The following is a 57,671-nucleotide window of genomic DNA, read 5'->3' on the forward strand; positions in this document are numbered from 1 at the left end:
TAACCTGGAAGTACTCAAGAATGCCTTCAGGCAAAAACAACTCAATTAAACCCTGATCCACTTTAACTTTTTTTTTGTGCAAAGTTAATCCTTCATCTATAAATCCCCAGATTTTCAGATTGATCCAATGTTAATCCCACTCTACATTGGAAGTGTAATATCAGCGGCTAAGCTTACTGCCTACGGAGGCTTTCATTATAAGGAAGAAGAATTAAATCAGATCGTGGAAGTATTGTGGACAGCAATGTCAAAATCATAAACACTAAAAAATAAAACCAAATCCTTTATAAGTATCGACCATCTATCGATACCCATTTTATCAATTTATACTCAATTATAATCCAAATGAAAAAAACTGTTTATTTAACATTTACAGCTGCAATTTTACTTTTCACAGCTTGCTCAGAAGAACAAAAGCAGAGGCAATCACAAGGGCCTATGCCCTACCCTGTGGTGCAGGTTCCTACAAAAGATGTGACAGGTTACAAGATATATCCCGCTGAAATAGAAGGAACTATTAGCAGTGCGGTACGCGCAAAAGTGTCCGGCTATATTACTGATGTTCTCGTAGATGAGGGACAAAAGGTGCAAAAAGGTCAAACACTTTTTAGATTGGAAACCCAATCACTTAGCCAGGATGCAGGAGCCGCCAAAGCCAATGTGAATGCTGCACAGGTGGAGGTTAACCGATTGAAGCCTTTGGTGGAAAAAGGAATCATCAGCGATGTGCAACTGGAAACTGCTGAGGCAAAACTTGCTCAGGCCAAAGCTTCTTACAATAGCATTAGTGCAAATATCGACTACGCAACTATTAAAAGTCCGGTAAATGGATATGTTGGAGCTATTCCTTACAGGCAAGGTGCTTTGGTAAGCCCCTCAGATCCAACTCCACTTACTACAGTTTCGCAGGTTGATGAAGTATATGCTTATTTTTCTTTAAATGAGAAAGACTACCTTAACATGTTGCAGTCTACCCAAGGTAAAAACCTGGATGAGAAAATCAAGAATCTACCGAAAGTAGAACTGGAACTGGTAAATGGTAAAATTTATGAACACGAAGGAACCATTCAAACAGCTACCGGACAGGTAAATACTACTACGGGTACTGTAAGCTTCAGAGCCATTTTTAATAATCCTGAAAGATTATTAGCCAATGGAAATAGTGCAAGAATAAGAATTCCCGAAGTATATGAAAATGCCACGGTAGTGCCAGAACTTTCTACTTATGAGCAACAAGGTAAAGTATATGTTTACAAAGTAGTAGGTGACTCTGTTGCGATTTCTTCTCCAATTACAGTGAAAGACAGAATTAATCAATTGGTGGTGGTAGAATCCGGAATTAAACCGAATGAAAAAATTGTGTTTCAGGGAATAGGTAAACTGCGAAATAATACGCCTATAAAGCCTCAGCCTGTTTCGTTCGACAGTGTTGCCCAATCATTAGAAGTTGTATTTAAATAAGATTTTATAATGTTAAAGAATTTCATAGATAGACCAGTGCTATCGACAGTAGTCTCTATTGTCATTTTGATATTAGGTGTACTCGGATTAACTACTTTGCCCGTAACGCAATATCCTGATATAGCACCGCCAACTGTACAGATTTCTGCTAATTATCCGGGAGCCAATGCTGAAACTGTACTGGAAAGTGTAATTATTCCTATTGAGGAACAAGTAAATGGTGTGGAAAACATGGATTATATTACTTCTACAGCAAGTAACAATGGTTCCGCCAACATCCAGGTTTTCTTTAAACAAGGTGTCAATCCTGATATTGCTGCTGTAAACGTGCAAAACAGGGTGGCCAGAGCCAATCCTTTACTGCCTAGAGAAGTAACGCAATCCGGGGTTATCACCCAGAAACAACAGACAAGTTCCTTAATGTTCTTCACTGTTTTATCAGAAAACGAAGAGTATGATGCTACATTTATTCAGAACTACCTTAACATCAACGTAATTCCTGAACTAAAGCGAATTGAAGGTGTAGGAGATGTGAATGTGTTCGGCTCCAAGAATTATGCAATGCGAATCTGGCTTCAGCCGGAAAAGCTGGCTGCTTATGGTTTAATGCCTTCTGATGTTACTGCAGCTATTAATGAGCAAAGTCTGGAAGCTGCTGCCGGTTCTTTAGGACAAAATAATGCTGAGGCTTTTGAATATGTTATAAAATACGGTGGTAAATACAAAGATGCCGAGCAATATGAAGAGATTGTTATTAAAGCGCTGGGAAATGGCGAATTTCTTCGTCTCAAAGATGTGGCTAATGTTGAGTTAGATGCTGAAGGCTATACAGTAATGTCTTTCACCAATGGAAAACCTGGTGTAAGTATGGCGGTATACCAAACTCCCGGATCTAATGCGCAGGAAATTATTAATAATGTAAAGGCTTCCCTCGACAGGCAAGAAAAGAATTTCCCAAGTGGATTATCCGTGTACATCAACTTTGATACTAACGATTTCCTCAATGCCTCTATTTCAAAGGTGGTAACTACTTTAATTGAGGCTTTCCTTCTGGTATTCGTAGTAGTTTTCTTATTCCTTCAGGATTTCAGGTCGACATTAATACCAGCCATTGCAGTTCCTGTTTCTATTGTAGGTACATTTTTCTTCCTCAATCTTTTCGGGTACTCTATTAACTTACTTACGCTGTTTGCTTTGGTATTAGCTATCGGAATTGTAGTAGATGATGCCATTGTAGTGGTGGAAGCTGTGCATAGTAAATTGGAAGAAGGCGCAAAAAGCGCTAATGAAGCTACTCATAAGGCTATGAGTGAAATTACAGGTGCAATTGTTTCTATTACTTTAGTAATGGCTGCTGTATATATACCGGTAACTTTTATTACAGGCCCTACAGGTGTATTTTATGAGCAATTTGGAGTAACATTAATCGTGGCAATTGGTATTTCAGCCATTAATGCATTAACCTTAAGCCCGGCACTATGTGCACTGTTGCTAAAACCTCACCAGGAAGAAGGGGAAGAGAAAAAAGGGCTACTTAAGCGTTTTTTCACCTCTTTTAATACCGGTTTTGAAGCAACTACAAAGAAATATGTTGTTTCGCTAAGATTTTTATTCAAGTATAAATGGATCTCGGCTGCCATCCTTATTTTATCTATAGTAGGAATAGTTTGGGCTGCAAAAAACACCTCTACAGGCTTTGTGCCGGATGAAGACAGGGGAATTGTTTTCGCAAACATAGAGTTGCCGGCAGGTGCTTCGCTGGACAGAACAGTTTCTATTACCAAGGAATTGTACGCCAAATTAAACAGTATTCCGGGTGTAAATGGTGGTTCTGTGGTAAATGGTTACAGCCTTATTTCAGGTGCAGGGAGCAACTACGCATTAGCTTTTATTAAGCTAGACCCCTGGGAAAAAAGAGGTGAAGACAATTTATCTTCTTCAGCTATAATAGGTCAAATGTTTGGGATTGCAGCCACCATACCGGGCGCCAATATCCTCTTCTTTGCTCCGCCAAGTATACCGGGGTTTGGTGTTTCATCTGGTTTTGAACTTAAATTTCTGGATAAATCAGGTGGAAGCTTCAAGAACCTTGATATGGAAGCGAGAGAATTCATTCAGAAGTTATCAGCAAGGCCTGAAATCATGTATGCTCAGAGCTCTTTCAATACCAATTATCCGCAGTATGAATTAGATGTAAACGTTCCGAAAGCGAAAGAAGCGGGAGTAGCTATCAGCAGTATTTTAGGAACGCTGCAAGGATATATAGGTAGTGTGTACGCTGCTGACTTCTCCAAGTTTGGAAAGCAATACAGAGTGTATGTGCAGGCTTTACCTGAGGACAGAGCTAATAAAGAAGATTTAAACTCTCTTTTTGTGCGTAATGCAAACGGAGAGATGGCTCCTATTACAGAATTTGTAACATTGAACAGAACATACGGCCCGCAGGCGGTTAACAGGTTCAACTTATTCAATTCAGCCTCCATTAATGGTGCTGCTGCCCCTGGCTTCTCTTCCGGTGATGCCATTAATGCAGTACAGGAAGTAAGTGCTGAAGCGCTGCCTAATAATTTTGGAGTAGATTATTCCGGTTTGACACGTGAAGAAATAAATGCAAGTAGTCAAACAATATTCATTATTCTATTAAGTATTCTGTTTGTTTACTTCATTCTTGCTGCACAATATGAAAGTTACCTTATACCTTTTGCTGTATTACTTTCTTTACCTGTTGGTGTAATGGGAGCTTACATTGTTACTAATCTGGCAGGCTTGCAAGCAAATATTTACTTCCAGATTGCACTAATTATGCTATTAGGTCTATTGGCTAAAAATGCCATTCTTATAGTAGAATTTGCTATGCAGAGAAGACAATCAGGTTTATCAATTGCTGAAGCAGCTTTCGAAGGTGCTAAAGTAAGGTTAAGGCCTATTCTGATGACATCTTTTGCTTTTATTGTAGGTTTATTGCCATTGGTATTTGCCAACGGAATTGGAGCTGCAGGTAACAGGTCAATTGGAACCGGAGCTGTAGGTGGGCTTTTAATAGGTACTATTATCGGTGTGTTTATCATTCCTATTTTGTACATCCTGTTCCAGTGGTTACAGGAGAAAGTAAGTTCAAAACCAGCAGTAGAAAAAGCATAAATCGAAAATTAAAAACGATTATTTACACATGAAAAAGTATTTATATATTCTCATCATTCTGCCTGTAATGCAATCTTGCTTTGTGGCTAAGGATTACAAACAGCCGGAAAATGTTGTGGATGAAGCCTATTTCAGAACAGATATGTTGCCGGAAGACAGCATCAGCTTTGCTGAAGTTTCTTGGAGGGAACTATTTTCAGACTCTCTTTTAGTTAAACATATCGAAAGAGGCCTGGAAAACAATATTGACATCCGGGTAGCTTTACAGCAGATAATGGTTTCTGAAGCTTATTTTAAACAGGGGAAGGCAGGTTTTTTCCCTACCTTAATGGCCAACGGACAGGTTACGCACCAGGAATTATCCCAAAATAGTCAGTTTGGCTCCTTCTTTAATGGGGGGATTACCCAATATGAATTATCAGGTACTCTTTCCTGGGAGGCAGATATATGGGGCAAAATAAGAAGTAACAGAAGGGCTTTTGAAGCTTCTTATTTACAAACTGTAGCGGCACATCAGGCCATTAAAACAGAGCTGGTTGCCAACATAGCTACTATGTATTTCCGTCTGATAGCGCTAGATGAACAGCTTAAATTAACAAAGGAAACTATTTCAAACAGAGAGAACTCATTGGAAACCACCCGCGCTTTAAAAGAAGCAGGAACAGTAACCGAAGTAGGCGTTAAACAGACTGAAGCCCAGCTTTATACTGCCCAGGCATTATTGGTTGATCTTGAGCTCGAAATTAAACTGACTGAAAACACACTTTCCATTTTATTGGGAGAAAATCCCCACGCAATTGAAAGAAGTAGTTTTGAGGAAGTATCTGTGAAGGAATCAGTACAAACGGGATATCCGGTGCAGCTTTTAAGAAACAGACCCGATGTAATTGCAGCTGAAATGAATCTGCGAAATGCTTTTGAGCTCACTAATGTAGCAAAAAGTAATTTCTATCCATCTCTTACCTTATCTGCCACAGGAGGATTGCAAAGCCTTGAATTGGATAAACTATTTAGTGTAAATTCATTATTTGCCACTATTGTTGGCGGAATAGCCCAGCCGGTTATCAATGGAAGAAAGATAAGAACACAATATGAAGTGTCTCTTGCGCAAAAGGAGCAGGCTTATTTAAACTTCAGGCAGGCGATTTTAACAGCAAGTAAAGAGGTATCTGATGCACTTTATACTTATAAAGCCACTGAAGAAAGAATAGAAATAAGAGCCAAAGAATTAGAGGCTTATTCCACAGCTATCACCTATTCGGAGGACTTACTCGATAATGGGATGGCCAATTACCTGGAAGTGTTAACAGCCCGTGAAAGTGCTTTAAACTCTGAATTGAACCTGATCAATGCAAAAGTAGGTCAGCTAAATTCTATAGTGGAATTGTACAGGTCATTAGGTGGCGGATGGCAATAAATCATTAAGTCCCCGGATTAAGGGTAATAAAATTATAAGCGGTCATTAATTTTGTTCCAATCCGGGGCACTTAATCCTTTCAACAACCTCTCTTTAAACTATTCAAGTTAAGGAGAGGTTTTTTATTTGATATGCTCACAATCATTATCTTATCTTTATTGCTTAATCAGCGTATTCAAATTAAAGGTACACCTGGCCTTAGCCCGTAGTGTTATTATACCAACAATTAGGAATTACTCTTGGAAAAAATTCTAATTTAAGCGGTATATCATCTTATGTGCGAATAGATTACAAAAGATTCTTAATTAAAAAGCATTTGAAAAAAAGTAAGTATACACAAGGAAAAATACTGAACTCGCTGGTAAGCCTGGCCATCCCTATTATTATGGCCAATATTCTGCAGACTGCTTATCAATTGATTGACACTTTTTGGCTGGGCCGATTAGGGGCAAATGCAGTAGCAGCAGTAAGTTTGAGCTTCCCTGTGCTATTTCTCATACTCTCATTAGGGGCAGGATTAACGCTGGCAGGCACTGTTATAGTAGGGAACCATAAAGGAGCAGGTGACCAGAAAATGGTGAATTACAGCTCTTCACAGACCGTTATCGTTATTTTCGTGATTTCTCTCCTGCTTTCTGCTATTGGCCATTTCGCTGCTTCACCCTTAATGAAACTCATTGGTGCCGGCCCTGAAATATTTAAGGATTCTGTTGATTACTTTCAGGTTTCCTCCTTCGGCTTCATGTTTTTGTTCATGTTTTTTGTGTTTCAATCGCTCATGAGGGGTATTGGCAATGTAATGCTCCCTATGTTTATAGTACTTGGAACAGTGTTACTCAACTTAGTTCTGGATCCTTTATTCATTTTTGGTTATGGAGATATTCCCGGCTATGGTGTTTCGGGAGCAGCCATAGCGAGTGTGATTACCCAGGGACTCTCTGCGTTTATAGGCATCGCTATTTTATTCAGAGGTAAAATGGGTATCAAGGTAAACTGGCATCAAATGAAACCAGACTTTCCGTGGATTAGAAAAATGTTTTTTCTGGGGATTCCAGCCAGTTTGGAGCAATCATCGCGCTCCGCTGCCATGACTATTATGGTAATGCTCGTAACCAGTTTTGGAAGTGCTGCAGTTGCTGCCTACGGAATAGGTGCCAGAATTCTCAGTTTAGTCATTGTACCTGCATTAGGGTTTGCTATTGCCACCACCACTTTGGTGAGCCAGAACATTGGAGCAGGCCAGATTAAAAGGGCTGAGAAAATCGGCAATTTAAGTAACAATATTGCTTTTTTTGGACTGACTAGCATTGGCCTGTTGCTGTTTGCTTTAGCTGAGCCGGTAACAAGGTTTTTTGTTCCCGGCGATGAAAAAGTAATTAGAGATGGTGCTCTATTCATTAAAATAATGGCGCCAAGCTTCGGACTTTTAGGTGTGCAACAAGTGCTAAACGGTGTGTTTAACGGGGCAGGATTCACGAAGGCTTCCCTCCTCATTTCGGTTTTTGGTTTGTGGGTAATCCGCTTTCCTACGGCTTTTATGCTCTCAGATAAAACCACGCTAGGAGTTGAGGGTATCTGGTGGGCTTTTCCTGTTTCCAACCTCATTGCAGCCATTGTTGCCTTTAGTTATTACAAAATGGGCTATTGGAAAATAAGAATGATAAGAAACAGGCATAAGGATTAAAGTGTATTAATTTTTGTATTTGTTATTGTAGCGGACGCTACAGTTAAGACAGGAACCAGCGGACGCTGGCAACAGTAAAGAATTTTATATTATAGTGCAAGTTTTTCACTTGTATTCTCTTTTAATGAAATTATCTCAATTTTTGCAACAATAATATTCACTCAAAAGAAGTGAATCAGCTCTAATAGGAATCGAATTTTATACATGATTTTACTCAGCGTTTAAGAAGAGCTTCTATTGTGCTAGTAGTTTAAAATAAAATTTAGCGGACGCTAAAATATAGTAGGAACCAGCGGACGCTGACACCATTAAATTCTTATATCATGGTGCAAGTGTCTCACTAATAACCTTCTATCTATAAGCGCCTCCCTTCCTAAAACTTGATTCTGTTCCATTGTGAGTTAAGCCGTAGTTGCCATGATGTATCACAAACATAAAGACTCTGACATGCTAATTCTTCTATTCAAACGTTAAAGCCCAATCCAACTTATTCTCAAAATAATGTGTCTAATGAGAGTCCAATAAAATAGAGGTTAATTAAAAAATCTCTTTCTTTAAAAATATGAGAAACCTATAGGTTTTATAATTGAGAAATAACCACTTTTGAAAAATGTCTGAATCCTGAAGCGATGAAAAATAAACTTTTATGGACAATTTTAGCTTTTCTTTCAGCCGGAACCTATAGTTTCGGTTCTCCTACTTCAGATACAACAATTATTAAATCACACCTGACGGCTCTCACTAAAAGTGCACAGTTTAGAAATTATAAAAATATTGAAGCACTCAACAAAACTGCTGATTATATTAAGGAAGTATTTTCAAGATATTCGAACGATGTTTATTTCCAGGAATATACAGTGAAAGGACAGGTGTACAAAAATGTGATCGCCTCCTTTGGCATGCAAAATACCACAAGAATAATCGTGGGAGCACACTACGATGTTTTTAGCGATCAACAAGGAGCAGATGACAATGCAAGTGGGGTAACAGGGCTTCTTGAAATTGCACGCATGCTAAATGGAAAGGTACCAGATAAAAGAATTGACCTCGTAGCCTACACCCTGGAAGAGCCACCCTATTTCAGAACAGAATATATGGGTATCTATATACATGCTAAGTCTCTTGCAGAGCAAAACATAGAGGTTTTAGGAATGGTTTCTCTTGAAATGATAGGTTATTTCAATGACCAAAAGCATTCTCAATCATATCCGGCACCTCTGCTATCATTAGTGTATGGCAACAAGGGGAACTATATTACACTTGTTAAAAAATTGAGGGCCGGAAAGTTCACCAAAAGATTTTGTCGCAAATATAAAGCTGCAAATACGATAAAAACTAAAAAATTCTCAGGGCCAAAAGCATTGCCAGGCATCGATTTCTCAGATCATCTTAATTATTGGGAATTCGGTTTTAGTGCGCTCATGATCACTGACACCTCTTTTTATAGGAATAACAATTATCATGAAATAACGGATACTATGGAAAGCCTTGATCTTAATAGAATGGCTAAAGTGATAGATGGCGTGCTGATTACATTACTAAACTTTTAAAAGAGAATTAATTTTACAGCATGCAAAAACTCATTTATAGCATCCTTTACGATTTTTCCTATCCCACACTATTTTTGCTATCGTTTGGCTATTTTCTGTTCTTGTATTTTGGCATTGCTCCTCTTTTCTTATTCTGCTGCAGATTGCTGGAACGGAAAAAGCTATTGCATAAAATAGAACACAAAGAAATAAAAAGCAGTCAAATCCAATTTGAAATCAAGCACTCACTCCTATCGATTGTGGTCTTCGGGTTTTCTATCATTCCAATCGTGTACTTAATCAGAATAGATTTGATTTCTCTTCTTCCTAATACCATTTTCAATATTATTTCAGGTGTTGTTATTCTTACTTTATGGAATGAAATCCATTTTTATGGGGTGCACAGACTGATGCATTCACGATTTTTCATGAAGCGTGTTCATTATATTCATCATCGCTCTAAAACGCCTACAGTTTACTCCGTGTACAGTTTTCATTGGTTGGAAGCTCTTTTATTAAGCACCGTGCCTTTAACCATTGCCCCATTTATTCCTTTTTCTATTATTGCTATTTTTATCTACCCATTGACCAGTATTTTACTCAACTATGCCGGACATTGCAATTACCGTTTCGGACATGGAAAAGGAAACAGTTGGCGACTTTTTGGTACATGGCACAACCAACACCATGGCAAAGCCCGCAAAAATTATGGCTTTGCGCTCAATTTTATGGATAAACTATTTCAAAAGCATAAATCCTAATTATGACTGAAGTATACATTACAAGCTCAGGGGTATTTCTGCCCAACCAACCCATTTCGAATGAGGAAATGGAGGATTACCTGGGGAGAATTAATGGAAAAGACAGTGTGGCGAAAGCTCGGATTTTAAAGCAAAACGGCATTAAATCCCGGTATTTCGCCATCGATAAAAACCAACAAAGTACACACTCCAATGCTGAAATGGCTGCGAAGGCTATTGAAAAGGCATTGGCAAAAAACACACTTTCCGGCAAAGAAGTGGAATTGCTTTGTACCGGCACTACGCAAGCTGACTTGCCCATCCCGGGATTTGCCAGCATGGTGCATGCCAAATTGCCCTTCCATCGGTGCGAAGTGGCCAGCTTTCAGAGTGTTTGTGCCAGTGGAATGATGGCCCTTAAAAGTGCTTTCGCCCAGATAAAAAGTAATGAAAAGCAAAATGCTATTTGTGTAGGAAGTGAGTTCGCGAGCCGACTCTTCAAAGCTTCCCGGTTTGAAAAACAACAAATAGAATCACTCCCCTTCAATGCGGAATTTTTAAGGTGGATGCTCTCGGATGGAGCAGGCGCACTCATCCTCCAGAATAAGAAAAGAGAAAAGGGAGTTTCGCTTAAAATTGAGTGGATAGACATAAAATCACATGCCAATGAATTCCCCGTTTGCATGTTTACAGGCAAAACCGACAATAAAAATGAGGATGAAACAACCTGGCTTGACTACCCAAGCTATGAAGAAGCTTCGCAGGCCGGGGCCATCAACCTAAAGCAGGATACGCGACTGCTTGACCAGGTAATCAAAACCGGAGTAGCCCATTATTTCGACCTGATTGACCAGAAAAAAATCAGCACAAAACAGATTGACTGGCTTTGCTGCCACTATTCCTCAGAAATATTTAAGGAGCCTATTAAAGAACTGATGCGCAAAGGCGGTGGTGAAATTGCTGATGAAAAATGGTTCAGCAACCTCAGCACCAAGGGAAATACGGGAGCAGCTTCCATCTTTATTATGCTGGAAGAGCTAATGTATTCCGGCAAATTGAAGACCGGAGACAAGATACTTTGCATGGTGCCGGAAAGCGGGCGCTTCGTTACTTCTTTTATGCAACTAACGGTAGAAGGCAGTGCTGAAGGAGAAGCAAAAAGCTATCCACTTCGAAAAATTGAAGCACCAGAACTAATAGTAGAGAAAACAGAAACCTCTGAGTGGCTGATCAGGCAGCTGGCGCAGATTTGGATTGATTTTGAAACAGAACTGCTGAAAGTCCCTATCATTACTAAAATTCATGAAGGCAAAATCAGCCTCGAAGATTATAAACTGTTGTTGAAGGATTTACGCCAGCAGGTAATTGATGGCTCGCAATGGATTTCAAGAGCAGCCTCTAATATAGATATTGAGCTGTTTGAATTGCGTTCAGCCTTCATTAAGCACACCGCCACCGAGCATAAAGATTACCAAATGCTGGAGAGAAACTTTGTTGCTTTAGGGGAAGAACTATCCACTATTCAGTCAGGAGAGAAAAATATTGGCTCAGTGGCGCTGAGCTCCTTTATGTTTCAGCAAGCCAGCAAAGCCAACCCGATTGATTTGCTGGGTGCTATGTTTATTATTGAAGGCATCGGTAAGCGGCTGGCGGCTTATTGGGGTGAAATGATTAAAGACCAGTTAAATTTGAAGGAGTCGCAGGTGTCTTTTTTCACCTACCATGGAGTGGCGGATGAAAACCACTTCCACAATTTGGAAGAAGCACTGAATCATCCCGCTATGAATATGGAAATAGCTAAAAAGATTGCTAAAACAGCCAAAACCACTGCCAGATTATATAAAATGCAGCTGGAAGAGTTGGGGAGTTATTAGGGTTGTAAAAAATATAGTGTGAAAATCAGGATGTGTTAGTGAAAAGAAAATTTTGAAAATTTTAACTCCAGCCAAAGACCGGCAGGCTATCCCGATTCGCCAGCTGGTCTAGTCCTAAAAGTTATTGAAGACAAGTCAGGAGCTAAATAAAGGAATTGAGAAAATCATTAATGAAAATTCGGATAAAATGCAGCTAAATTTAGCAGAATGTTTAACAAATCTTCCGCTTTTTGCGGAAGAAAGCGGGGAGCAGGACAAAAATCCGGGCAGAGTTAGCCTTTGCGCGGCTGGGGATATTTTTGTCTTGATTTTTTCTATCTTTTGTATCAAGACAAAAGATCAAAATGAAATAGATAATTTAAATGGCTTGTGAAGCTTGAGTATCCTAAATCTCAAACCTCACATCTAAATATTAAAAAAAATGAAAGAAATGGACATATCCGTACACGATGAAAGGGACCCCAACCCATGGTTGGCGCTGTATCTGGACGACAGCATCCCGATTAATAAAAAAACGAAGACTGCGCTGATGCGGGATAATTCCTCCAAATCAGTTCGCTACCTCCTCCCCTTTATCCAGTTCTGGTCGAAGGTGACGATGTTTTTCATCCATATTTTTAAGTTCTTCTTCCCGAAGATCTTTAATTCCTCCAAAGTGCTGCACAGGATTTTGGCCTGGGGCTTGCGCAGATTTGTAAGTCCGGATGCCAACCTCCTTATTTTCCGACATTTTCATGTAGGCACTGAAATTTTACAATTTATAGCCGGCAATATTGAGGGGGTCTCTATTAAAGGGAATCCGTTAAAGCCCAAAGATTTTGAAGCTGTAAAAGATGATCTATTCCTGATGCACGACCTGAACCTCTACAATTTTGTGATCAACCTAAATAAGCAGCTAAAGGAGAAAGGTATTACCATAGCCCCACCCAAAAAGCCACTGAACCTGGAGATGATCACCGAAGATCAGTTTGACCATATTGAGTTTCCCGACAAGTGGACCAATATTCTGGACTTGCGCTCTGCCATTGAGTTATTCACCCCTTTTTACCAGTTATTTTTAACCTCCAATGATTTTGTGCGGGCTTCCAACTCATTACAGCTGGATGAAACCATTGCCATTTATACCTCGCAAATATTAGGCACTCCAGGTCACCTCGGCCTGGTGAATAACAAGCACCCTATGGTGCCGGTAACTACCTACAGCGCAGCTTACCGATTGGTGCTGCATGGCCTGGCAGCCGAAACCCTTCATGAGATTCTGGTGAATGTGAAGCTGAAGAGGAATTTGGATAGCGTGATTAGCCCGAAGGAGAAGGATTTGGAAAGCCAGGGGTAATTTTTGACCTAAAACCTCTTTTTAAGAGTGTAAGATGTCTTTGTTTTACTGCAAGATGGTATTGTTGAGCCTTTACACACACTTTTCATTCAAATTGCTAATTTCTCCTATTTTTTGACAAAACATGTACCTACTTATAGGTATTTTCATTATCTTCCGATGAATAATTAGGATTTTAAGTAGGGGAAAGTACATTCATTACAAAAAGAGAGTAGCTTTATAAATGTTGTCATTAATCAATAAATCATGACAATTCTTAGGTTATAATCTGTTTGTTACATTTTAATCAAACGTTTAAATGAAAGATTGGGTCAAAATTCTAAAAGCCTATCACGAAGGTAAATTTGATAGATATTTTTACGGACTAACTCCACGACTTATAGTCGGAGCCTGTCAGGTTCCAATTGGAGTGCCATTTGAAAATGATATAATTGCATATAATGTTACGGAAAAAATATTCAAAGAAATGAGGAAATATAATAAAGACGGTTTAATAGTTTCATCAAACCAATGTGATATTCATAAAGGGCCTGTAATGCGATTTATAGAAGCTGATTGGACTGAAAGTTCAATAGGAACTAGTTTTGATAAAATATGGAATAGATATAGTGATGAGATTATTGCAGGCAACTTTGGAATAAGTTCATATGATAGACAAATTTTAAATACGATATTCTAATAAATATGATTAAAAATCCACAGTGCACCACAAGAAATACTTCACTAGTTTTTTTATCTTCATTTTTGAGTGTTTTTTAGTTCACTACTAGATTTATGCAAACCGATTACTTTCAACAACTACTTTATATATGACTGAAGATATTAATAAGTTAATAGACATTAATCTTAATTTAATCTGTTCTCATAAATCACAATTCTCAATATATGACTTCCAGAATTTAAAAGGTGATCGAATTGGTATGAGAACCGAATGTAAATTATTCTCTGACGAGATGGAAGAAAGAGATTTAATAAAGAGAAGTAATGAGTTTTGCACAGTAAAAGAATTTGGACTAAGAGTGCATTCATCAGGGGGATGGTTAAAGTATAAATTTGAAAAAGAAGAATCTGAAAGAATCAAAGAGGTTGAAAGAAGAGACAGTGAAAAACTAGAGCATGAAATTAAGCTTTTGCAAAAAGACAATCTTAAATACCAATCTAAGATTCGCTTGCAAGAAAGTCGAATAAGAAATTTAAATGAACAGCTTAAAATAATAAACCTTTTAAAATCTTACTGGTGGTTAATTGCTACCTTCATAGGAGTTGGAATGGCTTTAAGAGAACTCTTACTCATAATTTTATAGAATTATGGAAACTTCTACAACCCTTAACATAATCGGACTTTCACTAGATATTATTGGAGTTGTCCTTTTATTCTTTTACGAACCCCCAAAACCTGAAATTGGGGCTTTACTGTTACATTCTGCACCCACTGAAGCTGAAAGAAATAAAGTTAAAGCAGCAAAAAGGAAATTCTCAAGCATTGGACTCATATCTTTGATTATTGGCTTTAGTTTTCAAATTATATCTAATTTTTACTAGTGACTATATTATAAACATCAATAATTCATATCAAGTATTAGAACTATTAGTAGAAATTTGCAATGTGTAAAAATTGTGTGGGCTTTGTAAGCTTACCATCAAAATAAAGACTCAGTCTTTTTAGAGTATTGGCAGCCTAGCCAATTTTATAAGCGTGAGAAATTTTTCAACTGCCAGGATCAACGGTCGGAAGAACAAAGAAGAATTGATTCTTTAAGAATGGAAGAGTTGATTAAAGGGATTTTGTGAGGTTGCCGATTTATTTCTACAAAGAAGTTATAAAATCAATAAAAGTATTTGCCTACTCTGAAACAGTATGAACCCAAAATAATAGAAGTGAGAACAATGCATTACTTTGATTCAAACGAGAGTAATCTCCGCCATAAACTTTCTCCATTCATAGGCGAACCATTACAATCAGGCATAAAAGGTAGTACCTCCTACTTTATTAAGCAGTTTGAAGCTGATACGGCAATCAATTTACTTAATGATTCAAAAGGAATCTTTCAGGCTTATACCAAAGGTTTGCTTTTAATAACTTTTAAAAGTAACCGATCTTTATCCATACCTATACCCTATCAACAAATCAAAAAGCTAGTCCTTGTAAAAGGTCAGGAAACCATTGACCCTTTTTTTCCATCAGTTATGTGGATGCTTTTGAAGCTAGACGTAAGAATTGAAATAGCCAGATATTTTAGAATGCATACCTCTGAATACAGCATTGAGCCAACTGTACTGGAAATACAAACCGATTCATATCTAATTCACTTAGAAACTAATGGCTATACTTTTCAAAGTCAGGAAGCATTCTTTTCGCAACTCACTGAAATAGAAAAGCTCCGAATAATAAAATCAGCACCAATTGCTGGTTAAAGTTAGACTTTCATAGCGCTTAATCTACAGATTGATTCATTGAAATGTTTAGCGAACATTTTTTATATTGCAAAAATGTATATAATTTAATTATTTGATTATCCCTATCAATATAATGAGATATACCTTCTCACTTGATGAATCAGACTTACTAACTCACCAGCTTTTTCTGGTTTCTACCTCGAAGGCAGCTATTTGGAGACGAAGAAGAAGTTGGATAATTATTGTTCTCACCTTTATTGTCTGTTCAGGTTTATTCTATATAGAATCTAATGCATTTCTCAGAAATTATTTTGCCATACTGGCATTTATAAGCCTGATATTTTACCCTCTTTACTCTCGATGGAAATATAAAAGACACTATTTGAGACATATTAGGGAGCACTTCTCTGGCACTACTGGTAAGCAAGCAACAATAGAATTTCAGGAAGAATTTATATTTGAAACGGATGAGACAAACTCTGAAAGCAAAATAAATTATTCAACTATTGAATCTCTGAATGAACTTCCCAATCACTTTATCATACGATTAAAGACTGGACAAGCTCTTGTTTTACCAAAGAACAAAATAGAAAATATTGATCAACTGCGCTCAGACTTATTAGAATTAACAAAGAGATTAGGGGTAGAGTTAAAAAACCACAAAAATTGGAAATGGAGGTAAGAATTTAAATAATTTACTTATATTCTAAATATTAAGGTCACGAAACCTTCATTTTAGTAGAGCCAGTTTCAAAATGAACTACAAATACATAATTCTATCAGCATTAATTCTTTACATTTCCTGTGCAAACCCTAAAGAAGAAAAGGGAAACATAACTAGTAAAACTACAATAATGCTTGAAAATGAGGTAAAAGTAGAGAAGAATGAAAAAATAAACCCTCAAAAAGTTAAAGAACAAATCCCTACATCTGACTGTGTTAATTATTGGAAAAATAGATTCCCCAATGATAGCTTAAAAGCAATTTATATTGACTCCTTAATTTCACAAAACCAGCTACCGGAAAACAACCTACTTTTCTTAAATGCATTAAAAACGAACACTAAGAAGGATTTAGCTTTCAAAAATGTCCTGTCCCCTATTTTCAGACTATCAGAAACAGAGATAGGTTTATTGACTTTCGCTAGTTACCAGTTGGTAGATAACAAGTTTATTGCTGACTCAAAAGAAGAGGACTTAATCTCGAAGTACCACACAAACACATCAAATACGTTTGATCACTATGGAAAAATCCAATATTATCCAACATTACTGGACTCACTATATAGAGGGCAAACTAAGCCTTCAATAAACTTCTACACAATAAATAAAGCAGGAGCTAGCCAGGTTATGCAATTGGGAAAGTACGTAGATGAGTGCTTAGAATATTTCGAATATACCATTGACACCTCACACATATCTGTGACTGACACATTGTTGTTTAGTAGTCCTTTTAAAATAGATTTAGTATTCGAGAGTAACGCAGAGGTAGATCTGCTATTACAAAATGATTACAAGGAAGAATGCCTGGACTGCCCAAGCAGCATAAAATTACAGAAAACTTTTGCAAGAGTAAAAGGAGTAAATAATCTATACTTTGTGTATGCGGATACTTTTCCTATTAATAACGAATTAGATACTCCTTCAAGAGCACTTGTTTTAATCACTCAAAAAGATGAAATTAAATACTTGTGGTATAGTGAAATTGATTTGTTCGGATGTAGTTGCCTTTAAATATACGGGGCTAAAGTTATATCTCTTACTACTTATTTAATTCGTCTGCAAACATTTTACACTGCCATTTCGATGAATGGTTAGGATTTGGTAATGGAAGAAAGTATGTTCAACTCTTCAAACTTTAATGAAAATATACTTTATGAAAAAAATTCTATTCGTTCTGCTTTCATTAGTTGTTTATTCAGCATCAGCTCAAATTGATTTTAATACGGGAAATGCTCAACTAGATAGCGACCTAAACACTATCAATGCCAATGCTTCTGCCAATTTTGGTTCCTTTAAAGCAGACTTAAGTGTAATTTATAATGTATCAGAAAAGAAAATAGATTACATGAGAGGGAGTTTGAATATGGCAGCAGGAGAGATTTACATTTCCTTAGAAATCTCAAAATTATCCAAAACTCCTATTGATGACGTACTTGTTATATACACCAATAATAAAAGCCGGGGTTGGGGCTATATAGCCAAACAAGCAGGAATTAAACCGGGCTCTCCTGAATTCCATCAACTGAAAAATAATGCCCGTTCCAAAAAGAATAAAAAAGCGAAAAACAAAGGAGGAAGTAAAGGGAAGGGAAATAGTAAAGTAAAAGGATGAGTGAGTATTCATCAAAATGTTAGCACAACATAACCAAAAGCCTGAATTACAGGAATTAATTGAGTATTGATATGAATAGCAAAAGATTTTTGGAATTTTACTGTATAGCCCTACTTACTGCTTTACCATTAAGTAACATCATGGCGCAGAATGATACAGTGTACCTGGATGATAATCAAGAGGTTTTTTCCGTGGTTTCTCATGATCCGGAACCTATTGGAGGGCGTGAATCTTTTGATAAATGGATTCAGGAGAATTTTAAAGAAGAGTTGAAATCAACAGAGGATAATGAGAAAAAGGTGTTTTATGTACAATTTATAGTGGAAGTGGATGGCACCCTTTCCGATATCAAAATAGTAAAAGGTTTTGGAGAGCCTTATGATGATGAAGTGAAAAGAGTAGTAAAAGAGAACCCAACAAAATGGCGTCCTGCAAGACAAAACAATAAACCTGTAAAGCGAGCAAATCTCATTGCTGTTAAAATCTGAAAAGGCCAAAGCATCTGATCCCAGCTTCAGCATAAATAGCAAATTGCTGGGGCAAGATTTCACAAATAATCAACAAATTCATAGGTTTGATTTTATCAGACTAAGAGTTTAAAATACTGTTTTACCGAAAAAATTACTTAACAGTATTACCTTTACCTTCAACATCTAGATTTTACCTATTTCGGAATACATACATATCATCCCTCTTCCCTGCTTGTAAAAATTAAAAGAATTTTTATTTCTTTCGAAATAATTCCACTATGTTGATCTAAGAAAAAGTGAAAAGTCAAAATAAGATAGCGCTTCACAATATGTGAACTAAGCGCTTATGACATAGATTTACATGAACGAAGAAATTAAAAAGCTAAATTAGGACTTGCACAAGGTTACTTCGGTAAAGGAAACTTTAGTACAACAGCAGTAGTGCTGGAAGAACTGATCTCCAACGAGCCTGATAATTTTGATGCTCAGCTTTTAATGTGTCGTATTCACATGGCAGAAAACGACCTGAATGAAGCAGTAAAAGTCTATCAGCAATTAAGGGGGCTAAAACCTGATTTTCAAAATGATGAGATAAAAAAAACTCTTGTTAAACTCTGAAAATATCTCAGAGAAACAAGCTTCAGATTCTTTTTCAGATGATGTAGAATCACATATTTTTGGTAAAAAAGACAAAACAACTTTTAAGGATGTAGGCAGAATGGCCTACGAAAAGGACCAAATTAGCCTGAAAATTATTCACCCACTTAAGCATGCTGACCTATACAAATCCTACGAAAAAAAATAGGTGGTGGTATACTTTTCTACGGACCTCCGGGGTGTGGTAAAACTTTTCTGGCAAAAGCTACCGCCGGTGAAATTGATTCCCAGTTTATTTCTGTCGGTATTGATGATATTCTGGATATGTACATCGGCCAAAGTGAGAAGAAGCTGAATATGATTTTGTGCGGGCTTCCAATTCACTGCAGCTGGATGAAACCATTGCCATTTATACCTCGCAAATATTAGGCACTCCAGGTCACCTCGGCCTGGTGAATAACAAGCACCCTATGGTGCCGGTAACTACCTACAGCGCAGCTTACCGACTGGTGCTGCATGGCCTGGCAGCCGAAACCCTTCATGAGATTCTGGTGAATGTGAAGCTAAAGAGGAATTTGGATAGCGTGATTAGCCCGAAGGAGAAGGATTTGGAACAGAAATAAAGAAAAACCATAATAAAATCAATTAAAATATTGATCTACATCTCTTGTGCCATTTATCCGTATCAAAGTAATTAGGTTCACATCAAACTGAATAAAATAGAGAAGATTTTTATGAATAACCCTTTACTTAAAAGCTACAATACTCCCTTTCAAACACCTCCATTTGATCAAATAAAAGCTGCCCATTTTATGCCTGCCATAGAAGAGGCTATCAAAGAAGCAAACTTAGAAATTGAGGCAATCACTTCTGAAAATGAAGCGCCTACTTTTGAAAACACCGTAGAAGCCCTTGAGTTTTCAGGCAAAAAGCTACATGATATTGCATCCATTTTATCTAATCTCAATAGTGCGGAAACAAATGAGCAAATTCAAGCTACTGCCAGAGAAGCTTCACCATTATTTTCTGAATTCAGTAATAATATCTTCCAAAACACACGCCTTTTTGAGCGCATTAATGCTGTATATGCTAAGAAAGAGGAACTGGGACTGGACAAAGAGCAAAAGGTGTTGCTGGAGAATAGTTATAAAGCTTTTAAAAGGAATGGAGCCGACCTCAACGTGAAAGACAAGGCACGCTTTAAAGAGATAAGTAAGAGATTATCTGAACTAAGCCTCAGTTATGGCGAAAATGTATTAGCCGAAACCAATGAATATGAATTGGTTATTTCCGAAGAAAAAGATTTAAGTGGCCTACCGGATTCTGCTATCAAACAAGCTGCTAATACAGCTAAGAGTAAAGGAAAAGAAGGGCAATGGGTATTTAGCTTACAGGCACCTAGCTTCCTTCCCTTTATGGAAAATGCTGATAACAGAAAATTGAGAGAGCAGCTGTATAAAGCTTATATGGCCAAGGCTAATAAAAATGATGCCCGTGACAATAAAACCATCATTCAGGAAATTGTAACCCTTAGAAGTGAGAAAGCAGGCCTACTGGGCTATGCGTCTTACGCAGATTACGTGCTGGAGGAAAGGATGGCAGAGGATAAATTTAAGGTGCAGAAATTCCTCGATGACCTCTTACAACAAGCCCTGCCAAAAGCAAAGGAAGAAGTATCTGAAATTAAAGCTTTTATACAGGAGTTAGGGGATGATATTGACTTGCAACGATGGGATTGGGCCTACTATTCTGAAAAGCTGAAGAAGAAAAAGTATGCCATCGATGATGAGTTATTAAGACCTTATTTTAAACTGGAAAATGTTTTGGATGGTGTCTTTCAGACCGCTGAAAAATTATATGATATCCGTTTTGAGGAGCTAAAGAATATCCCTGTGTACCATGAGGATGTTACCACTTATGAAGTTAAAAATATGGCTGGTGAGCATGTAGCTATTTTCTATACCGATTTTCATCCAAGAGAGGGAAAGCGCGGTGGTGCCTGGATGACCGGCTATCGGGATCAATATAGAAGAGACGGAGAAGACATAAGACCACTGGTTTCAAATGTGTGTAATTTCACCCCATCTTCACCAGGAAACCCAAGTTTACTCACTTTCAATGAGGTAACTACCTTATTCCATGAGTTTGGTCACGCCTTGCATGCTATGCTGGCCAATAGTAAATATGCTAGTCTTTCGGGAGCCAATGTATACTGGGACTTTGTGGAATTGCCCTCACAAATCTTTGAGAATTGGTGTTACGAAAAGGAATGCCTCGATTTATTCGCCAGGCACTATGAGACAGGAGAAAAGATTCCTCAGGAGTACATCGAAAAGATTAAGGCGAGCAGCACCTACCATGAAGCCTACGCCACAGTGCGGCAGATAAGTTTAGCCCTTCTGGATATGGCTTATTTTAGCCTCGATCATGAAGCCGCTCAAAGCATTGCAGACATAACTAAGTTTGAAGAAGGGGCTATGGCTTCTACAGAATTATTCCCTAAAGTAAAAGATGCTATGATGAGTACACAGTTTGGTCATATTTTCGCTGGAGGTTATGCCTCAGGTTATTATAGCTACAAATGGGCAGAAGTATTAGATGCTGATGCATTTTCACTTTTTAAAGAAAAAGGCATATTCAATAAGGAAGTAGCAAAATCTTTTAAAGATAATATACTTTCAAAAGGGGGAAGTGAGCACCCGATGGAGCTGTACAAAAGATTTAGAGGAAGAGCGCCAAAAATTGATGCATTGCTTGAAAGAGCAGGTTTAAAATAATCTTTTTAATTAGTTAAAAGTACGCAAAGCCTTTCACAGACATGGAAGGCTTTTTTAGCCACTTAGTTAGGCTGCTCCTTATTGAAAAACCATACATAGAGGCTAAAACAATGGTTTGTCTATTTTATTGGTAAAAAAAAGACAGCAAACTTTAAAAACCATAGCCTGAAATGAAAAAAGCTATCTTAATGGTAAGACAGCTTTTTCATTTACATAAGAAGTTAAACAGTTATTTGAAACATTGTAATAATTCAGACGCACACTACACTATTTCTCTGTAAATATTTCCAAAGCGATCTATGACTTCCACCTCCACTTTTTTAGCCTGTTCATTCGGTTTAAAATAAAACATATGATCTGTTAGTTGAGGGTCTACCCATGTTCTTCGCTCAGGTAAATCAGGCCCATCATGCAGCTTAATACTTAAAGGGTCACAGCTTGTTATTCGGATGAGCTCTCCTTTTCTTATTCCATCTTCATACCAGTATGCCTGCCATGCTTTATCCCAATTCCAAATGTTCACACTGTGTAAATCAGGATATGATCTATGCTGATTTTTGCCAAACACTCTAAACTGATGATTTTTCGCATGACCCGTTGCCTTATAATACCACTTTAGTTCCGAGCCCTTTGCGCTATACACTCCGTAGCCATTAGGAGTTCCATCATGGCAAATAGGGCCACTCCACCAGGCACCGCAAACTGTACCATGACAATGTTCATACCTGCTATCACTGACCACGTTATCATTAAAATGGGTATGTCCTGACATAATATGAGTATTAAAGGGTGCTAATAAATGATACAAATGCTCCCTATTTGATAATACACTCGCTATATGGTTATCCTTAGGATATCGATGGATAGCTCCTGTAACCGCTGGTATATGCATTGAAACCACTAATGTCGATCCTGGCTCAACAAACTTTAAATCTTGTTCTAGCCATGCAAGTTGCTCCTCTTGAATGTAGCCTATGTAATGATGTTTATCCCCAATAAAGAAAACATCGTCAAGCACAACATAGTGAACCTCTCCCCTGTTGAAGGAATAAAATGTTGGCCCATATTGCTTTTTAAAAGTTGGGCTCATGGTTGCATCGCTTCTATTACCAAGGTCAGCATCATGGTTGCCAATTACTTCAAAGAAAGGAATGTTCATTTGCTGAACAGACTGGTTGTAGCTATCAAATAATTCCAGCTTATCAAATACTAAATCCCCACAGCCAATACCAAATGTATTAGGAGTATTTAATTCACGAATAGTTTCAATAAAATCAGGTGTTGAAACATTTAAAAGCTGTTGTGCTTCATATGAATTTTGTATTTGCGGATCTGCTAATAGAAGGAAGCTATGATTAGTATCAGATTCTTCTAGCGGTTTAAGGTCAAAAACCAGCTTATTATTTTTTCCTCTTTTATTAATCCATTTAAAAAAATTAGCAGAACCATTTGCAAGGCGGTCTATCTCATAGCCAGCAGGAATGCTGATAAAAACAAAGTCCTGCTGGGTGGAGCTAGCAAATTTAAATTCACCATCAGTATTGGTTTTCACCAAGGTGACACCGTCAGATACTACCACATTTTTCACTCCTTTTCCCTTTGAAATAACTCTTCCGGAAATATTTAGAATAAAATGTTGGGTATTTGCTGAAGCATTGCTACCATGAGAAAGTGTGCTCCCCAGAAAGGGGAGCGCACCAAATCCTAAACCTAATTTTTTTATAAAACTTCTTCTGTCATTATTCATTCATAATTTATTTTAATAACCACATTACTTTATTTATCTCATCGAAACCTTCATATTGCCTCTCAAGTGCTTCAATTAAATTTTCACGGTTAAAATTAGTTTCTGAAGTAGGATATAGCCATCTGGCAGGAACAGCTTCTTTGTTATTTTGATTAAGACTAGATGCTGGGTTTATAGGGAAATGTGGATATTTTACTCTTCTATATTGATAGTAGCTTTCGTAAGGATCCTGCATAAAATGTAATAAATAGCGCTGTAACCAGACTTGCTGTAGTTGCTCATCTTTATTGGTTTTAAATGCAGCTTCTCCGGTAAAATAGTTATCAATATACTCCTGAGTAATAACTCTTCCGTGAGCGTAATCTGTATTTATTTCCTTAAAAGGCTCCAGAGCTGAGCGTGTTCCTTCTTCATAATAATCCTTAGCTGCTCCACCAATCCATCCTTTAAGTGAGGCTTCTGCCAGAATCAACTGCTGCTCAGCATAAGTAATGAGCATCCTTGGCTCACCAATAATTTCGTTCTGATACCTGAGATTAATTATAGAATAGGCCCCATCTTTATGCCCAGCATTCATTTTCTCAAATTCCAATGAAACATCTAACCCTACATATGCAGTTGAATCATCTTCCTCCTTATTATTTTTAATTTCAACACTTGCAGGTTCTCCAAAGTAAAACAATCTATAATCATGAAGTTTGTTAAGATTGCTTACCAACAAAGAGCTTAACAAGGTTCTACCTGTGAACATATCATTTGTACTGTAAAGAGGATATGAATTCACACTATTGTACTCAAGACCAAAATAGTCAGCAGTAGATTGTAATAAATTATTCTCTTGCACTATTTGAGCAAAACGATTCTTTACCTGGATAGTAGTTTCACCTTCCTTCTCACTCAAAGCCATTAAAACTTTTAAGGCAAAGGAATTAACGGCTCTTCTCCATTTTTCAGGATCTCCATTATAGGTAGAAGGGTCTCCAGAAAAAACCTTTCCTGTAGCAAAGTATTCATCAGCTTCTTTCAACTCATTTAAAATACCTTCAAAGACTTTTTCCTGTAAATCATAAGCAGGTTTTTGTAGTCCTGCATCTGCTATTCCGGCCTGAGTATATGGTATATCACCAACTTTCATGGTAGCCTGATAAAAAATGTAGGCTCTGGCAAACTTAGCTAATCCCCGGTACGAGTTCTCAAGGTTACTTCCTTCAGAATATTCTACCATCTTATCAATATTAGTTAAAAGAGTAAAGCTATTAAAGTCCGTGTTGCCTAAGCTGTTATACTGGCTACCCATTATGCCTTCATTAGCATAACCTACATATTTAGGAAGCGCATTCTGACTAATAAACTGTTTTGCATCTCCAGAATACTTGGCCATACCTAAAACAACCTTAGTAAATAAAATAGTAGAACTAACTTTAGAAGGTGTATTAGGGTTGGTATTTATTTCATCAAACTTTTCGCAAGCGCTAAACCCAATTAGAAGAATGCTTAGAGCAATTATAGATAAATATTTCATTTCTTAATTTTTTTTAAAATGTTAAATCGACATTAAAACCTAAGTACCTGATTGAAGGGTCACTGAAATTTTCTGATCCTCCATCTATATCAGAATACCTGAATTCTTTAGCCCAGTAAAAAACATTTTGGCCTATTAGAGATAAAGAACAATTTTGAGCACCAAATTTTGAAGTGAAAGATTTTGGTACATTGTAACCTAATGATACTTCGCGAATTTTAAAGAAGGTGGCGTCATAAGCATCATATGCTGAAGGGCTCCCCCCCCAGGCCGTTCCTTTATGTATAGTTTGAACGTAAGAAGCATATCCTACCTTAACATCATTTGGTGAATACTTCCGTGTATCAGAAAGTATATTTCCGTAGGTATCATAAGTAGCTTCACCAGAAACCACTTTTACACCTTTTCCTATATAATTAGCAGTTCCGGGGTTGGTTGCATCTAAATATCTTTCTTCTGTTTGTGAATCAGGATGGTTACCCGACTGCCACATATAAATTTCTGTTGTAGCTTGTGCTAATCCACCAATTCGTCCATCAGCTGAAATCCCCAGTCTGAAATTTTTATATTGAAGCGTAGTATTTATTCCCCATATGGCATCAGGGTCGGAATAACCATAAACAGATTGGTAAGGTGAATATTGAGGCAATCCATTATTATGGATAATGTTACCTTCGCTGTCTTTTAAAAAATCTTGCAACGTAAAATGATCAACTCTCTCCCCGACTTTCACCCAGGGAACATCTTGAGAATATTCAGAATCTAGCTGGGTATAATAACGGGCATATTTTGACCAGTTTAAACCTACATCCCAACGGAAATTATCTGAAATAACAGGGGTAAAATTAGCTGTCAATTCTACACCCCTCCTGGTTATTTCTTCACTTGAGTTCACATAAGTATTATAATAACCTGTTGAAGGGCTTAAACCAGCCTGTCTTAAAAAATCATACATCCTTTTGCTGTAATAAGTAGCGTCAAGTGAAGCACGTTTACCTAAAAAACTAATTAAGGTACCTACTTCATATGTATCAGCCGATTCCGCTTTTACATCCATACCTCTCATTGTAGTTGGGTAAGTTGCAGCACTTAGGTTGTCCCAAGCATTATTTGTAATTTCATACACAGAGTTTGTAGTGTAAATTCCAGGAGGTGTTTTTGAAGTTGCAAATGAACCTCTAATATTCCAGGATGATAACCATTCGCCTGTATTTAGTAGTTCTGAAGGTGCGAAATTAGCCGAAACAGAAGGGTAAGCATATGATCTTGTAGACTCTGGCAAAGTGGAACTCCAATCATTTCTTAATGTTCCTTCTAAAAAGAACAAGTTTTTATAAGAGACAGCCATTCGGCCAAACACACTGTTAACTTGTTGTTTATATAAAACAGAATTTGTTTTGACGTTATTAAGCGATGATTTTAAGGAATAGAAACCTGGAATTGTCAATCCGCCTGATGTCATAGATTCAATACCTTCATCTCTTTTAAAGAATAAAGTTCCACCTACAAAAGCATCAATCATGATATTTCCGAAATTTCTTTTTGCAGTAACTAAGAGATCATTATTGATACTATAACCTCTTCCAAGTCCCATATTATAAGAACCATTCTGTGATTCTCCCCATATTTCTCCTCCTCCCTGCAAAACTTTAGCTGTACCAGCACTTACATAAGAGCCTTTTGAAATAGTAACTATCTGCTGGTCATTGTAGTTATCTAATCCTGTTCTCATTGAAATATCTAACCAGGAATTGATGTCATACTTAAGACCAAGTGTTCCGTTGAACACACTTCTATCTATACCATGTGTCCGCTCATACCTATCAAAATAAGGGTTATTATTTGTAGCCCGGTAGCTGTGGTTTTGAACTTCGTCTTCCAGCATCCAATAATTTTTGTATTGCCTGATGTCATAATCAGGAGCAGACCATACCAGAAGATTATACATTGGATCATAGGCTGTATATCCACTAAAACCAATATTTGGTGATTTTTGACTATTATAAGCCATTGAAGAAGATAAAGAGAATTTATCCATCTTAATTTCACCACCTATACTGTAGGTTACTTTATCATAAACAGAGTTAGCATACTGACCTTTATTTTGCACCCACGCAACGGATGATCTTATGCTTCCTTTTTCTCCTTGCTGGGTTACACTTAAACTATTATTTATAATGTAGCCTTGCTCCAGGAAATTTTCAAAATTATTCGCTCCTCTGGCAATAAATGGCATGGGCTCATACTCCATAGTTTGTGGATTCCATTGATTAACGATTTGCCCCTCCATTGGAGGTCCCCATGCACCTCCTCCTCCTGAAATGTAAGTATTGTCATCAGTATTTACTTCGCGCCCATAAGTGGTTTGCTGTTCCGGAATAGCAAGAAAACCTGCACTAAACATAGTACTACTGTTTAGCGTAATAGAAAGTCCATTTTGATCGGCTCCTTTCTTAGTAGTTACCATTATTGCACCACTAGCTCCTCTATAGCCGTATAATGCCGAAGCTGTTGCCCCTTTCAGAACGCTAATACTTTCTATATTGTCTGCCGGAATATCACGCAAAGTAATATTCCCGTAAGGCACCCCATCTATAACCAAAAGCGGTGTTTCACCTCTTAATTGAATATCTGGTGCTTCAGCAAATTCAGTGCTATTTTTTATTAATAAACCAGATACTTTACCGGTTAAAGACGTAGCCACATCCACTCCTTTTACTTTATCCAGTTTATCTCCACTTACTTTTTGAGCAGCATAACCTAACTCATTTTCTGATCTCTCAATACTAAAAGCCGTTACCACAACCTCCCCAAGTGTAGAGATATCTTCCTCTAACACTATCTCGAAAGTAACCTGAGATCCTATGTTTATGGACTTTGTAGCATACCCAATGTAGCTCACCACTAGTGTTTGTGCTTTATCCGATATATCTAAAGTGAAATTACCATCAATATCGGTAACAGTTCCTTTTCCTGTTTCTTTTACCAATACCGTAGCCCCAATTAAAGATTGCCCCGAATTATCTTTAACAATTCCTTTAATTTTTACATTTTGAATCGAAGTGTTTTCTGGTTGCTGATGTACTGGTTTCACATAGATAACATCCCCTACTTGCTTAAAAGATAAGTCGTGCTGTGATGAAATATGATTTAAAGCTTTGTTTAAACCCAGCTCAGAGTTAATGAAGTTTATATGTTTTGCTATATCTATTTCATTAGTATTGTAAGCAAAATTAATTTGCTTTTGTTTACCAATCTGATCCATTACTGAAGCCAGCGTCCCACTATTTAAATGTACAAATTCGGTATCCTCAACCTTATTGATTTGTGCCGATATCCCTATATTAGAGGAGAATACAATAAAAATAATTGCCAAAAAGGCACTGTAAATTTTTTTTTCCATATTTTTGAAAAGTTTAAATAAAACAAGTAACAAGGAGTGATTGTATTTAGCCCCCCAGCTGTACACACTCCTTTTTTCTTTTTAATAGTTTACTAATACACTATCCTGTGTAATGAACCTATAATTAATGTTTTCAAGGTATTTTAGTCCATCCAATATTTCAGTCAATTCTGTATGGCGGGAATAAGTAGCTGTTAGTATTTTATTTTTTTGATTATCAGTTTTTTCAAGTGCTATTTTTAAGTTATAACTACGCTCAAGCGTAGCTAATACTTCTTCTAAAGGTGTATTTTCAAATACTAATTTGTTTTGTATCCATGAATTGGCATGGTTAAATTCATCTTTTTGTAAAATGAATTTTCCACTGCTACGGTTAATCACTAACTCATCATTTCGCTTCAAATTGCTGACTTCACCACTACTGGTTACCTGTACACTTCCTTCTTTAACATGAACAGTTGAATGCTTATCACTACTATATGATTTCAAATTGAACTGAGTTCCTGTAACTAGCAAATCACTCCCATTGAAAGAAATTCGAAAAGGTGAATTTTTATTTTTGGCAACCTCAAAATACCCTTCTCCATTAAGAATAATATTTCTATTTTCTACAAAATCGGTTTGATATTGCAGATTACTCGAAGAATTTAACCATACTATAGTACCGTCAGGTAACTCCTTACGAACGGGATCATTACCACTGGCAACTTTAAAGGTTTCAAAGATTTGTTTATTCGTGTTTTGGTAAATACTAATCCCTGTTAATAAAAGTAAGGATACTGACGCTGCAATAGCAATATGCTTGAAATATCTTTTAAATAGATTTTGCTTCTCAAGCTCATTACCGCGTTTAATCTCTTCTTTTATCTTTCTTAAGATTTCACCATCACGAATGTCATATTCTGGCTCTTCCTTATCAGCCTTTATCCATTTCGCTTCAAATAAGTTTGTAAAAGTTGCATTAAACTTATTGCTTTCTAATGCTTTTAACAATTTGAGTTTATCACTCTCAGTGGCTGCCTGATGCAAATATGCCTCCCAAGCTTCATTAACTTCTTTTTGATTCATATATAATTGATCACAACAAAAAGGTCTATAATAATTTCTTTCACTTATTATATCCTCAAATGATCGTGAACACCTAAGTCAACTCCATTAAGCAATTGTTAAGAAAATGTTACTCAGAAACGTAGAAAGGAATCACTTAAGCTTACTATAGCAGCAATAGCGAAAATAGGCGATATATCTTTCTTGATTTGATTAAGTGCCTTATTCATATGGTTCTCCACAGTTGATGGTGAAACACCTAGTAAAGAAGATATTTCCTGAATGCTCTTTCCTGCCTCTCTTCTCATTTTATACACCTTTCTAGGCATCTCAGGCAAATTATGTAAAGATTGAGCCACAAGTTCCTGCAGCTCCTTAATTAATAAAGGACTGTCAGAATTAGAGGAATCAACTATGGAAGAAGCCGTTTCAAGAGAATCCATTAATTCAACACGCAGTTGTTTATTTAAAGCTTTTAAAGCATAGTTTTTGGCTATTGTGAAAACATAGGAATGAAAAGAAAGCTCTTCATTAAGTACCTCTCTTTTGTACCATACTTTCAAAAAGGTATCTTGTATAGCATCGTCAGCATAATTTTCTAATCTGATGCTATTTAAAAATGATCGAACCTTCGGAGCATAACGCTCATATAATAAACTTAATGCTAATTCATTACCTAACTTTAGCAACCTCATTAATTCTTGGTCTGACCGCTCCATATTTAATTCATAATTAAAGCTGCCAAAGTTAAAGGGAGTATATCTTGTTCCAGTGAAGAAAAGTTTATCCTTTTGTTAATTGTAATGTAGATTTCCGCATAAAGCTAATAGCTTCAAGCGCGCTGAAGGCGCATTGTTAAAAAATGAATATTAAATATATTAATAATCTATTTAGTGTACTTTTCCTTCATTACAACTTTCTATCTCACTCTATCATTAAAAAGATGATAGAACTAAGTGCTCTTGAAAGGAAGTTAAAAGCCACCATCTTTAATAAACGTATCAAAAAAAGTATCGATTGCATATTGGTTAAACCAAAAGTATAGTGAGGAAATGGATAGAATTCAACAACAGTATGGTTGGAACTCTCCTAAACAAATATTATCAGTTGATTATTAATCAATATGGAAAAAGAACTGGATAAAAGTTTAGCAGACCTTCATCAGGACAGGTATTTAATGCACAAAGTTGAACCCCAAATATTTGGTACTCAGGTCAGATCTGAATTTGTCAGGTTCCTGGGTGATGATAATATAATTCCTTACGATAAAGAAGATATCCAACAGCACTTAGGAAAGTACGACCTTGTGATAGATAAGATACCCATGGCAACCTTACTCATAAAGATTTTGTAAGATTGGGACAACGTGGGGTGCTGGCAGGGTTCACAACTATGGGTAATATGATATCCGTATTACTAAAGAATATATTTAGTAAATTTCCTATTGCCCAGTTTACAGCTAAAGCCATAGGTTATATTGAAGCTATGTACACCAAAGGAAAAGTAGTGATGGTTTGGTTTGGGAATTAATAGTCTGGATTAGTATGCTAAGCTTAATAACTCTCACTATTACCTAATTCTTTGTATAAGAGGGGAATCAAATTTAGCCAGTGTATCTTCTCTTAACCGGAGAAATAGTTGTAACTATTAATTAAAAATTGATTACTGGTGACTCCTCAACCTCCCCACTATCAACTCAGCGGAAGTTTTAGAAGTATCCATATTACCCATTATCTCTTTTAGCTCACGGTAATCTTTCAAAACTTGCTCTCTTTGGGCTTGCCCCGGTAGCAATTGGGCTAATTCTTTTCTGAGATTATCTATTGTAAAATCCTGCTGGATCAGCTCCTTTACCGCTTCTTTATTGAGAATTAAGTTCACCAACGAAATGTAATCTACTTTGATAAGTCGCTTGGCTATTGCGTAAGACACTCCGCTGGTCTTATACACCACTACCTGAGGCACTTCAAAGAGTGCCGTTTCCAGTGTAGCGGTCCCGGATGTCACCAATGCTGCAGTGGCACAGCTCAGCACATCATAAGCCTGATCAAAAACAAGGCTCACATTCTCCAATCGGCTTACTGATTGATAAAGAGATGTCTCCAGATTAGAAACCCCAGCTATTATAAAATGATATTCAGGAAAAAAAGGAACAATCTCCTGAAGCTTTGCCAGCATATGAAGCACCTCCTGCTTCCTGCTGCCAGGTAAAATTCCGATTACCGGCTTTTCCAGTTTTTTTCCTGCAAAATCTTCATCGGGCTCGAAAGCCCGAATCGCGTCCAATAAAGGGTTGCCCACGTAATCCACTTCATAATCAAACTTTTGGTAAAAGTCTTTCTCAAAAGGCAGAATTACATACATATAATCTACAGAACGTTTAATTTTGTATGCTCTTTTCTGATTCCAGGCCCATATTTTAGGCGAGATATAATAATGCGTAGGAATGTCATTTTGCTTGGCAAACTTAGCTATCCTCATATTAAAGCCAGCATAATCGATCAGTATAACAGCATCTGGCTGAAACTCCAGGATATCGCGCTTGCAGAATTTAATGCGATTCTGAATGGTATTTAAATTGGTAAAAACCTCCCAAAACCCCATGAAAGCCATTTCCTTGTAATGCACTACCAAATCTCCACCTGCATTTTGCATCGCTTCTCCCCCCCAACAGCGGATTACAGCATCAGGATCAGCTACTTTCAAAGCTTTAATTAAATTACCACCATGTAAATCTCCTGAACGTTCACCAGCTATTATGTAGTACTTCATGCGAATATTGTTTCTTAAAAGGCACAATCTGTACAGGATCAGCGGTACGGAATGTGTTAATTTACTCTTGCTTTCGAAAGTTTATCTCCAGCTCACTTATTAAATGTGTAAAATTACGTGATTGATTGATAAAACAATATATTATTTGAGTCTATTCCTTATTTCAGTCTAAATATCCACTTGTACTTACCTGAAACCTGCAGATGTATTTTTAATCTCTGCACTATTTAAACAGAAAGGAAATCCCATCAACGTCAGATTTACAAGCAAATAAATTGTAAATCACTGAATTCTGTGAGGTTTTTTAAAAAATAAAGACTTTCTTTTGTAAAATATTTTCTACCATCGTGCTGTATAATGCTTCGTATTTGTCTAACTGCTTGTATCAATTTCTATCTTCTTTTGCTACCTTTCTTCTTAGTTGCACAGAATACACCCGAAAAAGAACTAAATGAACTGCTAAGCCTTTATGCAATCAATGTTTCAAGCAATCCGGCACTTGCAAAGAATTATGCAGAAAAGCTGAAGAGCCTAAGCACCACATACAATTTGCCTGCATTTACAGCAAAAGCACATTATGCATTAGGTAACATCGCCTTTAAAGCGGGTAAATTTGATTCCTCTATTTACGAAATCAGGAAAGCAATCAATTTTCTGGATTCTCTCAATATTGAAAAAGGCAGAGCTGCCTGCTATAATTTGATAGCAGTATGTTATAAGAACAATGGGGATTTAACCTCCTCCATGCAAAATTTTGAAGAAAGTCTCTTTTGGGCCAATAAATTAGGAGATTCCAAAAATGAAGCTAATGCTTACCAAAATATTAGCCTCATTTACTTTCAGCAAAAAAACTACATAGACGCTGCCAAAAACCTCGATCGTGCGCTGGTATTATACACAGACCTGAATGATTATGATGGGGTCATCTCCACGAGATTTAATTTTGCGAACATCTTAAAAGAACAAGGTAAGTTTGAGGAGGCCAGGAAGTTCTACAATGAAGTGATGGACTATTATCAGCAACAAGGTGATAAAATTATGGAAGCTTATGTTGGAATTAACCTTGGACAGATCTTAATGGAAGAAGAACGGTTTAAAGAAGCACTTCCAAGACTTATTGACACGAAAAACAAATTAGAGTCTCTCAATCTCAGGGCTGACATGGGTATGATTTTAAATGATTTAGGATTCTGTAACCAAAACCTGGGCTTCAATGAAGATGCTATCAAATACTTTACAAAAGCTCTGGCTTTTACTGATGAAAATCCTGATTTATATTATGTGGGGGAAATCTATCAAAACCTTTCTATACTTTATGCTGAAAATGGACAGTATAAAAAAGCACTGGAATTTTATAAAAAACAGGTAGCACAAAAGGAAAAACAAAATTCACTGGAAAAGGAAAAGCATTTAGCTACACTTCAGGAGAAATACGAAACAAGGCTAAAAGAGGCTCAAATCACCTTACTGGAGCAGGAAAAATCATTAAAAGATGCAGAATTACAACAAGCTGCTACCAATTTAAAGAAACAACAATTAATAAGGAATATTTCTCTGGCTGGCTTTTTAATATTGCTGATTGTACTCATTGTAATCCGCTATTTCTATAAACAGAAAATTAGCTTCCAGAAGCAACTGGCGGATCAGCAGGAAGAAATTGCTCAACAGAAAACCAATGAACTGATAAAAGATTTCAGGCTTAGCGCCATTGAACGATACCAGCAAGGACAACAACAGGAACGGGCTCGCATTGCGCGTGAAATCCATGACGGAATTGGAAGTGATCTGGCTGGCTTAAAAATTGCATTTGAGCAATACCTCGGTAATGCTGCCCCTTCCAAAGAGTCGTCCAGAATATTGTTAGGTATACGAAATGCCTGCCAGGACCTCAGGTCTATCTCTCACAAATTACATCCACCTGCTTTCTCACAGGTAGGTTTCTGTGACTTTATTCGGGATTTTGCGGAGCAAACTACAAAGGGAGCAGAACTTGAAATACATACCATTTTCTTTCCAAAGGATAAGATAGATGCACTCCCTGAAGATTTGCTGGCAGATGTTTACAGGATTTCACAGGAACTGATCAGTAATATCATAAAACATGCGCTAGCCTCCACAGTAGAATTACAGCTTACGCTTCATGAAACCTATTTAAACATAGTGGTAAGCGACAACGGAATAGGCATTACTGACAAAAACACTAACAAAGGAATAGGCTTAAGAAATATACGTGAGCGCCTCATCAGCAGGAATGGCACAATGGAAATTGACAGCTCTGAGAAAGGGACTGTTGTAAATATTGATATGGGCATTAACAAAATAACCAGCACAAATGAAATCGAAATTTAATCTTATTATAGCGGATGACCATGTGATGTTTTTAGACGGACTGCACGGCATACTTTCTGAGTTAGAGAATGTGGGGGAAATCCATTTAGCTACTGATGGACAGCAAGTGCTAAGACTTCTGAACCAATTTAATAATGTGGATTTGGTGATAAGCGATATCAATATGCCTAAAATGGATGGCATTGAGCTTCTTAGCACTGTTAAAAAAAAGTATCCTGAAATTAAATTCTTTATCCTCAGCATGTTGGATGATGTCCGGACCATCAATAAGGTAGTGCAAAAACAAGCAGATGGCTACATTTTAAAGTTTGCTGACAAAGAGGAACTCAAAAAAGCCGTACTGGAAGTTTTAAGCGGGGAACAGCATTACTCCCAAAAGGTTAAAGAAAGTTATATGCAAAGTGTTTTTGAAAGAAAACAAAATAGCCATGTAGAGTTGTCAAAGCGTGAAAAAGAGGTTTTAAAATTGCTTATGGAAGAGCTATCTTCTAAAGAAATATCCGAAAAACTTTTTATTTCAGTTAATACTGTTGAAACTCACAGAAAGAATATTTTACTTAAAACAGGTAGCAAAACCACTGTAGGGGCAGTAAAGTTTGCTATAGATAATGGTTATTACTCAGAGTAATTTCCATAAGAAAAAGCACCTCCCTGAAAACCATGACTTTAAACTTTCACTGCTAAAGGGTAAAAACCTGCTTAGCAATGGCTGTAATTTTGAAGTAGTTAAAATTAAATAATCAAATGGGACTACAAGAAAAAAAAGCAGCACAATCCATTAAAGATCAATACTTTAATGATTACCAGACAGAATTAAATCAGATAGTAGGTAAAGAACTTCCTATAGAAATTAACTGGAATTCTTTTGACTTAAATTCTATAAAATTTATTCCCAGTGTATGCTTACAGCGAACAGTGGATGCATTTAAAGAAGTCTGTGCTGATAATTTTGGAAAGGAAGCCGTGCAGGAAGGCATCAATAAAATTGCTGTAAACAATATTGATGAAAGCACAGCCGCAGACAATAAAAGCATTACGCTTGAAGCTGGAGTTTTAACTATTAATGCTGCCTACGGGGGGCATCACAGTGGTTTTTTTACTGATACTACCATTAAAGAACATATTGAAAACAAGCTTTAATAATATCTCTAAAGTAATTATAGAAAGCACTGTCTGAAAGTAGTGCTTTCTTCTTATCAAACTAAAAAGCTTTTATTTACACAAAGTTTAAAACTCTCATTTCAATTTGATGAGATAAGTTTAATGCTAAAAAAGCAGAAGATTGCTGATTGGTGTAGGCAAATTTATTAGTTTGTTATTGCAACCCCATCAATAGTGAGTTCTTTAAAAGACAATACTAAGTCGGAGCCATACCCATAACTTTGCCCTTTCATAAAACTCTCACTTTGGCTACTGACAATTGCTTTAGAAAATTCAAGCTTTCTCCTTTCCTCCCCTGTAAACACATCAATCACAACCACTTCTCCGCTAAGGTACTTAGGGCTTTGCGCCATCCAATTAAGCAAAAACTTATCTAATTTATCCGACAAGTTACAATTAAGTCCTACTATTACATCTGATTTTTCTGTAAATACAGAGTCTGTATTATAATTGGCGCTAAAATAGTAAGAAACATTTTCCAGCGCGTAGGAATGCTTTTTACCCTCAGAAAAGAGTCGGAGTTCAATATCATAATTTGTTTCAGTTCGTTGGCTAAAAGCCAAAACACTATTAAATAGCACGAAAAAAATGGAGATTATCGTCTGTTTTGTCATCGGTCAATTATTTTTTTTTTATAGGGACTATTTTCTAAAATATTATTTATAGTTTCTCTTCAATTTTATCACGTAAGTCGGCAAAATCCCATCCTAATGCCGGGCTATTCTCAACTTTGCAGGTAATTTTCAATGTATCTTCATGCAAGCCAATCGAGTTAGCTTCGCCTATTTGTAACTCCACAGTTCCTACCTTTTCCTTTAGAGCTTCCTTTCCTAAATCATTCTCCGAAATAGTAAAAAGTACATTTATCATCGTTTGAATAAGTAATTTGCAAGTATAAAGCTCCATGGGAGACCCTATATCGTTTACATCAAAAAGCAAGGCTATTTCCTTATCTAACTTTTCAGAAAGCTTCATCCTCATATCAGAGATAAGCCTTTTCAATTCCAGTTTAGAGGGAACTTCAGAATCCGCAGGCTGAAAAGCTATCTTTCCATCTGAGAGCAAATACATAAAAGGTTTAGTATTGTGTAATTCAAGGCTCATTACAGAAGCACTATTACAATACTTCAGCTCTGGCATTCCTTCATGCAACTGGCCTAACAATATTTCTCCATTACTAATGTTATAATCTAGCAGAAAACCGCTAATCAATACACCTCCGCTTAACATTAATGTAAGTTGAGGCAAAATAGGTTTTTCCTTGTCCTCTTCATTTTTTGAATGTTCATATAATTTCTTAAGAACGTTTTGAGGACTGTCTGCTTTTAACTGAAGTAGTTTATTGAAATCCATAGATTATTAAATTAAGTTTGTTTGCTACAAAGATGATTTGGTTTTCAGTTAGTTACCTCACTGTTTCCAGTGATATTGAGGATTCACTTTCTCTAGGTAGAAAGAGGTGGTAAAGAATGAATAAGTTTGAAAAATAGAATTGCCTTGCATTCACAAAACATGACAACCGATGATCAGAAGCTTCCTTATTTTTTGTTTGATATTTTGCCATTCTCAGCTACAGGCTCAAGAAAAAGATAAGACCTGGGTGGCTTTTTGGGATGAAGCCTATGATTTACGAGGGTTTAAAGATGCTGATGGAAACGTTGTTATTCCTCCTAAATTTATGGGATTTACGGTTGCTTCTCAATTTGATGAAGTGATTGCCGTGATGGAAGAAGCTAACGGGCAGTTTATCAGCTACCATCTTTCAAAATCAGGTAATATTTTTGGCAAAGATAGTTTATACATTTCTGATAATTCAGCGGACTGTGAAAGTGAAGGTTTTATCCGATTTGAGGCTAATGAAAAAGTTGGAATGTTCAATAGACATGGAGAAATTGTGATCCCGGCTGAGTATAATGCCCTTTCAAGGGTAATGAATGGACTCGTTATTGCATTAAAAGGAGCTAAGAAAAGCTTCTGGGATAAGATGAATCACTCCGGATGCAACCACTTTAGCTGGAAAGGGGGCGAAACAATTCTAATTGACACAGCAAATAATATTTTAATAAAAGACTTCGAAAAAGAGAAACAGCTGGATTTTTATTCACTTGAAAAGACCTACAAAAAAACTTCTGACCCAACAAGGCTTAATTACAAAGCGGAAGACGGTTTTTACTACTCTTTTATTGATAAAGAAATGGCTTTTAAAAGCTGGTTACATGATAGCTTACTATCTGAACTAACCATTCAAAAATTGCTGATAGCAAGCAATGATACTCTTTTTTATTGGGATGATATTGAAGGATGGGTTGAGCAGTCCAAACATGATTACCTCAAAAGCCAGTTTGATGACATCAAAAACAGTCTGCTTACAGTTAAAAATCCGTCCACTGATTATTTTATTTCTTTAGGTGACCTGGTAATTTTCAACGAACACTCTTCAGTTTACAATAAGTATTTCAATAACTGTGGTCAGGCAAAAACATGGCGATTCCCGCTTTTTACCATTGTTATTAATAGCAGTGAGAAAGATAAACTGACACAGGATCATATTTCATTCTTAAAAACAGATGGAGGATACCAATTGATTAACGTTACACTGAGAAACCCATAAAGAAAGAATTTGTAAAACAGAAAAAGCCGGCTTAAACCGGCTTCTCTGTCGTGACTTGATATTAATTCTTAATTACAAATCACCCAATTATTAATTCCTAATTAAATTAACTCACCCATGCTTTCACCTCATCAGGCGTAACACTTGGTAAGTCAAGCTTCATTTTTTTCTTTAATCCACTAATTTCATGATGCAATTTGGTATGCTTTGTAGCTTTCAATTGCTCAATACTTTGGATTCCGGCCTCCATTACTACCGGTACCCACTCCTGAGGTACACCGGCTGCTACAAAATCAGCAGCAGTGGTTACTTTTGCTAACTTCTCAGCCTTCATCTGAGGGAAGAAAAGCACATCCTGAATGGAATTGCTGTTGGTCATAATCATTGCCAAACGGTCAATCCCTATACCCAAACCAGCTGTAGGTGGCATTCCATACTCCAACGCACGAAGGAAATCCTCATCCAATACCATGGCTTCGTCATCTCCCCTTTTCCCTAGCTCCAATTGCTCTTCAAATCTCTGGCGCTGATCAATAGGGTCGTTCAGCTCGGAGAATGCATTACAAATCTCCTTACCATTACAAATGGCTTCAAACCTTTCCACCAAACCTTCTTTAGTAGGATGCTTCTTAGCCAGCGGTGACATCTCAATCGGGTAATCAGTAATAAATGTGGGCTGAATCAATTGACCTTCACATTTCTCACCAAAAATTTCATCTATTAATTTGCCTTTACCCATTGAATCGTCAATAGGTACATGCAATTTTTTGGCTGTAGCCCTTAATTCGTCCTCATTCATTTCAGAAATGTCTATACCCGTAAAATGCTCTATGGCTTCATACATAGTAAAACGTTTCCATGGACGTTGGAAATTAATCACATTTTTACCTACCTGCACTTCAGTGGTTCCATGAATATCCATAGCTACTTTCTCTACCATCTCCTCCACCAAATCCATCATCCATTGGTAATCTTTGTAGGCTACATACAGCTCAACCTGTGTAAATTCAGGATTATGGAAACGCGACATCCCTTCATTTCTGAAATCTTTTGCGAATTCAAATACGCCATCAAAACCACCAACAATTAATCTTTTCAGATATAGCTCGTTAGCAATTCTTAAATATAGCGTCATATCTAAAGTATTGTGGTGCGTTTTAAAAGGACGCGCTGCGGCACCACCGTATAAAGGCTGAAGAATAGGAGTTTCTACTTCAAGATAGCCCTTATTACCCAGAAAATTCCTCATTGAATTCACCAGTTTTGTGCGCTTCTTAAAAGTTTCCCTCACATTTGGGTTCACAATCAAATCTACATAACGCTGTCTGTATCGTTGCTCAGCATCTGTAAAAGCATCGTATCTTTTCACATTTCCCGCATCATCTTTTACCTCTTTTGTGATTGGCAAAGGCCGTAGTGATTTAGATAAAATCCTCAGTTCTGTAACATGTATTGATATTTCCCCTACCTGAGTGGTAAATACATATCCTTTAACACCAATGATATCACCGATATCCATGTGCTTTTTGAAAACCGTATTATAGAAGGATTTATCTTCTTCCGGACATATTTCATCTCGGCTAATGTACAATTGAATTCTTCCTGTGCTATCTTGTATTTCAGCAAAGGAGGCTTTCCCCATTATCCGTTTACTCATTAAGCGACCAGCGATGCTAATATTCTTGTAATCCAGCTTATTAGTTTCATAGTTTTTCTTAATATCCTGCGCACTTACATTTACTTCAAATGTGGGGGCCGGATAAGGATTTATTCCCATCGCATGTAACTCTTCCCTACTCTTCCTTCTTTCAATTTCCTGTTCGCTCAATTGCATATTGATAATATTTATTATTTATAATGAATTCCCGGATAGAATTCATTTTGTGTTTGAAAGCTGCAAATTTAAAATATTATTAAGAATTATTTACCTTAATAAGGTGATAAAGTGGTTGCGGGATCAAGGAAGCAACCACTACCAATAACTATTTCTTCTGTCTTTTCTCTGCCTTTCTTCTCTTCATTTCTTCCTTGATCATCAGGAATTCGCGGCTGCTTTGTCCAGCCATAGCGGTATTTTCTTCTGCCCTTCTGAACAAATAGGGCATCACTGCTTTCACCGGACCGTAAGGGACATATTTGGCTACATTATAACCTTCACTTGCCAGGTTAAAAGAGATATTATCGCTCATTCCATATAATTGGGCTGAATAAACTCTCTCATCATTTCTTGCAATACCTGCTTTTTCCATCTGTACCGTTAAAAAATAATTACTGTACTGATTGTGTGATCCTGAACAAAGCGCGATGTTATCAATATTTTCAACGCAATACTCCAGGGCTGTATTATAATCCAGGTCAGTGGCCGCTTTAGATACCTGAATAGGGTTTTTGTAACCTTTTCTCTCTGCTCTCTCTGCTTCCTTTTCCATATAAGCACCTCGCACAAGTTTTATTCCTAAATGAAAACCTTCTTTAGTTGCCGTTTCATGGGCTTTCTTAAGGTTTTCCAGCATGTCCCATCTGTACATCTGGAAAGTATTATAAATAATAGCTTTCTCTTTATTGTACTTGCGCATCATATTGTATACAATATCATCAACTGTTTTTTGAATCCAGCTTTCTTCAGCATCTACAAACAATCGCACATCATTTTTATAGGCATATGCACAAATTTTTTCTATTCTTTCCTTGCTTGCCTCAAAGCTGGCAACTTCCTTTTCATTTAGCTTTTCATGGTTTTGAACTTTCTCAAAAACATTGGTCATTGCTATTCCGGTGATCTTAAACACACAAAAAGGTATATTATCATCTCCGGCAGACCTGTCAATTGTTCTCAGAATTTCCTGGGTGGTTTCTTCAAATCCTCTGTCGGTATCAGCCCCTTCCACAGAATAATCTAAAATTGAGCCAATATTAAATTTGGCAAGTTCATCAATGGTTCCCTGGCTATCTTCAATATCTATTCCGCCACAAAACTGATCGTATATAGTATTTCTTATAACTCCTGAAATGGGTAAGCGGAGTGCAAAACCAAGTTTCACTGAAGCTTTTCCTATGTTTACCAACCACCTACGGTTCATCATAGAAAATAAAAAATAAGCTTTCTTTAATTGCTTATCTGTTTTGGAGGAGAAAGCAATTGAAACATCCTCAAAGATTGGGTTAGTTGTAACTTCCATACTATCAATTAAAAAGTGCAAATATAGGTAATGACTAATGAGATTTATACCATAAACGTATCAGATTTTTACAAATACTTTTAGGATATAATTTACCTTCCTATACTCACTATTTTAAAACATAATTGTTTATCAATTCATCAAATAATTTGCTCCTGAAGTATATTTTATGGCTTTAAACCATTTAGAGTTACAAACGCAACTAGCATAAAACTTAATAGTTAAACGGGAAGTAAATGGTTTTATGAAAACTACCTAACTTGCAGAGAATTTATGATCCTATGGAATTAAAAAGTTGGTACGCAGAAGAAAAGCCATGGATAATTGCCGGTCCGTGTAGTGCAGAAACCGAAGACCAAATGATGGAAACAGTGGAAGGACTTGTTAAACAAGGCTTCAGCACCATTCGTGCAGGTGTTTGGAAACCAAGAACAAGGCCTAACAGTTTTGAAGGCGTGGGAGAAAAGGCTTTCCCTTGGATAAAACAGGCCAAAGAAGTGTTTAAAGTAAAATTTGCAATAGAAGTTGCCTCTGCCAGACATGTAGAATTAGCACTTCAAAATGATATTGACATCCTATGGGTTGGTGCCCGCACAACCGTTAATCCTTTCAATGTACAGGAAATAGCTGATGCACTTAAAGGAGTAAAAGACAAACCTGTTTTGGTGAAAAATCCTGTAAACCCTGATTTAAACTTATGGATAGGGGCTCTGGAAAGAATTCATCAGGCCGGTATACAAAAAATAGGTGCCATTCATCGTGGTTTTTCTACTTATCAGGAAAGCATCTATCGAAATATACCTCTTTGGCAAATTCCGCTTGATTTAAAATCGAGGTATCCTGAGCTACTCTTAATTTGCGACCCAAGCCATATAGCCGGTAAGAGGGATTTACTTTTTGAAATTGCTCAGAAAGCTATGAATCTACGCTATGATGGTTTAATCATTGAATCTCACAGAAGTCCTGATGAAGCTTGGAGCGATGCTGCCCAGCAGTTAACACCTGCCAATTTGAAGCTTATGCTGGATAAACTACAAATTCGGGACCTCACAATTGCCAGTGCTAAACTGCAGAATAAGCTTGATCAGATAAGAGATGAAATAGATGAGACAGATAAAGAGCTATTGGAAGTTTTAGCCAGAAGATTTGAGTTAGTGAAGAAAGTAGGTAATTATAAAAAAGAGAAAAACGTGGCTATATTTCAGTTGGAAAGATGGAACGCTATTCTTAAAAACAGACCTGAATGGGGAGAAAAGCTTCAGCTCAATCCTGACTTTGTAAAAACGCTCTACCAATCTGTCCATGATGAGTCTATCAGAATTCAGACAGATATTTATAACGAATAGCCTTAACTCAACAAAATAAACAGTGGATTTTACTATTTTACTCGAAACTTTAGTGTAGTTCAATAAAAAAAATAACTTTTTATTTTGTTTTAAAAAACAAGTCTTTACATTTACGTCATGTTAAATCTACAAGGACGATTTTATTTTTACTTTTACTTTAGCCCGCTGGAGCGAGTCGGACCTTGTATTACTATGTAATTAAAATATACTTAAACATACACAAGCCCGATTCGCAAGAGTCGGGCTTTTTTTTTACACAAAAATGAAAGAGAGAAAAATGAAAACGCTCAAAATGAAAGATTGGGGCCTCGGCCTGGGAAAACATGTGGTAATAGCAGGCCCGTGTAGTGTAGAAACAGAAAAGCAGTTGGAAGAACTTTGCAACAGCTTTGAACGTGAACCTCAAATTGGCATGTTCCGCGGAGGAGTATGGAAACCTAGAACCAGACCGGGTAATTTTGAAGGGTTGGGCGAAGAGGCTCTTCCATGGCTTCAGGAAGTAAAAAATCGGTTAAAAATTCCGGTATGCATAGAGGTGGCCAACACTGCGCATGTTGAAGCTGCATTGAAACATGGCATTGATGTACTTTGGATTGGTGCCAGAACAACTGTAAACCCTTTTTCAGTACAGGAAATAGCAGATTCACTACGAGGAGTTGATATACCTGTAATGGTAAAAAACCCTATAAACCCTGATCTGGCTCTTTGGGTAGGTGCTCTGGAGAGAATGTATGATGCTGGGTTAAATAAGTTAGCGGCCATTCACAGAGGTTTTGCTGATCCGTATGACAAGACCTACAGAAACAAACCTAACTGGAACCTGGCCATGCAACTTAAACTGGAGCTTCCTGAAATTGAAATCATTAACGATCCAAGCCATATTGGAGGTAAATCAGAAATGATTAAAGACATTTCACAGCGAGCATTGAATTTTGGTATGGACGGGCTAATGATTGAAACACACCCTAACCCTCAGGAAGCATGGAGTGATGCCAGGCAGCAGGTAACACCAGAACAACTGTTAACCATTCTGAAAGAAATCTCTTTCAAAGATAAAATTGATCTGGAAGGTGAAATCCCGGGCAATTTAAAAGAAATGAGAGATGCCATAGATCACATTGATGAAAAATTAATAGATTTATTATCTGATAGATTTCATGTAATTGATCAGGTAGGAGCTTACAAAAAGGCGCATCAGCTGGCGGTATACCAGGACTCACGATGGAAAAATGTTATGCAAAATCGAATTGAATTAGGAAAGAAAAAAGACATGAGCGAAAAATTCATGAAAAGTTTCCTGGTAGCTATACATGATGAATCTATTAAACGACAGGAAAAACAAATGGCATTGAAAAAGGAGCACCAAACCATCATATGAGTAAAGTATATTTCAGCAAAATTGATAAGTTAAGAGACATTTTAAGCTCAATTTCTTTTTCCAGGTTATTTGTCCTGGTTGATGATCAAACAGAAAAACACTGCTACCCTTTAGTTAAGCCATTTTTGGCAGACCATATTCTTATAAGTGTAAAGAGCGGAGAGATTAACAAAACATTGGCTAGCTGTACAGAGATATGGGGGCAATTAACAACTCATGAGGCTGATAGAAATGCTTTATTAATCAATTTGGGAGGCGGTGTAATTACTGATATGGGTGGTTTTTGTGCCGGAGCATATAAAAGAGGAATTAATTTCATCAATATTCCCACCACCTTACTGGCTCAGGTAGACGCCAGCTCGGGGGGTAAAACAGGTGTTGATTTTGAAGGTTTTAAAAACCATATTGGTTTATTTTGCGAGCCACAGTGTGTTCTTATTGATACAATTTTTCACCGAACCCTGCCAGCTAATCAAATGAGGTCTGGCTTTGCTGAAATGCTAAAGCATGGCTTGATAGCTGATGCAGGTCATTGGGAAGCTTTAAAAAGTATAAGCTACCAATCAGTAGATCTTGATGCAATAAAATCATCAGTTGCTATTAAGCAGAAGGTTACTGAAGCGGATCCCACTGAAAAAGGTGTTAGAAAAATTCTGAATTTCGGGCATACTATAGGACATGCCTTTGAATCTTTTTGCCTGAGTAATGACATCCCCCTCTTGCATGGAGAGGCTATTGCTGTCGGAATGATTGCCGAAGCCTTCATTTCGAACAGTAAAAGGCTCTTAGGAGATCAGGAGAGGGAAGAAATAGAACAGTATCTAAAAGAGATTTATGACTTGCCGGATATTAAAAAAGCCTCCTATCATGAGATACTGAGGCTTTGCAAACAAGATAAAAAGAATAAAAATGGGAAAGTACTAATGAGTCTTCTGGAAAAAAAAGGAAAAGCAACTTACGATGTACCAATAGATGACCAGTTGATACAGGAAGCTATTTCATATACTCTAGAACTTCACTTTTGACTTAAATCTTTTGGCAGAATTGATAGCGTTTTCTTCTAATTCAGTAATCCAATCAGAATTGAAACCTTCATTGGTTTTATTACTGATGTTTTTTAATTGATTAGCGAAATTTTGTCGGAATTTTTTCCCGGTTTCACTTTTTAAAAACATCCCAACAGTAACAGCTGTTGCTGCTCCGGCTAGAAAAGTAATGAAGGATTTGCTTGTGGTACCCATGTTATTAATGTTAAGAGATTGTATTTGATTAACCAAATTTACATATTTTTAGTTTAAATTATTAAAGATTATTTTGAATTATTTTATTAAACCATCTAAAAAGGCTACCAATCAGAATTTCCATACGATTAATCTGTCCAGCTCCAAAAGCGAATCAAACAGACTTCTGATTATGAGCAAGTTATCTCATCAACGCTTTCAGTTAATGAACCTATCAGAAGCAAGGGATACGCAAACTTTAACAGCACTTTTATCCCCGGAAAATAGTTCTACAACTTTCGATGTGCTAGATGCAGGGACAGCCATGCGATTCCTGACAGCCTACCTGGCTGTATCTACTGAAAAAGCCGTAACTTTAACCGGAACCGAAAGAATGCAGCAAAGGCCCATTGGAACCCTGGTAGATTCTTTGAAAGAGATAGGTGCTGATATTAAATATCTGAAATCTGCAGGATTTCCCCCAATGGAAATTAATGCGCTAAAAGAACAGAAGAAGAATAAAATAATTATTCCAGGTAATATAAGTAGCCAGTATATTTCAGCTCTCCTCATGGTAGCTCCAACTTTGCCCCAGGGATTGGTTATTGAAATAGTGCCTCCGATATATAGTATTCCCTATATTAATATGACCATCAGCTTAATGGAAAAAGCAGGCATTAAGGTGATACAAGAAGCCAACACTTATACTATTTCAAAGCAGGAATATAAAACTATTTCACATACAGTTGAATCAGATTGGTCTGCAGCAAGTTACTGGTATTCTTATATTGCACTTTCACCTCTTGGTTCTGAAATACTTTTGAAAGGGTTAATGAAGAAAAGCTACCAGGGAGATCAGGCCATCGTTGAAATTATGGAAAATCTGGGAGTAAAAACTACTTTTAATAACGAAGGAGCACATCTAAAAAAAGTTAGCAGCCCAGGTTCTTCACTTTTATCTATTGACTTTAAAAAATTTCCTGATTTAGCTCAAACTGTGTTGGTCTGCTGTGCTCCGCTAAAAGTAAACCTTCAATTAAGCGGGTTGGAAAGCTTGAGAATAAAAGAAACAGACAGGATTGCTGCATTACAAGCAGAGTTAGGAAAATTCGGATGCCAACTAATTGAAGAAGAAGCAGGTAAATGGTTTTTTAACAGCGAAAATTTTATAGCAGAGGAAAATATCTCAATACATACTTACGAAGATCACAGAATGGCTATGAGCTTTGCCCCCCTTGCACTTATTGCCCCGTTAACTATTGAGGATGTTGATGTAGTAAAGAAATCGTATCCGGGCTTTTGGAAAGACTTAGATAGCGTTGGAATGGAGTTGATTGAGAAATGACCTGAAGTAAGGAACAGCTTTTATTAACCTGCTACCATACCAGCTAAACATTTCCCCATTTACAAGCATTACTTTCGAATGGGGAAATTTTTCCTCTATTTCATCCATATGCTTTGGGCTAAAAGGGTAAGGCTCTGAGGACAAAAGAATTATTTCAGGCTCAAGTGCCTGAATCTCATTCAAATCTTTCTCAGGATAGCGTGGCTGGTCTATAACATTTTTTAGTCCACACTTTGCCAATAAGTTGTGAATGAAAGTATCATTCCCTACCCACATATAAGGAGATTTCCAGATACAGTAAGCTACTTTGATAATCTCCTTAGGTTTTTCCAGGTGTTCAAAAGCAAGTTTAGCCTTAAGAAGAATATCATCAGCTTCTTTCTGCCTTCCAGTAAGCTTACCCAGATCAGTCATCATCCGAAAGGCACTTTCTAAATCATTAACATCAGAAACATAAACAGGATAAAACTTCATCAACTCACTCACCTGATTTTCAGTATTCTCCTCTTTATTTGCAATGATCAAATCAGGCTTAAGTGCTTTTATTTCTTCAAGGTGTAAATTTTTAGTCCCTCCTATTACAGTCTTTTGCTTTCTCCACTTATCAGGGTGAATACAAAATTTTGTTATACCTAATACTTCATTTCCAAGGCCTAAATCATATAAAAGCTCAGTTTGGGAAGGCACAAGACTGACAATTCTTGTTGCTGGATTGTTTAAGCTTACTTTGTTTCCTATTTGATCTTCAACTTCCATCACTAAAAATAAAAAAGCCTCGTCTTTTTGTTGACGAGGCTATTGAAAAAAAAGTTTTTATTTAGGATTAAATCATAATTCCCATACTTACTAATTGGCTGGAAATTTTTAATTTATTACTATCGAAAGAAGCCTGATTAATTTCAAATTTTAATTTCCCCCCTACTTCTTTAAAGTTAATACAAGAACCTTTCTTACCCAAGCCAGATCTGTCAGTAATGATTAATGTAGGTTTCCCATTAAACTTAGTTTGAAGCGATTCAAAATCATTACTCTTTTTCTCGGCTACATATACAACATGCGCACTGTTAATTTCACTGATGCTGCCTGCATTAATTATTTTTGCATTCTGTCCTTTAATGGGCCTATTAGAGTAAAATGTGTTTAACTGCTGAAAAACATCATCATCGCCATATACAGCTATTATAAAATCTCCTGATTTAGTTGCCTCAGGCCAATCAATATACTTAATAAAATTAAATATAAGCATAGAGTGAATTTCATGCATTGGCCTTTGAGCTTTAAGCTCAGGTGTCAAGCCAACCATACTGACGATCACAAAAAGTAAAACGAGTTTGTAAGTCTTTCTCATATTATTTTATTTTTAAAATTCCTCTACTAGTGTATAAAAATAACATATTTAAATATATTAACGCTCCTAAAATAGAATTTTACGTTTAATTCATTGTTTCAACACATGAATGCATAAAAAGCTTCTTTGAACATACTTCAACCAATTAGCTATATGCCTTTTAATACCAAAAAACCCCGGCTAACAGTTCATCACTGCATGCCAGGGCAAAAAAACTAAACTAAACCTCTTTTTAAAATCTTATAGTAATATGCCCATACTGGCTAACTGACTAGAAATTTTAAGATTATTATTTTCTATAGAAGCTTGATTTATTTCAAACTTCAGTTTACCCCCTACTTCCTGGAAATTGATGCAACTACCTTTCTTCCCTAATCCTGTTTTATCAGTAATAATTAAAGTAGGTTTTCCAGAAAATTTCTTGTGAACAGCATCAAAATCTTTACTCATATCATCTGCAAGGTATATCACATGAGCATTGCTTAAAGCTGCAGAATTATTAACACTTACAATTTTAACGTTTTGTCCTTTCACAGGCCTTTTTGCGTAAAAATTATTCAAGGTGGTTGAAACATCTTCATCTCCAACAACAGCAATAACGAAATCACCAGCTTTGGCTTGTTCAGGCCATTCTACATATTTAATGAAATTAAACATAAGCATGGAATGAATTTCGTGCATTGGTCTTTCTGCAGATTTCAATGTGAAACCCGCTACCATAAGAGATAAAACAACGAAAACTTTACTGATTCTAATCATCTTTTAATTTTCTTAATAACTTTCTTTTACAAAGATACTGGCAGCTATCGAATTAGATAATCCAAAAAGATGAAAATGCTGTCAGAAGTAATATTTGAATCAATTATGAAAGATCATATTTAAAGTCATGCTTATTTTTCAGGTTTATCACGAAATTATACAATAGTTTAATTACGCTTTGTACATCTTCAGTATGTACCATTTCTACTGTAGTATGCATATACTTCAGGGGAAGTGACACTAAAGCTGAAGGTACACCATCATTGGAATAGGCAAATGCATCAGTGTCGGTTCCGGTAGCACGACTTGCCGCTGATCTTTGAAATTTAATTTTCTCCTTTTCCGCTATTTCAATAAGCATTTTTAACAAGTTATTCTGTACTGCCGGCCCATATGTTAAAACTGGTCCATTGCCTGCCTTTTGATCTCCACTTTCTATTTTATTGTAAAGGGGAGAGTTTGTATCATGGCAAACATCAGTAATTACAGCTACATCAGGTTTAATCTTGTGAGAAATCATCTCTGCCCCCCTTAAACCTACTTCTTCTTGTACTGAATTAACAATATACAATGCAAAGGGAAGTTCCTTTTTATTTTCACTGATCATTCTCGCTACTTCAGCAATCATAAAACCTCCAATTCTATTATCCAGAGCTCTTCCGACAAGATACTTCTTATCCTTTAAATACATTAATTCGTCATCAAATGTGATCACGCAACCCACATGCACGCCCATTTCTTCAACCTCCTGCTTACTTGTAGCTCCTATATCAATAAAAATATTTTTTAATTCGGGTTTTATATCGTTTTCCTTATTTCTTACATGAATAGCCGGCCAGCCAAAAATCCCTTTTACAATACCTTTATCTGTATGAATATTTACTCTTTTAGAGGGTGCGATTTGATGATCAGACCCACCATTTCTGATAACATAAATATATCCATCCTCTGAAATGTAATTCACAAACCATGAGATTTCATCAGCATGAGCCTCAATTACTACTTTGTAAGGAGCTTCAGGATTAATTACTGCCGCCACTGTGCCGTAATTATCCTGAATGTAATCATCGGAATAAGGTTTAATATAATTCAGCCATAATTTTTGTCCAGATGTCTCAAAACCTGTTGGTGAAGCATTATTTAAATATTTGAAAAGAAAATCTTCCGCAATTTTGTCCATTTTAATGTACTTTTTACTGTATTAGAAATTTATTAAATGCATTTATTAGAAGTAGTATCTCATCTACTTCAGGCTGATATATAAGTAGTAATTTTAAAGATTCCAATCCATATAGAAATCTAATTTAGTTTATACACTTTACCGTTCTTCATAACAAACTTAACATCTTCCATTGTTTTAATGTTTTTTAATGGATTATCAGAAACAGCAATAATATCAGCATTTTTTCCAGGTGCAATAGAGCCAACTTCATAAAACACATTTAAAAGCTTTGCGGGAGTCACGGTAGCAGATTGAATAGCTTCCATAGGTGGCATACCCGCTTCCACCATGTAAGCAAACTCCCTTCCGTTTTCTCCATGTTTATATACACCTGCATCTGTACCAAAAGCTATGCTCACACCTTTTTTATAAGCTTTAGCAAAAGTACTTTGAATTTTAGGTCCTATTTCCCTGGCCTTTGGCACTACCAATTCAGGATAGTAATTGGGTATTTCAGCCAGTTCGGCAACAGTTTTACCTGCAGTGATAGTTGGCACGTAGTAAGTATCATATTGTTTCATTAGCTCCATAGTCTCCTCCGACATTAATGTGCCATGTTCTATGGTTTTTATCCCCGCTCTTATAGCCCGTTGCATACCCTCATCACCATGAGCATGGGCTGCCGTTAGCATTCCGTAATCCTTGGCAGTTTCTACAATGGCCTTAATTTCATCTTCAAAAAACTGAGGGTTTTGACCACTTTTAGCTACACTTAATACACCTCCCGTAGCCGTTATCTTTATCACATCTGCCCCGTTTTTATATCGTTGCCTCACCGCCTGCCTGGCTTCCTCCACTCCATTTATCACCCCTTCATTAGGTCCCGGCACTCCCATTAAATCCGCCCTGTAGCCATTGGTTGGATCTGCGTGCCCTCCTGTTGTAGCTATAGATTTTCCTGCTGAGAAAATCCGAGGCCCCTCTATATGTCCCTTATTAATGGCGTCTCTCAAACTTGTATTTACACCACTTCCGCCTAAGTCACGAACTGCTGTAAAGCCAGCCAGCAAAGTTCTTTTTGCATACACTGTAGATTGAAAAGCGATATCAGCCTCATTCATTGTAAATTCATCCATATACCCATTTTTGGAGGTTTCACTTTCCAGGTGTACATGCATATCGAACAAGCCCGGCATTACTGTCATCGAAGATAAATCTATCAATTCCGCTGATTCAGGAACTTGAATAAAGCCCTTTTCTATGCTCTTAATCTTCTCCCCTTCTACAATAATTGTCATTTTCTCATTTACTTTCCCCTTTTCTACATCAATTAAGTTACCGCAGTGTATATATTTTGTTTGTGCATTAATCGAGGTATATGAAACAATCATTGACAAAGCGAGGAATAACCTTAATAATCTCTTTTTCATATGAATAAATTTATCGGGTAGTAGTATTCAACAACATGTTTAATTCATTTGGAGTGAGTACAGAAATTTCGTTTTCATCCTGCGCCAGAACAATGGCATTGGTGATGCTCCCTACCAGAGCGTAATTAAATTCCATTTTTTCGGCTATTAAAGTACACATTCTTGCTTCTCTTTCATCTAACTTATTATCCACCAGCATCATTTGAATATACTCGTACATAAAAAGCAATCTTTCATCTCGCCCTTCAGGCAATAAAAAAGGATGATCTTCTGCTTCAATAATAATAGCCTGAACAGCTTCTTCAGATAAACCATTTTTCCGCCCCAATTCAAATAAAAATTGCCTCTCCTCATTAACAACTTTACTATCTATTTTAGATAGCTGATGTAAATGAACTAAATGTGACTTTATATTATCAGAACTAAGTTGTTTTTGAAATATTAACATGGTGGCTAAACAGGAAATTATTATACAGCGTCCAATATACAAAGGATTGGTCAATAATATTACTGTAAGCTTTTTCTATCAATCTTATTAAAGTTAGAACAGCCCCAAAATAAAAAGTATTTATTTATTAAAGATATTGTCTTTTTGTCTTTATCTTCCATTTCCATGAATTTTTTAGCCCACTTATATTTATCAAACAATAATTCTGAATTGGCAATAGGCAATTTTATTGCAGACTTTATTAAAGGTTCTGGCTTTGAGGATTATTCTGACACTATAAAAACCGGTATTTTACTGCATCGCTCCATTGATGAGTACACAGACAATCACCCTATTGTGCTAAAGAGCAAAAAGCGGCTTCAACCTATTTACAGGCATTATTCAGGGGTGATAGTAGACATATATTATGATCATTTCTTAGCGCTGGACTGGTATAAATACAGTAGTATAGAACTGCGTAAATTTGTTGATAATCATTACGAACTGCTCACTAAACAGAAAGCTATTTTACCCAAACGCACTCAGCATATGCTTCCTCATATGATAGCACATGATTGGCTGTTTAACTATCAATTTTTTGATGGTATTCAACGGGTAATGCAGGGAATGGCCTCACGTACCAAGTTTAATTCTAAAATGGATCAGTCTATCAATGAATTAAAGCTATATCATGATGAGTTCAGAATTGAGTTTCACGAGTTCTTTCCGGATCTCATCCAACATGTACAGCAGACAATAAAAATTCTGAATCCATAAAAAAAAGTGCTACGGTAGGCAGCACTTTTTATTTGAATAATAATATTGAAGGCTTACTTAAGCAGCACCAATAATCTTTAAATGTCTGGTATGCGATTTCATCGCAGCCAGCATACTAGGGAATTCATTATAAGCTATATTAAATTGCTCACAAGTTTCTCTCACCATTTTATTGATAGCCGGGTAATGAACATGGCTTACACGAGGGAACAAGTGATGCTCCACCTGAAAATTTAAACCACCTGTGTACCAATTCAACACTTTGCTTTTTGTACCAAAATTAGCAGTTGTTCTTATTTGATGAATAGCCCACTCTGTAGGAATAATTTTTTCGCCTTCAATGGGTCTGTCATGAAAATCAGTTTCCTCCACTACGTGAGCTAACTGAAATACCACACCGATTGTATAACCTGTTACAGCTGTTACGACCAAATAACCTAGAATAGTGGCTAAAAAGCCTTGCATTAAAATTGGTAAAACAAAAAATGTACCTATATAACCTATTTTTGTTAACCAGAAAATAGCATGCTCTTTAAAGCTCATATGTGCTAATTCTGTTTCAGCCACTTTACGTGTAAAGTATTTTTTGAAGTCCTGCCAAAACACCCAGAAACTGTATGAAGTAGCATACAATGGATAGGCATAAATATGCTGATATTTATGATACCATCTTCTTTTTTGGTGAGTGGAAACCCTAATGAAAGGACCAATATTAATATCATCATCCATTCCTTCTATGTTGGTAAAAGAATGGTGATTTTTATTATGCTTATTTTTCCAGATAAATACCACTCCTCCCATAAGATTGAGCGTAAGTCCCATCATGTAATTTACATGTTTGTTATTGGAAAAGCTCCCATGAGCTCCATCGTGCATTACATTAAAACCTATTGCGGCAAGGTTTAAACCGAAAATGCCACATAATACTAATGATAACCATGCTGGCATGGCAACAAAAACAATCAAAACATATAGAGAAATAAAAGAGACTAACAAAATTGTTGCTTTTGTGTAGAGCTTTTTATTACCCCAGGTGTTCAGGTTGTTGGTTTTAAAATAATCATCAACACGTTTCTTCAGCGTAGGGAAGAAGTTGTTGTCATTAATTTTATCTTTAACTAATTGCATAAATTATAATTATAATAATTTCAGAAAAACGTTTTCTGAGTTTTAATTCTTGAATATAAAAGTAAAATAAACCGATGAAAAGTAATTCAATCTAAATTCTTCTAAAAAATTACTGAAACTTCATTCTGTTTACTTTTTAAACTCTAATTTGGTAGAAATACTTCACAAAAGTAATCATTAAATCTGTATAAAATCTGAAGATTGTGATTTACACTTACATCTATATATATTTTTAGATAACGCTACATCCTCAGCTTTAATTCAAAAAAAATCATAAAACATCATTCGCGAGATTTGCCAACTCTGACCTCTCCCCTTTTTCCAGTGTTACATGCGCATATAACTCATGCCCTTTTACCTTATCTATTAAATAAGATAGCCCGTTGGATTGTGAATCAAGGTAAGGTGTATCGATTTGATTCACATCTCCGGTAAAAACTATTTTGGTATTTTCCCCAGCTCTGGTAATAATTGTTTTCACTTCATGAGGGGTTAAATTCTGGGCCTCATCTACTATAAAGAAAATATTTGATAAACTTCTACCCCTGATGTACGCTAAAGGCTGAATCATCAGCTTCTCCTTATTCACCATATCTGTAATGTTCAAAAATTCCCTTTCGTGCTCCTGAAACTGATGCTGAATAAATTTCAGATTATCCCATAGAGGCTCCATATAAGGGTTTAATTTTGACTTGATATCTCCTGGCAAAAAGCCAATATCTTTATTTGACAGTGGGACAATCGGTCTTGCAAGGTAAATCTGCTTGTATTCCTTTCGTTGCTCTAGTGCTGAAGCCAAAGCAATAAGTGTTTTTCCTGTACCTGCCACTCCCTGTAAAGTAATGAGTTTAATATCAGGATTTAAAAGTGCATGGATGGCAAATGCCTGTTCAGCATTTTTAGGTTTTATTCCATACGCAGTTCTTTTCTCCACTTTATCAATTTTACCGGTAATAGGATTATAAAATCCTAAAGCAGAGTTTTTATTACTTTTAAGTATATAGAAAGTATTGTTTTCAGGCTTTTTCTTACCAAAAATATCTTTCACATCACAACTGTATTCATCATACAGTTTATTTATAGTATCAGAAGTAGCATCATCAATCTGCTGCTTACCTGAATGGAGGTCACTTACATTCTTAATTTTTCCTGTTTCGTAGTCCTCAGCTTTCAACCCACAGCTCTTGGCCTTCAGCCTTAGGTTGATATCTTTAGTAACCAGGATAACAGGTGTATCTTTTAATTCTGTTTGAAGTTGTAAAGCGCTACCAAGAATTTTGTGGTCAGGAATATCCTCCAGGAATATTTGCTCCGTTTCTAATTTCTTACCTGTTGGCATTAGAACTTTAAAACTACCTCTTGTTTTACCATTCAGGGGAATCCAATCACTTAGCGAACGCCCATCTGCCAGTTTATCTATCATTCTGATAAACTCTCTTGCTTCATAATTTTTGGTATCATTTCCTTTCTTAAACTGATCCAGTTCCTCTAACACCGTAATAGGAATAGCTACATCATGCTCGGCAAAGTTCATGATAGAGTCGTGAGAATAAATGATAACAGAAGTATCGAGAACGAATATTTTTTTCTCTTTTTTAGCTTTAGCCATAGAAAAATGAGTTTACATCAAAACAATATTTATGGAATCAATTTAAAAAAATATTTACACTGTAAAGCCTATGTTGAGAAGTAAATACTCGCAAAACAGGTAATTCACAGTAAATCAAAAAGATACCTAATCAAACTTAACAAAGAGATAATTTAAAGCTACAATATTAGATGAGAGCATGCTGACATGCATTTTGGCGGCCAAAATACATTAAAGTAAATAATTTAAAGATACTCCTGAATATCTTTTAATAGCTCTTCAAGGAATTTTTGATCTGTTTCATCAAAAGTATTGAGTTCACTGCTATCCACATCCAGAACGCCAATTACTTCATTTCCTTTAAAAACAGGCACTACAATTTCAGATCTGGAGGCAGAGCTACAAGCAATGTGTCCCGGAAAAGCATCTACATCAGGCACCACTATAGTTTTGGCTTCAACCCAACTGCTCCCGCAAACGCCTTTACCTTTTTTAATGCGTGTACAGGCTATAGGTCCTTGAAAAGGCCCTAAAACCAACTCATCATTCTTAACCATGTAAAAGCCTACCCAAAAGAAATCCATGGCTTCTTTTAACGCAGCTGAAATGTTTGCCAGGTTGGCTATCTGGTCAGTTTCGCCCTGTACCAAAGCCTTAATTTGAGGTACAAGTGTTTTATATTTCACCTCTTTAGAGGCTGTTTTATCTACTAATAATGATTCAGACATGTACTTAACTATATTTTAAATTACAATTTATCTATTTATATGTTGGTAAACCTGTAACAAATCACCTTCAATAATTTCATGTGAAACGAGGGCTTCCTCTTTAAGTTCAGGAGCCTCAACTCCTTCTTCAAAAAATGATTTACAAGTGAAAACCCTGGCTTCATCCCACAGCCCGGAATCTATAAACTGCTTAAGCGTGTTGCCCCCCCCTTCAATTAATACGGATTGTATTTTCAGTCTGTGAATGAAATCTATCAGTTGATTTATAAAACCTTCTTCTTCCAGCTTTATCCATTTTAAATTCTGCTTCTCGTCCTCCTTTTTCAGATTAAAAATAAGTGTAGGAACCGATTGATCAAATACCTTTAAACTTTCAGACAATTGCAAATAATGATCAATTACTAGTCTGACAGGATGTCTTCCAGACCACTCGCGAGTATTCAATTGTGGATTATCATACATTACCGTATTTTTACCCACCAGTATAACATCTAATTCACTCCGCCATTTATGCACCAGTTGACGTGATAATACACTACTAATCCATTTGGCATCAAAGTTCTTGCGTGCTATATAACCATCAGCTGTTTGCGCCCACTTTAACACAATAAAAGGACGGCTTTTGCTGATGGAAGTAAAAAATACCTTATTCAAAGCTAAACACGCCTTCTCCAAAACTCCAACAGACACATCGATATTAGCCGCTTTCAACTTTGCAATGCCCTTACCGGCAACCAGCGGATTAGGATCTGTACTCCCTACTACCACTCTTTTCACCTTGTGGTTTACCAACAAATCTGCGCAGGGAGGAGTTTTACCAAAATGCGCACAGGGCTCCAGGGTAACATACACAGTCGCCAGCTTTAAAAGCGCTTTATCCATCACTGATTGCACCGCTAATACTTCTGCATGTGGTTCTCCGGCTTTCTGGTGCCAGCCTTCACCAATAATTTTACCCTCAAGCACTATCACACAACCAACCATAGGGTTAGGACTCACAGTAGAACGCCCGTAAGTAGCCAGCTGTAAGGCACGTGCCATAAAATGCTCATCTTCTTGCCACATAATGGCAAAAGTAACCAAAAATTGAAGAACTTTGTGTAGAATAAATAAGGAGATGAACAGTAAGAAGCGCTTTAAAGAAATAGTAGATCAACTGAAAAATTTCGAAAATCAGCAAGAAGCAGAAGTTATTGCCTTTTGGTTGCTGGATGATCTTGCTCATATTTCCAGGATGGATATCCTGGTCGAAAAAGAGAAAGAACTTACTGCTGAAGAAGAGCAAAAAATAGATGATGCTATTAAAAGGTTAAAAAATAATGAACCTATACAACACATTTTAGGGAAAGTTGAGTTTTATAACCGGCAGTTTCTTGTCAACCAAAATGTACTCATACCGCGGCTAGAAACGGAAGAGCTTGTAGAACTGATATTAGCCGATCATCCTGATTTAACAGAAGAGGTAGTTGTTGATATTGGCACCGGAA

Annotated in this window: 55 protein-coding genes and 1 pseudogene (1 of these 56 running past the window's edge); 35 read left to right on the forward strand and 21 right to left on the reverse strand. The window is 36.7% G+C overall.

The genetic code is table 11. The annotated features are described in order from the left end of the window. Nucleotides 1–127: 127 nt before the first annotated feature. From IEV85_RS25115 to IEV85_RS19660, 23 genes and pseudogenes are all read left to right on the forward strand, one after another. Nucleotides 128–259 carry a hypothetical protein gene (locus tag IEV85_RS25115; protein WP_262892157.1) on the forward strand — a complete coding sequence of 44 codons (132 nt, stop codon included), beginning with the start codon at nt 128–130 and terminating at the stop codon, nt 257–259. Between the two features lie 86 nt (nt 260–345). Further along, nucleotides 346–1,461, forward strand: a complete 1,116-nt coding sequence (locus IEV85_RS19560) for an efflux RND transporter periplasmic adaptor subunit (protein ID WP_188466702.1) — start codon at nt 346–348, stop codon at nt 1,459–1,461. A 9-nt stretch (nt 1,462–1,470) separates the two neighbouring features. Then, a complete protein-coding gene (locus IEV85_RS19565; RefSeq protein ID WP_188466704.1) occupies nt 1,471–4,602 on the forward strand; it encodes an efflux RND transporter permease subunit in 3,132 nt (1,043 codons plus the stop codon). Nucleotides 4,603–4,630: 28 nt separating this feature from the next. Further along, a complete protein-coding gene (locus tag IEV85_RS19570) occupies nt 4,631–6,019 on the forward strand; it encodes an efflux transporter outer membrane subunit (RefSeq protein WP_188466707.1) in 1,389 nt (462 codons plus the stop codon). Between the two features lie 316 nt (nt 6,020–6,335). Further along, nucleotides 6,336–7,703 carry an MATE family efflux transporter gene (locus IEV85_RS19575; RefSeq protein ID WP_229712661.1) on the forward strand — a complete coding sequence of 456 codons (1,368 nt, stop codon included), beginning with the start codon at nt 6,336–6,338 and terminating at the stop codon, nt 7,701–7,703. A gap of 629 nt (nt 7,704–8,332) precedes the next feature. Continuing rightward, on the forward strand, nt 8,333–9,253 hold the full coding sequence (locus IEV85_RS19580; RefSeq protein ID WP_188466709.1) for a M28 family peptidase: 921 nt from the start codon (nt 8,333–8,335) through the stop codon (nt 9,251–9,253). A 20-nt stretch (nt 9,254–9,273) separates the two neighbouring features. Beyond that, nucleotides 9,274–9,993: a sterol desaturase family protein gene (locus IEV85_RS19585; RefSeq protein WP_188466711.1), complete on the forward strand. Its 720-nt coding sequence runs from the start codon at nt 9,274–9,276 to the stop codon at nt 9,991–9,993. 2 nt (nt 9,994–9,995) lie between these two features. Next, the gene (locus tag IEV85_RS19590; protein WP_188466713.1) at nt 9,996–11,846 is read left to right on the forward strand and encodes a beta-ketoacyl-ACP synthase III; all 1,851 of its coding nucleotides are present in this window, start codon (nt 9,996–9,998) and stop codon (nt 11,844–11,846) included. Between the two features lie 187 nt (nt 11,847–12,033). Continuing rightward, nucleotides 12,034–12,219, forward strand: a complete 186-nt coding sequence (locus tag IEV85_RS19595; RefSeq protein ID WP_188466715.1) for a hypothetical protein — start codon at nt 12,034–12,036, stop codon at nt 12,217–12,219. A 48-nt stretch (nt 12,220–12,267) separates the two neighbouring features. Continuing rightward, the gene (locus IEV85_RS19600) at nt 12,268–13,182 is read left to right on the forward strand and encodes a DUF6999 family protein (protein ID WP_188466717.1); all 915 of its coding nucleotides are present in this window, start codon (nt 12,268–12,270) and stop codon (nt 13,180–13,182) included. A gap of 298 nt (nt 13,183–13,480) precedes the next feature. Continuing rightward, the gene (locus IEV85_RS19605; protein ID WP_188466719.1) at nt 13,481–13,861 is read left to right on the forward strand and encodes a hypothetical protein; all 381 of its coding nucleotides are present in this window, start codon (nt 13,481–13,483) and stop codon (nt 13,859–13,861) included. Nucleotides 13,862–13,991: 130 nt separating this feature from the next. After that, nucleotides 13,992–14,486: a hypothetical protein gene (locus tag IEV85_RS19610; protein WP_188466721.1), complete on the forward strand. Its 495-nt coding sequence runs from the start codon at nt 13,992–13,994 to the stop codon at nt 14,484–14,486. A gap of 4 nt (nt 14,487–14,490) precedes the next feature. After that, the gene (locus tag IEV85_RS19615; protein ID WP_188466724.1) at nt 14,491–14,724 is read left to right on the forward strand and encodes a hypothetical protein; all 234 of its coding nucleotides are present in this window, start codon (nt 14,491–14,493) and stop codon (nt 14,722–14,724) included. Nucleotides 14,725–15,021: 297 nt separating this feature from the next. After that, a complete protein-coding gene (locus IEV85_RS19620; protein ID WP_188466726.1) occupies nt 15,022–15,597 on the forward strand; it encodes a hypothetical protein in 576 nt (191 codons plus the stop codon). A gap of 115 nt (nt 15,598–15,712) precedes the next feature. Beyond that, nucleotides 15,713–16,261 (forward strand): YcxB family protein, encoded by a 549-nt coding sequence (locus IEV85_RS19625; RefSeq protein WP_188466728.1) that lies wholly within the window; start codon nt 15,713–15,715, stop codon nt 16,259–16,261. Nucleotides 16,262–16,334: 73 nt separating this feature from the next. Then, nucleotides 16,335–17,312 (forward strand): hypothetical protein, encoded by a 978-nt coding sequence (locus tag IEV85_RS19630; protein WP_188466730.1) that lies wholly within the window; start codon nt 16,335–16,337, stop codon nt 17,310–17,312. 142 nt (nt 17,313–17,454) lie between these two features. Further along, entirely contained in the window at nt 17,455–17,913 is a 459-nt protein-coding gene (locus IEV85_RS19635; RefSeq protein WP_188466732.1) for a hypothetical protein, read from the forward strand. Nucleotides 17,914–17,984: 71 nt separating this feature from the next. Beyond that, nucleotides 17,985–18,401, forward strand: coding sequence for an energy transducer TonB (locus tag IEV85_RS19640; protein WP_188466734.1), 417 nt, complete (start codon nt 17,985–17,987; stop codon nt 18,399–18,401). Nucleotides 18,402–18,803: 402 nt separating this feature from the next. Beyond that, nucleotides 18,804–19,001: pseudogene (locus IEV85_RS19645) on the forward strand (tetratricopeptide repeat protein); the annotation flags it as partial. Further along, complete coding sequence (locus IEV85_RS24940; protein ID WP_229712662.1) at nt 18,988–19,188, forward strand: hypothetical protein; 201 nt, start codon at nt 18,988–18,990, stop codon at nt 19,186–19,188. The pseudogene IEV85_RS19645 and the gene IEV85_RS24940, both read left to right, overlap by 14 nt. Before the next feature lie 47 nt (nt 19,189–19,235). After that, nucleotides 19,236–19,409: a hypothetical protein gene (locus tag IEV85_RS25240; protein ID WP_425562908.1), complete on the forward strand. Its 174-nt coding sequence runs from the start codon at nt 19,236–19,238 to the stop codon at nt 19,407–19,409. After that, entirely contained in the window at nt 19,346–19,603 is a 258-nt protein-coding gene (locus IEV85_RS19655; protein ID WP_229712663.1) for a DUF6999 family protein, read from the forward strand. The genes IEV85_RS25240 and IEV85_RS19655 overlap by 64 nt, the downstream gene beginning before the upstream one ends. A 111-nt stretch (nt 19,604–19,714) precedes the next feature. Further along, the gene (locus tag IEV85_RS19660; protein ID WP_188466739.1) at nt 19,715–21,757 is read left to right on the forward strand and encodes a M3 family metallopeptidase; all 2,043 of its coding nucleotides are present in this window, start codon (nt 19,715–19,717) and stop codon (nt 21,755–21,757) included. 262 nt (nt 21,758–22,019) lie between these two features. Here IEV85_RS19660 and IEV85_RS19665 read toward each other — a convergent pair whose 3' ends face one another. The 5 genes from IEV85_RS19665 to IEV85_RS19685 form a co-directional block, all read right to left on the reverse strand. Further along, nucleotides 22,020–23,504: a calcineurin-like phosphoesterase C-terminal domain-containing protein gene (locus IEV85_RS19665; RefSeq protein ID WP_188466741.1), complete on the reverse strand. Its 1,485-nt coding sequence runs from the start codon at nt 23,502–23,504 to the stop codon at nt 22,020–22,022. Nucleotides 23,505–23,511: 7 nt separating this feature from the next. Next, complete coding sequence (locus tag IEV85_RS19670; protein ID WP_188466743.1) at nt 23,512–25,026, reverse strand: SusD/RagB family nutrient-binding outer membrane lipoprotein; 1,515 nt, start codon at nt 25,024–25,026, stop codon at nt 23,512–23,514. Between the two features lie 13 nt (nt 25,027–25,039). Continuing rightward, complete coding sequence (locus tag IEV85_RS19675; protein WP_188466745.1) at nt 25,040–28,429, reverse strand: SusC/RagA family TonB-linked outer membrane protein; 3,390 nt, start codon at nt 28,427–28,429, stop codon at nt 25,040–25,042. Nucleotides 28,430–28,510: 81 nt separating this feature from the next. Further along, entirely contained in the window at nt 28,511–29,497 is a 987-nt protein-coding gene (locus tag IEV85_RS19680) for a FecR family protein (protein WP_188466747.1), read from the reverse strand. Nucleotides 29,498–29,610: 113 nt separating this feature from the next. Then, nucleotides 29,611–30,195, reverse strand: coding sequence for an RNA polymerase sigma factor (locus IEV85_RS19685; protein ID WP_188466749.1), 585 nt, complete (start codon nt 30,193–30,195; stop codon nt 29,611–29,613). Between the two features lie 404 nt (nt 30,196–30,599). Here IEV85_RS19685 and IEV85_RS19690 point away from each other — a divergent pair, with 404 nt between their 5' ends. Together IEV85_RS19690 and IEV85_RS25120 are read left to right on the forward strand one after the other, a co-directional pair. Next, the gene (locus IEV85_RS19690; protein WP_188466751.1) at nt 30,600–30,830 is read left to right on the forward strand and encodes a hypothetical protein; all 231 of its coding nucleotides are present in this window, start codon (nt 30,600–30,602) and stop codon (nt 30,828–30,830) included. A 47-nt stretch (nt 30,831–30,877) separates the two neighbouring features. Further along, nucleotides 30,878–31,006: a hypothetical protein gene (locus tag IEV85_RS25120; RefSeq protein WP_262892159.1), complete on the forward strand. Its 129-nt coding sequence runs from the start codon at nt 30,878–30,880 to the stop codon at nt 31,004–31,006. Nucleotides 31,007–31,138: 132 nt separating this feature from the next. Here the strand turns inward: IEV85_RS25120 and lpxB are convergent, their stop codons facing one another. After that, entirely contained in the window at nt 31,139–32,248 is a 1,110-nt protein-coding gene (gene lpxB / locus IEV85_RS19695; RefSeq protein ID WP_188466753.1) for a lipid-A-disaccharide synthase, read from the reverse strand. Between the two features lie 357 nt (nt 32,249–32,605). Between lpxB and IEV85_RS19700 the strand changes: the two genes are divergently transcribed. The 3 genes from IEV85_RS19700 (at nt 32,606) to IEV85_RS19710 (ending at nt 35,737) form a co-directional block, all read left to right on the forward strand. Further along, nucleotides 32,606–34,597: a tetratricopeptide repeat protein gene (locus IEV85_RS19700; RefSeq protein ID WP_188466755.1), complete on the forward strand. Its 1,992-nt coding sequence runs from the start codon at nt 32,606–32,608 to the stop codon at nt 34,595–34,597. Beyond that, a complete protein-coding gene (locus IEV85_RS19705; protein ID WP_188466757.1) occupies nt 34,581–35,225 on the forward strand; it encodes a response regulator transcription factor in 645 nt (214 codons plus the stop codon). The genes IEV85_RS19700 and IEV85_RS19705 overlap by 17 nt, the downstream gene beginning before the upstream one ends. 116 nt (nt 35,226–35,341) lie before the next feature. Further along, nucleotides 35,342–35,737 (forward strand): hypothetical protein, encoded by a 396-nt coding sequence (locus IEV85_RS19710; protein WP_188466759.1) that lies wholly within the window; start codon nt 35,342–35,344, stop codon nt 35,735–35,737. Between the two features lie 167 nt (nt 35,738–35,904). Here the strand turns inward: IEV85_RS19710 and tssD are convergent, their stop codons facing one another. Together tssD and IEV85_RS19720 are read right to left on the reverse strand one after the other, a co-directional pair. After that, nucleotides 35,905–36,372: a type VI secretion system tube protein TssD gene (gene tssD, locus IEV85_RS19715; RefSeq protein ID WP_188466761.1), complete on the reverse strand. Its 468-nt coding sequence runs from the start codon at nt 36,370–36,372 to the stop codon at nt 35,905–35,907. Nucleotides 36,373–36,418: 46 nt separating this feature from the next. Next, complete coding sequence (locus IEV85_RS19720; RefSeq protein ID WP_188466763.1) at nt 36,419–37,111, reverse strand: hypothetical protein; 693 nt, start codon at nt 37,109–37,111, stop codon at nt 36,419–36,421. A gap of 169 nt (nt 37,112–37,280) precedes the next feature. Here IEV85_RS19720 and IEV85_RS19725 point away from each other — a divergent pair, with 169 nt between their 5' ends. After that, a complete protein-coding gene (locus IEV85_RS19725) occupies nt 37,281–38,369 on the forward strand; it encodes a WG repeat-containing protein (RefSeq protein WP_188466765.1) in 1,089 nt (362 codons plus the stop codon). Nucleotides 38,370–38,475: 106 nt separating this feature from the next. Here the strand turns inward: IEV85_RS19725 and lysS are convergent, their stop codons facing one another. Then, nucleotides 38,476–40,203: a lysine--tRNA ligase gene (gene lysS / locus IEV85_RS19730; protein WP_188466767.1), complete on the reverse strand. Its 1,728-nt coding sequence runs from the start codon at nt 40,201–40,203 to the stop codon at nt 38,476–38,478. Between the two features lie 148 nt (nt 40,204–40,351). Further along, a complete protein-coding gene (locus IEV85_RS19735; protein WP_188466769.1) occupies nt 40,352–41,548 on the reverse strand; it encodes a proline dehydrogenase family protein in 1,197 nt (398 codons plus the stop codon). Nucleotides 41,549–41,829: 281 nt separating this feature from the next. On the opposite strand from IEV85_RS19735, the gene IEV85_RS19740 reads away from it, so the two are divergent. From IEV85_RS19740 to aroB, 3 genes are all read left to right on the forward strand, one after another. Next, the gene (locus IEV85_RS19740; RefSeq protein WP_188467050.1) at nt 41,830–42,894 is read left to right on the forward strand and encodes a bifunctional 3-deoxy-7-phosphoheptulonate synthase/chorismate mutase type II; all 1,065 of its coding nucleotides are present in this window, start codon (nt 41,830–41,832) and stop codon (nt 42,892–42,894) included. Between the two features lie 277 nt (nt 42,895–43,171). Continuing rightward, nucleotides 43,172–44,272, forward strand: a complete 1,101-nt coding sequence (locus tag IEV85_RS19745; RefSeq protein ID WP_188466771.1) for a chorismate mutase — start codon at nt 43,172–43,174, stop codon at nt 44,270–44,272. After that, a complete protein-coding gene (gene aroB, locus IEV85_RS19750; protein ID WP_188466773.1) occupies nt 44,269–45,297 on the forward strand; it encodes a 3-dehydroquinate synthase in 1,029 nt (342 codons plus the stop codon). The genes IEV85_RS19745 and aroB overlap by 4 nt, the downstream gene beginning before the upstream one ends. Here the strand turns inward: aroB and IEV85_RS19755 are convergent. Further along, nucleotides 45,280–45,549 carry a YtxH domain-containing protein gene (locus IEV85_RS19755; RefSeq protein WP_188466775.1) on the reverse strand — a complete coding sequence of 90 codons (270 nt, stop codon included), beginning with the start codon at nt 45,547–45,549 and terminating at the stop codon, nt 45,280–45,282. The genes aroB and IEV85_RS19755 overlap by 18 nt on opposite strands. A 136-nt stretch (nt 45,550–45,685) precedes the next feature. Here IEV85_RS19755 and IEV85_RS19760 point away from each other — a divergent pair, with 136 nt between their 5' ends. After that, nucleotides 45,686–46,837, forward strand: a complete 1,152-nt coding sequence (locus tag IEV85_RS19760) for a 3-phosphoshikimate 1-carboxyvinyltransferase (protein WP_188466777.1) — start codon at nt 45,686–45,688, stop codon at nt 46,835–46,837. Here IEV85_RS19760 and IEV85_RS19765 read toward each other — a convergent pair. The 6 genes from IEV85_RS19765 to IEV85_RS19790 all read right to left on the reverse strand — a co-directional run bounded on the left by IEV85_RS19765 (nt 46,802) and on the right by IEV85_RS19790 (nt 51,984). Next, nucleotides 46,802–47,593, reverse strand: a complete 792-nt coding sequence (locus IEV85_RS19765; RefSeq protein WP_188466779.1) for an ABC transporter substrate-binding protein — start codon at nt 47,591–47,593, stop codon at nt 46,802–46,804. The two genes, IEV85_RS19760 and IEV85_RS19765, sit on opposite strands and share 36 nt — an antisense overlap. A gap of 67 nt (nt 47,594–47,660) precedes the next feature. Then, entirely contained in the window at nt 47,661–48,185 is a 525-nt protein-coding gene (locus IEV85_RS19770; protein WP_188466781.1) for a YfiR/HmsC family protein, read from the reverse strand. A 240-nt stretch (nt 48,186–48,425) separates the two neighbouring features. Next, complete coding sequence (locus IEV85_RS19775; RefSeq protein WP_188466783.1) at nt 48,426–48,944, reverse strand: YfiR family protein; 519 nt, start codon at nt 48,942–48,944, stop codon at nt 48,426–48,428. Nucleotides 48,945–49,047: 103 nt separating this feature from the next. Beyond that, a complete protein-coding gene (locus IEV85_RS19780) occupies nt 49,048–50,124 on the reverse strand; it encodes a M42 family metallopeptidase (RefSeq protein WP_188466785.1) in 1,077 nt (358 codons plus the stop codon). Nucleotides 50,125–50,243: 119 nt separating this feature from the next. Beyond that, nucleotides 50,244–51,536: a metal-dependent hydrolase family protein gene (locus IEV85_RS19785; protein ID WP_188466787.1), complete on the reverse strand. Its 1,293-nt coding sequence runs from the start codon at nt 51,534–51,536 to the stop codon at nt 50,244–50,246. 10 nt (nt 51,537–51,546) lie between these two features. Next, on the reverse strand, nt 51,547–51,984 hold the full coding sequence (locus tag IEV85_RS19790) for a hypothetical protein (protein ID WP_188466789.1): 438 nt from the start codon (nt 51,982–51,984) through the stop codon (nt 51,547–51,549). 165 nt (nt 51,985–52,149) lie between these two features. On the opposite strand from IEV85_RS19790, the gene IEV85_RS19795 reads away from it, so the two are divergent. Beyond that, the gene (locus IEV85_RS19795; RefSeq protein ID WP_188466791.1) at nt 52,150–52,740 is read left to right on the forward strand and encodes an acyl carrier protein phosphodiesterase; all 591 of its coding nucleotides are present in this window, start codon (nt 52,150–52,152) and stop codon (nt 52,738–52,740) included. 57 nt (nt 52,741–52,797) lie between these two features. Here IEV85_RS19795 and IEV85_RS19800 read toward each other — a convergent pair whose 3' ends face one another. The 4 genes from IEV85_RS19800 to ribD form a co-directional block, all read right to left on the reverse strand. Further along, nucleotides 52,798–53,868 carry a fatty acid desaturase family protein gene (locus IEV85_RS19800; protein ID WP_188466793.1) on the reverse strand — a complete coding sequence of 357 codons (1,071 nt, stop codon included), beginning with the start codon at nt 53,866–53,868 and terminating at the stop codon, nt 52,798–52,800. Between the two features lie 271 nt (nt 53,869–54,139). Then, complete coding sequence (locus tag IEV85_RS19805) at nt 54,140–55,477, reverse strand: PhoH family protein (protein WP_188466795.1); 1,338 nt, start codon at nt 55,475–55,477, stop codon at nt 54,140–54,142. A gap of 224 nt (nt 55,478–55,701) precedes the next feature. Further along, nucleotides 55,702–56,184, reverse strand: a complete 483-nt coding sequence (locus IEV85_RS19810) for a GAF domain-containing protein (protein ID WP_188466797.1) — start codon at nt 56,182–56,184, stop codon at nt 55,702–55,704. A gap of 27 nt (nt 56,185–56,211) precedes the next feature. After that, the gene (gene ribD, locus IEV85_RS19815; RefSeq protein WP_229712664.1) at nt 56,212–57,249 is read right to left on the reverse strand and encodes a bifunctional diaminohydroxyphosphoribosylaminopyrimidine deaminase/5-amino-6-(5-phosphoribosylamino)uracil reductase RibD; all 1,038 of its coding nucleotides are present in this window, start codon (nt 57,247–57,249) and stop codon (nt 56,212–56,214) included. Nucleotides 57,250–57,301: 52 nt separating this feature from the next. On the opposite strand from ribD, the gene prmC reads away from it, so the two are divergent. Then, nucleotides 57,302–57,671: the beginning of a peptide chain release factor N(5)-glutamine methyltransferase gene (gene prmC / locus IEV85_RS19820; RefSeq protein ID WP_188466799.1), read on the forward strand. Its footprint extends 479 nt past the window's final position; 370 of the gene's 849 nt are visible here — the first part of the coding sequence; the start codon lies at nt 57,302–57,304; its stop codon lies beyond the right edge, outside the window.

This window comes from Marivirga lumbricoides (assembly GCF_014636295.1).
In the GTDB taxonomy this organism is placed as follows: domain Bacteria; phylum Bacteroidota; class Bacteroidia; order Cytophagales; family Cyclobacteriaceae; genus Marivirga; species Marivirga lumbricoides.

What these genes read in the sequence shown, in the direction of transcription:
- IEV85_RS25115 (WP_262892157.1), top strand. Translation starts at nt 128, where the DNA reads ATGTTAATCCCACTCTACATTGGAAGTGTAATATCAGCGGCTAAGCTT.
- IEV85_RS19560 (WP_188466702.1), top strand. Translation starts at nt 346, where the DNA reads ATGAAAAAAACTGTTTATTTAACATTTACAGCTGCAATTTTACTTTTC.
- IEV85_RS19565 (WP_188466704.1), top strand. Translation starts at nt 1,471, where the DNA reads ATGTTAAAGAATTTCATAGATAGACCAGTGCTATCGACAGTAGTCTCT.
- IEV85_RS19570 (WP_188466707.1), top strand. Translation starts at nt 4,631, where the DNA reads ATGAAAAAGTATTTATATATTCTCATCATTCTGCCTGTAATGCAATCT.
- IEV85_RS19580 (WP_188466709.1), top strand. Translation starts at nt 8,333, where the DNA reads ATGAAAAATAAACTTTTATGGACAATTTTAGCTTTTCTTTCAGCCGGA.
- IEV85_RS19585 (WP_188466711.1), top strand. Translation starts at nt 9,274, where the DNA reads ATGCAAAAACTCATTTATAGCATCCTTTACGATTTTTCCTATCCCACA.
- IEV85_RS19590 (WP_188466713.1), top strand. Translation starts at nt 9,996, where the DNA reads ATGACTGAAGTATACATTACAAGCTCAGGGGTATTTCTGCCCAACCAA.
- IEV85_RS19595 (WP_188466715.1), top strand. Translation starts at nt 12,034, where the DNA reads ATGCAGCTAAATTTAGCAGAATGTTTAACAAATCTTCCGCTTTTTGCG.
- IEV85_RS19600 (WP_188466717.1), top strand. Translation starts at nt 12,268, where the DNA reads ATGAAAGAAATGGACATATCCGTACACGATGAAAGGGACCCCAACCCA.
- IEV85_RS19605 (WP_188466719.1), top strand. Translation starts at nt 13,481, where the DNA reads ATGAAAGATTGGGTCAAAATTCTAAAAGCCTATCACGAAGGTAAATTT.
- IEV85_RS19610 (WP_188466721.1), top strand. Translation starts at nt 13,992, where the DNA reads ATGACTGAAGATATTAATAAGTTAATAGACATTAATCTTAATTTAATC.
- IEV85_RS19615 (WP_188466724.1), top strand. Translation starts at nt 14,491, where the DNA reads ATGGAAACTTCTACAACCCTTAACATAATCGGACTTTCACTAGATATT.
- IEV85_RS19625 (WP_188466728.1), top strand. Translation starts at nt 15,713, where the DNA reads ATGAGATATACCTTCTCACTTGATGAATCAGACTTACTAACTCACCAG.
- IEV85_RS19630 (WP_188466730.1), top strand. Translation starts at nt 16,335, where the DNA reads ATGAACTACAAATACATAATTCTATCAGCATTAATTCTTTACATTTCC.
- IEV85_RS19635 (WP_188466732.1), top strand. Translation starts at nt 17,455, where the DNA reads ATGAAAAAAATTCTATTCGTTCTGCTTTCATTAGTTGTTTATTCAGCA.
- IEV85_RS19640 (WP_188466734.1), top strand. Translation starts at nt 17,985, where the DNA reads ATGAATAGCAAAAGATTTTTGGAATTTTACTGTATAGCCCTACTTACT.
- IEV85_RS19660 (WP_188466739.1), top strand. Translation starts at nt 19,715, where the DNA reads ATGAATAACCCTTTACTTAAAAGCTACAATACTCCCTTTCAAACACCT.
- IEV85_RS19665 (WP_188466741.1), bottom strand. Translation starts at nt 23,504, where the DNA reads ATGAATAATGACAGAAGAAGTTTTATAAAAAAATTAGGTTTAGGATTT.
- IEV85_RS19670 (WP_188466743.1), bottom strand. Translation starts at nt 25,026, where the DNA reads ATGAAATATTTATCTATAATTGCTCTAAGCATTCTTCTAATTGGGTTT.
- IEV85_RS19675 (WP_188466745.1), bottom strand. Translation starts at nt 28,429, where the DNA reads ATGGAAAAAAAAATTTACAGTGCCTTTTTGGCAATTATTTTTATTGTA.
- IEV85_RS19680 (WP_188466747.1), bottom strand. Translation starts at nt 29,497, where the DNA reads ATGAATCAAAAAGAAGTTAATGAAGCTTGGGAGGCATATTTGCATCAG.
- IEV85_RS19685 (WP_188466749.1), bottom strand. Translation starts at nt 30,195, where the DNA reads ATGGAGCGGTCAGACCAAGAATTAATGAGGTTGCTAAAGTTAGGTAAT.
- IEV85_RS19690 (WP_188466751.1), top strand. Translation starts at nt 30,600, where the DNA reads ATGGAAAAAGAACTGGATAAAAGTTTAGCAGACCTTCATCAGGACAGG.
- IEV85_RS25120 (WP_262892159.1), top strand. Translation starts at nt 30,878, where the DNA reads ATGATATCCGTATTACTAAAGAATATATTTAGTAAATTTCCTATTGCC.
- lpxB (WP_188466753.1), bottom strand. Translation starts at nt 32,248, where the DNA reads ATGAAGTACTACATAATAGCTGGTGAACGTTCAGGAGATTTACATGGT.
- IEV85_RS19700 (WP_188466755.1), top strand. Translation starts at nt 32,606, where the DNA reads ATGCTTCGTATTTGTCTAACTGCTTGTATCAATTTCTATCTTCTTTTG.
- IEV85_RS19705 (WP_188466757.1), top strand. Translation starts at nt 34,581, where the DNA reads ATGAAATCGAAATTTAATCTTATTATAGCGGATGACCATGTGATGTTT.
- IEV85_RS19710 (WP_188466759.1), top strand. Translation starts at nt 35,342, where the DNA reads ATGGGACTACAAGAAAAAAAAGCAGCACAATCCATTAAAGATCAATAC.
- tssD (WP_188466761.1), bottom strand. Translation starts at nt 36,372, where the DNA reads ATGACAAAACAGACGATAATCTCCATTTTTTTCGTGCTATTTAATAGT.
- IEV85_RS19720 (WP_188466763.1), bottom strand. Translation starts at nt 37,111, where the DNA reads ATGGATTTCAATAAACTACTTCAGTTAAAAGCAGACAGTCCTCAAAAC.
- IEV85_RS19725 (WP_188466765.1), top strand. Translation starts at nt 37,281, where the DNA reads ATGATCAGAAGCTTCCTTATTTTTTGTTTGATATTTTGCCATTCTCAG.
- lysS (WP_188466767.1), bottom strand. Translation starts at nt 40,203, where the DNA reads ATGCAATTGAGCGAACAGGAAATTGAAAGAAGGAAGAGTAGGGAAGAG.
- IEV85_RS19735 (WP_188466769.1), bottom strand. Translation starts at nt 41,548, where the DNA reads ATGGAAGTTACAACTAACCCAATCTTTGAGGATGTTTCAATTGCTTTC.
- IEV85_RS19740 (WP_188467050.1), top strand. Translation starts at nt 41,830, where the DNA reads ATGGAATTAAAAAGTTGGTACGCAGAAGAAAAGCCATGGATAATTGCC.
- IEV85_RS19745 (WP_188466771.1), top strand. Translation starts at nt 43,172, where the DNA reads ATGAAAACGCTCAAAATGAAAGATTGGGGCCTCGGCCTGGGAAAACAT.
- aroB (WP_188466773.1), top strand. Translation starts at nt 44,269, where the DNA reads ATGAGTAAAGTATATTTCAGCAAAATTGATAAGTTAAGAGACATTTTA.
- IEV85_RS19760 (WP_188466777.1), top strand. Translation starts at nt 45,686, where the DNA reads ATGAGCAAGTTATCTCATCAACGCTTTCAGTTAATGAACCTATCAGAA.
- IEV85_RS19765 (WP_188466779.1), bottom strand. Translation starts at nt 47,593, where the DNA reads ATGGAAGTTGAAGATCAAATAGGAAACAAAGTAAGCTTAAACAATCCA.
- IEV85_RS19770 (WP_188466781.1), bottom strand. Translation starts at nt 48,185, where the DNA reads ATGAGAAAGACTTACAAACTCGTTTTACTTTTTGTGATCGTCAGTATG.
- IEV85_RS19775 (WP_188466783.1), bottom strand. Translation starts at nt 48,944, where the DNA reads ATGATTAGAATCAGTAAAGTTTTCGTTGTTTTATCTCTTATGGTAGCG.
- IEV85_RS19780 (WP_188466785.1), bottom strand. Translation starts at nt 50,124, where the DNA reads ATGGACAAAATTGCGGAAGATTTTCTTTTCAAATATTTAAATAATGCT.
- IEV85_RS19785 (WP_188466787.1), bottom strand. Translation starts at nt 51,536, where the DNA reads ATGAAAAAGAGATTATTAAGGTTATTCCTCGCTTTGTCAATGATTGTT.
- IEV85_RS19790 (WP_188466789.1), bottom strand. Translation starts at nt 51,984, where the DNA reads ATGTTAATATTTCAAAAACAACTTAGTTCTGATAATATAAAGTCACAT.
- IEV85_RS19795 (WP_188466791.1), top strand. Translation starts at nt 52,150, where the DNA reads ATGAATTTTTTAGCCCACTTATATTTATCAAACAATAATTCTGAATTG.
- IEV85_RS19800 (WP_188466793.1), bottom strand. Translation starts at nt 53,868, where the DNA reads ATGCAATTAGTTAAAGATAAAATTAATGACAACAACTTCTTCCCTACG.
- IEV85_RS19805 (WP_188466795.1), bottom strand. Translation starts at nt 55,477, where the DNA reads ATGGCTAAAGCTAAAAAAGAGAAAAAAATATTCGTTCTCGATACTTCT.
- IEV85_RS19810 (WP_188466797.1), bottom strand. Translation starts at nt 56,184, where the DNA reads ATGTCTGAATCATTATTAGTAGATAAAACAGCCTCTAAAGAGGTGAAA.
- ribD (WP_229712664.1), bottom strand. Translation starts at nt 57,249, where the DNA reads ATGTGGCAAGAAGATGAGCATTTTATGGCACGTGCCTTACAGCTGGCT.